We start from the raw sequence: 54,263 nt of genomic DNA, 5'->3' as shown, positions 1-54,263 counted from the left end.
GCGGCGGGGGGCCCCGCCCCCCGGTTTTAGTTGTTATTCGCGTATTCGAGACTGCCGGCTTCTGCCTGCGCTGCCGCTCGCGGCGTTTCTTTGTGCACATCTTTTTTCACGCCGATGCGGAACAGCCAGGCGATGGCCGGTACCAGGATCAGTGCACCGAGCATGTTCCACACGAACATGAAGGTGAGCAGCAGGCCCATATCCGCCTGGAACTTGATCGGCGAGAACACCCAGGTGGCCACACCGAGCGCCAGAGTGATGCCGGTAAAGGCCACCGCCTTGCCGGTCTGGTGCAGGGTGTAACGGTAGGCGGCGCGCAGAGAATGATCCTGGGCCAGGGCTTCGCGCACCTTGGTGAAGATATAGATTCCGTAGTCGACACCAATACCGACACCCAGCGCGATCACCGGCAGGGTCGCCACCTTCACACCGATACCCATCATGGCCATCAGCGCCTGGCCGAGAATCGAGGTCAGCATCAGCGGCAGCACCACACTCAGCACGATGCGGATGGAGCGGAAGGTCAGCAGGCACAATGCGATCACCACCGAGTAGACCCAGATCAGCATTTCGACCTGCGCCTTTTCGATCACGATATTGGTGGCCGCCTCGATACCGGCGTTGCCCGCCGCCATCAGGAATTCCACCGAGTCCGGCGCGTACTGCTGGTTGAATGCGCGCACGGCAGCCACTACCCGCTCGAGGGTCTCGGCCTTGTGATCATTGAGGAATACCAGCACCGGCGCCATGCTGCAGTCGGCATTGATCAGTCCCGCTGGTGCCTTGCTGACCGAGGCGTTGGTGACAAACTGGTTGCGGTTCAGGCCGTACCACTTCAGCGAGCCCTCGTTCATGCCGAAGTTGCCGAACTTGGAGACGTCGGCGACGGAACTTACCTTCTGCACGCCGGGTACGTTATTCAGGTGCGCGGCCAGCTCGTCCATCCACACCAGGTTGCCGTAGGCGATGCACTGTTCCGGCTCGGTCTTCGCCATCACCACAAACACGTCGGTGCTGGTGCTGTAGTTGTCCACCAGGTAGGCGTTGTCCTTGTTGTAGCGGGAATCCGGGCGCAGTTCCGGCGCGCCCGCATCCAGGTCACCGATTTTCATAAACTGCGAGAAGTAGGCACCGCCGGCGAACAGCACTACGGCGATGACCAGTACCAGCTTGGCGCGGCCCGGGTTGGCGAAGCCGGCGAACAGCCGTTCTACTAAGGGCACTTTTTTCTCGTTTTCGCGCGCGTAGTGCACGCCGCGTTCGGACACGCCGACATAACTGGCGATAATCGGCAGCGCCACCAGATTGGTAAAAATAATGACGGCCACCCCGATGCTGGCGGCGATGGCCAGCTCGCGGATCACGCCGATGTCGATCACCATCAGCGTGGTGAAGCCGATGGCGTCGCTGACCAGCGCGGTGATGCCGGCGACGTACAGCGAGCGGAAGGCCAGCCGCGCCGCCTGCAGGCGATCGGCGCCCTGCACCACGTTGTGGATGGTGGCGCTGATAATCTGCACCCCGTGGCTGACGCCGATGGCGAACACCAGGAAGGGCACCAGCATCGAATAGGGGTTGATGCCGTAACCGAGTAGATTCAGCACGCCGAGCTGGGCGAAGACCGCAAAGATCGAGCAGGCCAGCACCGCCATCGTGCTGCGCAGGCAGCGCGAGTAGAGCCACAGCAGCACGAAGGTGGTGAGCACGGCGAGGGCGAAGAAGGCCACCACCTGCACGGCGCCGTCGATCAGGTCGCCGATCACCTTGGCGAAGCCGACGATACGGATATTGATCTTGTCGCTGCTGTATTTAGCGCGGACGTTTTTCTCCAGGTAATCGGACAGCTCGTGGTAATCGAGTGGCTGCCCGCTTTCTGGGTTGACGTCCTGCAACGGCGCGAGGATTACGGCAGACTTGAAGTTGTTGCCGACCAGCACCCCCACTTGACCCGACTTGAACACGTTTTCCTTCAGGCGTTCGATCATTGCCGCGGAGCCGTCGTAGCCGTTCGGGATCACCGCACCGCCGACGAAGCCCTCTTCGGTTACTTCCTGCCAGCGCACGTTCGGTGTCCACAGCGACTTGAGACCGTCGCGGCTGATACCGGGAATATAGAAGACCTCGTCGGTGACGTCTTTCAGGACTTTCTGGAAATCGGCGTTGAAGATATCGCCGTCCTTGCTCTCCACCACGATGCGCACCACGTTGCCGAGGTCCGCCAGTTCCTTGCGGTAGTCCATGTAGTTGTTGATGAATTCCTGGTTGCCCGGAATCATCTTGGTAAAGCTGGCTTCCGGGCGCACCTGCAGCCCCTGGTAGGTCAGGAACGACAGCAGCGTGAACAGTACCGCGAGCACCGCGACGCGGTGACCGAATACCAGGCGCTCGAAAAACTGCTCGATTTTGCTCGGCGCCGGAGAGTTTGTTGATACTTGTTTCATATCCGCGAATACCTCACTTGAACTTCCAGCTGGTGACACCGAACTGGCCGGCGAGGATCAGTTTGTCACCCTGCGCTTGCACCGCAGCAAAGGCGGCACCGGACGGGTGTTTGCGCACCGTGAGCGCATCGGGATTGGCGATCGGGAAGGACGCTACCAGGCCGCCGTGGCCGACCAGGATCACTTCGCCGTTATCGGTCAGGGTGCCGCCCAGCAGGCTGGCGCCGGCGTCTATATGGCGGTGCTGCCAGCTGGCCCCGGCATCGCGGGAAATTAGCAAATTGCCCTGCAGACCGAAGGCGACCACATTGCCGCTGCTTGCCTGGGTGGCTACGCCAAAAAGGCTGCCGCCGTAGGGCAGGTCCAGGCGCACCCAGGTAGTGCCGCCATCGCGGGATACGAAACCGCTACCGCTCTCGCCGACGATATACAGGCTGCCGTCGCCGCCGTTGGTGATGGCGTTCAGGTGCAGGCGGTCGGGGTTGTCCAGCTTGTCGCTCAGCAGCTGCCAGGTTTCGCCGCCATTGGTACTCTTCAGCAGGGTGCCGTAGGCACCGACCGCAAACAGGCTGTCGCCGCTACTGGTAATATCCAGCAGGGGTTTGTTGGGGCCGTTCTCGAGCTCGTTGCGGGCGTCCTCGAGGTTGAAGCCCACATCCTCCAACTGCATTTGCAGGTCGTCGATATCGGCATCGGCGGGGGGGTTGTTCACTGCCTGCTGCAACTGGTCGCGCTTGTGCTCCAGTGCGGTAATCTGCATCCGCGTCAGGTCGTAGCCGTCGAAGATTTTCTGCCAGTCGCCACCGGGGGCGCGGCGCAGTATCGCGGCGTCGTGACCGACCGCAAATGCGCGGCCATCGGGCAGTGCGGCGAGACCGGTCAGCGCAACGCTGACCGGCGAATCGAACTGCTGCCACTGGCCGGAGTCCTGCCAGCTCAGCAATATGCCGCGCTCACCGGACACCAGGAAGCTGTCGCCCTGCGGGTACAGGGCCATCATCACGCTGGAACTGGCGCGTGCGCTCTGTATCGCGGGCGTCTCCAGCAGTTCAGCCTTGGCGGCCGCAAGCCCCGGCACTGCGGCTAACAGGACGGGAAGAAGGGTTCGGACAACTCTCATACGCTCGTCTACATCTGATTATTATTTGGGCCTGTTGACCCTAGTTCACCAGATTATCTGGCAGCGGTATGGAGACCGATATGTCAGACGCGCCAAATCATTGTCCGAACCCGTAACTCTTGGACTTACCCGCTCACAGCCTGCATCCCCTCCCCGCCCCAGTTTTAGCGCGTGTGCCCGCCTGAATTGCTGTCTGCAGTGCGACAACAGCGTCAGGCGCGGAAGGACAATAGGTTGGCGCATCGCGCCTATTCGGCGACGGCTACGGCGCTGAACTCCCGTGGTAAGTTTTTTGCCCCGATGAATGGGAGAAGAGCCAATGACTACAAAAATAAATTTACCCAGTTATAAAAAGACGCTGCTCGCCGTGCTGATCGGCGGCGCACTGTCCCAGGCCCACGCGGCCGATTTCTATTTCGGTGAGAACGAAGACATCTCACTGCGTATTACCTCGCAGCTCGACGCCGGCGCCAGCTGGCGCATGAGCGAAGCGGACCCGCGCTTTATCGGCAGCTCGAACGGTGGTGCCGGTGCGACCACCACCACTGACGATGGCGATCTGAACTTCGCCAAGGGCGAGACCTTCTCGAAAATCGTCAAGGGTGTGCACGATATCGAACTGTCCAAGGACAACTTCGGCGTGTTCATGCGGGTGAAATACTGGTACGACAAGGAGCTGAATGACGAGGGCCGCGCACACGGCAACAGCGGCAATGGCTATATGGCCGGCGCACCCCTGTCCGACGAGGGCTTTTCCGACTACGCCAAGTTTTCCGGCGCCGCACTGCTGGACGCCTACACCTATGTCGACTTCGATATCAACGAAGCGCCGGTTAGCCTGCGCGTCGGTCGCCAGGTATTGAGCTGGGGCGAAAGCACCTTTATCCAGGGCGGCATCAACGGCATCAACCCGGTGGATGCCAGCGCCTTCCGCCGCCCCGGCGCAGAGCTGAAAGAGGGCCTGCTGCCGGTGGGCATGGCCTATGCCAACGTGGGCGTGACCCCGGACCTGAGCATCGAGGGCTTCTACCAGTACGAGTGGGAAAAAACCCAGATCGATGGCTGCGGCACCTACTTCTCCGCCGCTGACTTCGCCGCGGACGGCTGTAATGCGATCACCGTTGGGCCCTATCCGGATGCTGTGGCCATGCAGGCGGGCCTCTACGCCGAGCGCCACGATGACATGGAGCCGAAAGACGGCGGCCAGTACGGTTTCGCCGCGCGCTACTATGCGGCAGCGCTGAACGATACTGAATTCGGTGTCTACTTCACCAACCTGCATTCGCGCCTGCCGTTTATCAACGCGATTCGCAGCGGTGTTCCCGCCACCGGTGCCACCGATGCGAACGGTAACCCGCTGGTGTTCGTGCCCTCTGCACAGGATCCGACCGGCGGCGCCCTGGCGGCGCTGAACCCGGCCTACACCATCGCCTTCCCGGAAGACCTGAAGACCTACGGCCTCAGCTTCGCCACCAATGTCGGCGGCCTGGCGCTGTCCGGTGAGGTTTCCTACAAGCCAGATACCCCGGTGCAGATCAACGGCCCGGAAATTCTCAATGCGGCCCTGTCCGAGAGCCCGCTTTTCGCTTTCACCAGTCGCCTGCAGGACGTCGGCTATGGCGAGATGGCCCAGGGTTACGACACCTTCGACATGACCCAGATCCAGGTCACTGCGGTGCAGTTCTACGAGCGCGTACTCGGCGCCTCGCGCCTGACCCTGATCGGCGAGGCCGGTGTGTCGATGCTCGACGGCGTGGAGGATTCCGACCAGCGCTACGGCCGCAACTCCGTGTTTGGCCTGGGTGATTTCGACTTGGGCAATGGTATCAACTGCACCAACCTGGCCGCGGCGGGGCAGATCGGCGGCGACTGTAGCGCCGACGGCTATGTCACCGACCTGGCCTGGGGCTATCGCGCGCGCGCGTCGCTGGAATACAGCAACGTCATTGGCGGCGTGAGCCTGATCCCGACCCTGGCCTGGTCCCACGACGTTTCCGGTTACTCCGCCGAGCCCGGCCAGCAGTTCAACGAGGGCGCCAAGTCACTCGGTTTCTCGCTGCAGGCCATCTACCAGCAGAAGTACACCGCCACCCTGGGTTACACCGCCTTCAACGGCGGCAGCCACAACATTCTGGAAGACAAAGACTTCCTGTCTTTGAGCTTCGGCATCTCCTACTAAGACGAGGTAGAGCACATGAACAAGACAATGACCACTGCCGCCGCCCTGCTGCTGTCACTGACGGCCGGCACCGCGTTCGCCAAAGTATCCGAAGTGGAAGCCGCCAAACTCGGCGACACCCTGACCCCGCTCGGCGCCGTCAAGGCCGGCAATGCCGACGGCACCATTCCTGCCTGGACCGGCGGCCTGATCAGCGGTGCCGAGGCGCCGAGCAAGGACAGCGGTCGCCCGGCCAACCCCTTCCCGGACGACAAGCCGGAGTTCGAGATCACCAATGCAAACCTGGCCCAGTACAGGGACAAACTGAGCCCCGGCCAGATCGCGATGTTCACGAAATATGCGGACTACCGCATGCCGGTGTACCAGACGCGCCGCACCGCCGCCTATCCGGAAAAGCTCTACGGTGTGGTCAAGAAAAACGCCACCAACGCCGAGCTGGTACAGAACGGCAACGGCCTGAAGGACTTCGATACGGTTATTCCCTTCCCGATGCCGCAGAGTGCCGAGGAAGTGATCTGGAACCACATCACCCGCTACCGCGGCGGTTCTGCCGAGCGCCACATGACCACCATTCCGGTGCAGGCCGACGGTTCTTTCGTGCCGGTGAAAATGATCGACGAGCTGGTGTGGCCGGAATTCCTGAAGGGCGGACGCGACGCCAAGGCCGACGACAACGTACTGTTCTACTACCTGCAGCAGATCACCGCGCCGGCACGCCTGACCGGTACCGCACTGCTGGTGCACGAGACCATGGACCAGGTGAAGGAGGCCCGTCGCGCCTGGGTGTACAACGCCGGCCAGCGCCGCGTGCGCCGCGCGCCCAACGTGGCCTACGACGGTCCGGCCACCGGTGTGGACGGCCTGCGCACCGCGGACAACCTCGACATGTACAACGGTGCTCCGGACAAGTACGACTGGAAACTGATCGGCAAGAAGGAAATGTACATTCCGTACAACAACTACGAGCTGATGAACCCGTCGCTGAAGTACGACGATCTGGTACAGGCCGGCCACCTCAATCCCGACCACCTGCGCTACGAACTGCACCGCGTATGGGTCGTGGAAGGGACCCTGAAAGAAGGCGAGCGCCATATCTACGCCAAACGCACCATGTACATCGACGAGGACTCCTGGGGCGCCTCGGTGATCGACCACTACGATGGCCGCGGCAAGCTGTGGAAAGTGGCCGAAGGCTTCAACGTGCAGTTCTACGACGTGAATACCCCGTGGATGGCCGCCGAAACCCTGAACGACCTGGATTCCGGCCGCTACCTGGTGACCGGCCTCGCCAACGAGGAACCGCAGTTCATGGAGTGGGACAAGAAAGCCAGCCGCAGTGACTTCTCCTCCGCCGCGCTGCGCCGGATTGGCCGCTAACGATTGCCAATTCTTGCATCTACCCTTGTAGCCGGTAACACTGGCTGCAAGGACGTTCGCAAGCGTGATTTTGACAGGCCGGCGTTGCCGGCCTTTTTTATTCGGAACTGCCCATGAATACCCAGACACTGACCGCACGTGAAACCGATACTTCGTCGATAAAAGCGCAACTGCAGCAACTGCTCGACCAGCAGCGGCAGGCGTACCTGAGCGACCCGGTTGCCGACTACACCCAGCGTATCCAGGATCTCAAGGCCCTGTCGCGGATGTTGCACGAGCATCAGGATGCCCTGGTGCAGGCCATCAGTGAGGACTACGGCAACCGCTCGCGTATCGAGAGCCTGTTCTGTGAAATCTATGTGGCTCTTGATGGCATCAAGGACACCATCAAGAACCTGAAAAAGTGGATGAAGCCACAGCGTCGCCACACGGCGCTGACTTCCTACCCCACTTCCCGCAACCGCGTGATTCCGCAGCCGCTGGGCGTGGTGGGCGTGATAGTGCCGTGGAACTTCCCGGTGAACCTGACCTTTGCGCCGCTCACCAGCATCTTTGCCGCCGGCAACCGCGCCATCGTCAAGATGTCGTACAACTCCCGTGCCCTGGCGGCGCTGCTGAAGCGCATCAGTAAAGATTACTTCCCGGCGGAGAAACTCACCTTTGTCGCCGATGACGACGGCAGCATCGGGCCGGTCTTCTCGACGATGAAATTCGACCACCTGCTGTTCACCGGTTCGTCCGCCACCGGGCGCGCGGTCATGCGTTCCGCGGCGGAAAACCTCACCCCGGTAACCCTGGAACTGGGCGGCAAGTCGCCGGCCATCGTCGCGCCGGACTTCTCCCTCGACACCGCCGCCGAGCGCATCATGTTCTGGAAGCTGCTGAATGCCGGACAGATCTGCACCACCGTCGACTATCTGTTCCTGCCGGAAGGCAGCACGGATGAATTTGTGGAAAAAGCCAAACAGCTGGTGCAGAAGCGCTACCCGGACCTGCAGAGCGAAGACTATACGTCGGTGATCGACGAAGCCTCCTACCGCCGCCTGTGGGCGACCCTAGATGACGCGCGCGAAAAAGGCGCGACCGTGATCGATCTCTCCGGCGGCCAAGGCCTGCGCGATGACAGACTGCGCAAGTTCCCGCCGCACCTGCTGCTGAATGTCACCGATGAGATGGAAGTCATGCAGCGGGAAATCTTCGGCCCGCTGCTGCCGATCAAGACCTACCGCAACCGCGAGGAAGTGGTGAACTATGTGAACGCCCACGCGCGTCCGCTGGCGATCTACCCCTTCACCGATGACAAGGCGCTGACCAATTACTATGTGGAGCGGATGATCTCCGGTGGCGTCACCGTGAACAACTGCATCCTGCACGTGGCGCAACACGACATCCCGTTTGGCGGTGTCGGCGACAGCGGTATGGGTCACTATCACGGCTACGAAGGCTTTATTACCTTCTCCAAACTGCGTCCGGTGTTCTATCAAGGACCACTTGATCCGCTGAAATTGCTGATGCCGCCCTACGGCAAGACGGCGAAAAAAATCCTCGACGTGATGATCAGGATGACCAAGTAAATACGGATTTTTTGGCAGACCAAAAAGGCCACCCTCGGGGTGGCTTTTTTTATGTTCCAAATTCCGCAAATTATTGGGATCGACAGCGCAAGGTGACACAGGAAACGTGAAGCTGACGTCAGGCCCCGTGTCGCGAAAATGGCTGCGGCTAGACTTACAGAGATTTTCGTCCGCAAAGCAGGCACAACACCGGACATGGAGGTTCAGGCGTGTTCGCAAAAAAATCGGCCTTTGGCGCACTACATAACAGCATTTCACAATTTATTCTTGGCTGCGCACTGCTGGCTGCGGCGGCGACTGCCAACGCCACAGAAGGCGGCATCGGCTATTACGTGCCGGGTACCACCGCCACACTGATCGACCGGGCACCGCTGCAAACCGGTTGGGTGGTGGAGCCCATGTACCTGCATTACAGCGGTGATTTCGGTGCAAATGTGAATGTGCCGATTGCCGGTGTCGTGGCGGCGGGAATAGACGTGGATCTCGACGCCGTGACCGCTGGCGCCCTGTACACATTCGACAAACCGGTGCTCGGTGCCAAGTACACGGCGGGTGCCTACCTGTCCTGGGTCGATGTCAAAGTGACCGGCAGCATCGAAACTGCTTTTGGTAATTTCGGTCGGCGTAGCCATGAATCCGGGCTCGGCGACACCACGCTGATTCCCGCGATGCTGGGCTGGCAAAAAGACAATTGGCAATACAACGCCCTGCTGACCATCCACGCGCCAACCGGTGATTACAAAACGGGCCGCCTCGCCAATCCCGGGCTCAATTACTGGGCGGTAGATCCCTCTTTCGGCGTTGCCTACAGCAATCAGGCGTCAGGCTTTAATGCGACGCTCTTTGCCGGATTGACCTACAACTGGGAGAACCCGGATACCGACTACCAGAGCGGCACCCTGCTGCACCTGGACGGCAGTGTGCAACAGATGGTGAAAGTGGGCAGTGGATTTCTCACCCTGGGCCTCAACGCTTTTTATTTGAATCAGGTCAGTGACGATGAACACCCCGGCCGAATCGTGGGGGAATTCCGTCAGCGCTCATCGGGTATCGGCCCCGTAATCGGCTATGTGCTGCCAAAAGGTCGCTGCAACCTGCTGCTGGAATTCAGATGGCTGCCGCAACTGGATACCAAGAACACCACCGAGGGCGATTACTACTGGCTTAAGCTGGTCTACCAGTTCTAAACCCGGCATCGCTTTCGCTAAAGCCTTTCTTAGGCGCTGATTTTCAAGGCCCCGCCCTTGTAAGGGCATGGCGATAATTCCTCTGTGTGACCAAGCTCACGCTCGAACACCTTCCCGGAATTCAAGTGCCCGCACATCACTGGCCAGATTACTGCAACCCGGTTCTGCTTTGCGCTATAGACGACGACGTGCGAGACTCAGATTTCCTTGCGTATTGCAGCGAGATAAGGGGAATTATTGCAGTCCCGAGTCGCCAATCCTTCCAGTGCACACCCCTCCCAGGGCGCGCGAAGCAACGACAGAGAAAAGCAATGAAAATAATATCCCTGATTACCTGTATGCCGCTGCTGTTAGCGGCGTTATACAGCAACGCCAACCCACCGGATACCAAGGACGTCGGCCCGATCATCGATATGCACCTGCATGCCGGTCCCGGCAAGGTAAACTCCAGCCTCTATCGACCCGAGCCGGGTGAGTCTGCCGACGACGCCAGCTTGCGCTGGTTTCAATCCGAACTGGATCGACACAATGTACAGCTCGGTCTGGTGGGTGGACCGGCAAGTGACGCACTGCGTTTCCAGCAGGCGGCCCCCGAGCGCCTGTGGGCAGGCATCATATTCCCGTGTGTTAGCGGGCGGGAACCCAATGGTTGGAAGTGTTTTTCCTCGGGTAAAGACTTGCCGGATCTGGCCTGGCTGCGTAGTGAAGTGGAAGCTGGCCGTGTCAGGTTTCTGGGCGAGTTGATGAACGTCTATGCAGGAATACCACCCCTGGCTCCGAAGATGATGCCCTACTATGCGCTTGCTGCGGAATACGATATTCCTGTCGCCGTACACGCGGATAAAGGGCCTCCCCCGAATAGTCCGGTGCGGCTCGGGGGTTGCTGCCCTAACTTCAACGGCGATTACGGCAACCCCGCGCTGTATCGTCCCCTGCTGGAAAAGTACCCAAACCTGCGTCTATTGCTCATGCATACGATCCGCGATGATTTTGTCACCGCGGCAATCAAGCTGATGGATGACTACCCCAATGTGTATATGGATACATCTCCGATGTCCAAGGTGCCTCGCGAGTGGGTTCATGCATCTCTGAAACGAATGACAGACGCCGGCCATGGCGACCGCATTGTATTCGGCTCAGATTATTGGGGCTCAATTGGTACCGCTATTGAAGTTATTGAGGCCGCGAGTTTCCTGACGGATGAACAGAAACGCAGTATCTACTTCGACAATGCAGCGCACTTCCTGCGACTGGAGTCAGAAAAAGTATCCCTGACCGGCGTGGTTACTGACGAAAGCTAAAAAGCAAATCCGGTGAAGATCAGAATGCTGAAGTAAGTTCAGAATGCGAAAACTAACGCGCGAATAAAAGATCACCCTGCTGGGTAGTCTTTTTATTCGACGCGTGATTTGACCCGGCAACGCAAGGCGACAATTTCTGGCTCGCGCTCCATTATCAGTTTTGAGTGCTTCGCCCCAGTCTCATGACCACAGACGAATCCCGATTAACCCGTAGCCCAGCAGGTAGATACTGACGGCCAGATTCAAAAAAACCATCGCCGTTGCGTGCCACCTCCCAAAGCCTCGCGTCACGCTGGCGCGACACTGTTTCCACACCCACAGCCCCCACAGCGCGCCCAGTGCAAAGAGGATTGGACCCAGGAAAACCAGCAGTGAAGGCAGGGTAACGGACGCTGCCGCCGCATATGGCTGCGCTTCGGCGCTTATCAGCCTGACTCCGACGGCTGCCATCCCGATTCCCGCCAGGGCCAGCAGCGGCACAGTGCGAAGCCTGATATCGGTACTGGAGAGGTTTCGCCGGAACAGGTGGCGGGGCAGCCAGATCAGCAGGTAGAGACAGGCAACCACGACCGCAATCAACCAGGCAATGAGCAGCACCAGTGGCGTCAGCGCTTGAATAGTGCCGGTCTTCTTCAGTGTCATCGGACCGTATTGCAGGACCGGCCCGGCGAGCGGATCGTCAGTAGCCACCATGGCTGTCTGCCCCGTCTCCGGTTGTATGAACCTCCCCTCTTCCGAGACCCGCAGCGATCGCGGCTTACCCCCGAAGAGCGGCGCCAACTTCAGGCTATCCTCGGTTGCGGTGATCTTCCACGGCATCAGGCTCGCGGCTATGCGCAGCCTGTTGGCGACAGGACTGATTAAACGATAGTAGCCCGCGATAGCGGGATCCGGCGTGGCCGCGGGTTCGGTGGCTGTCTCAGTCCCGCCCAGCTTCGCGGCGGTGTATTCTGCCAGCAGCCGGTGAATCTGGCTCGCTGCGCGACCGTCGCCATTGGTCAGTACGATATCCCCCAGTGAAGCCTGTGGGCGGTATGCCACCAGTGCACTGACGCCGGGCAAAGACCCTTCGTGGCCGTAGTAGACCAGGCCATCGGTGTGGAATGAGGTAACGCCGATACCCCAACCCACGTTCAAGCCCGCTGCGGCAGCGGTGGTTCCGGACGGCTGCTCCATTTCCCGCACAAGGTTGCCGCCCAGGACGGCCCCTTCCTCAGCCTGATCCGGCCGTTGCATGAAGCGAACAAAGCGAACCATGTCGTCGAGGCTGCTGTGGAGCCCACCGGCCGCGCGGTTTGGCAGGTGCCAATAGGGCAGCGCCTGCCTGCCCCGATACAAGGAGGCCGCACGGGAGCGATATTGATCGTCAAAGTAGTAGCCGCTTTCGCTCATGCCCAAGGGGTCAAAAAACTGCTGGCGGATATAGTCCTCGAACTTTTCCCCGGTAATTTTTTCGACGATATAAGCAGCGACCAGGGGCCCTGTGTTGTTGTAGGCAGTACGCGTTCCCGGAACCCAGCGCGAATAGCGAGACTGCGGATTCAGTGCCAGCGAGTCGGCAATGCTCAACGGTGCCCCGGCATGTCCGACTAGCTCGCGGGAGTGGGGAGCATCCCAACCGGTGCTGTGGTTCAACAGGTGGATCAGCCGTAGCGGGTGCTCACTTTCCCAGGGATTGTGGAATTCCACTTCCGGAGCCAACTCGCTCAGGCGGTCATTCAGGGAGAGCTCGCCGGCCGCCACCAGTTTCATCACCGCCAGGCCGACGAACATTTTCGAGATGGAGCCGAGCCGGAAAATCGTGTCGCTCGCGACCTTCTCCTTCCGTTCAATATTTTTCAGCCCAGTGGTGTAGCGCCATACCGAACCATCCGGCTCGAAGAGCGCCACAGCCGCACCCGGCGTCCGCGTGCGCTGCAGGATGCGATCAATTTCAGTGGCTAGCTGGCTGTAGTCTGCGCTGTCGGTTGGCTTCGGCTCGAGCACCTCCGCGTGCCCGGGGAGCGGCAATAGCAGCACCGCCATCAGACTCAATTTCCGTAACATAAATCCCCTCCTTCATTGCGATGGTTGCCGCCGCGGCTGGCCCGCGACGACTGTGTTTTAATGGCGTATCAGTAACGGAGCGGAAAGCTGCGGACAAAGGAACCTTCGTGACGCGATGTGACTTTCTGCTGAGGAGCAGTGTTCACATTTGTTCACAAGCCATAACCATCTGATTTAATAAGAAAAAAACGGGTTTGCTTTTGGTGTCAGAGATTTATCGGATAGGCGATTTTTTATACGAGCCCGGGCGGGGTGTTTTGAGCCGCGATGGAGACGAGAAAAGAATTGAACCCCAGGTTAACGCCCTGCTGAAGTTGTTACTGGACCATGCCGGTGAATCCGTGAGCCGGGACACCATCAACAGCCGCATCTGGTCGGATCGCGTGGTCGGTGACGATGCGCTGCGGGCAATGGTGAGAAAGCTGCGCGAAGCACTCGGGGACAACGCGAGGAATCCGCACTACATCCGCACAGAACCCCTGAAGGGCTATGCACTGATTGCCCCGGTAAGCCCTGTGCCGGCGTCCAAATCCGATCGTGCCACACCCTTCCAACGCCGCTCGATAATCGCGCTGGCCGGTGTCAGTACCTTGGCGGTAGCCGCTGCGGTGTTTTTGATCCGCTCTCTTCCGGACGAAAAGCAGGCTGTTCATATCGAACAGCTGACGAGCATGCGCGGTTCGGAGGTGAGCCCGGACTTCAGTGCCGCCAGCCACCGGCTGCTTTTTTCGCACCGGGCCAACAAGGACGATTTCCTGCAGCTCTATGTAAAGGACCTGAACAATGGGCAGGTTCAACGCCTGACCTGGGACGCGGCGGATTACGCCAATGCCCTGTGGTCACCCGATGGCCGGCAGATCATCTATACCCGCAGCAATGGCAGCGATTTGCGGCACTTCATCGCCGGTTTCGATGCTGCCAAAGGCATAGTGGGCGAAAAGGCCCTGCTGCCAAACAATCAATCCAAACGCTACCTGCTGGCGTGGTCCATGACGGGCAAAGCCGTCTATCTCAAAGACAGCGCTCAGCCAGGCGTGCCTGCCGGTGTGTCGCGGCTCGATCTCAACTCGGGCAAATTGACCAGCATCACGGCACCCAGCGTGCTCGGCCGGGGGGACTTTTTTGCGCGCGAATCATGGAACGGCAAGATGCTGGCGGTACTGAGAGAGGTGGAACGGGGAAAAAAGGAATTGCTCATTCTGGACAGGGCGACCGGCAGTCTGCTGCGCACCAGAATCCTCAACAGGCCCGCGGACCGGTTTGCCTGGGCACAGGATGATTCCAGCCTGACACTAACGAGCTTTTTAGGCGGAATGCAGACCTTTGACCTGGACGCCGATCAACTCAAGGTCCGTGCAGTGCCCGCGCCGGGCATCAACGATATTTTTTACCAGTGCGGCAAAGACTGCCTGTATATGCGCCAGCACAATGGCAATTTTCTGGATCTACAGGAACAACCCAACCCCTTTCTCGAGCGCCCGCTGATGGCCTCGCGGAACCTGGATCTGCCCGGCAGCGAGGATCTGCCGATCTTCGGCCACGACGGAGAGGAAGTCTTTTTTGTCGAGAAACTTGAAGCGGGAATCGCGATAAAGCACAAGAGTGCCGACAGCACTGTGGCGCTTGCACAATTACCGACGGATTCCAAAATGGATTCGTTGCAGCTCAGCCCCGACGGGACGCATCTGGCCGGGCTACTAAATGGCCGGGTATTCGTTCTGGCTATCCAGCATCCCGAAATGCAATTCCTGACCGGCGGCGCTGACCCTGTGGGTTTCCCCTTCTGGTCGCCGGATGGCAACGGCCTGCTGTTTGCGAAAATGGAAAAAGGCACTCCGACCCTCTACCGCTATTCTGTCGACAGCGGTGATTCAGAGCTCGTAATGCGGAATTATATTGCGGTGGTACCCGTCGATAAGCAGCGCTCTATACGACTGGATACACAGAATAATGCCTGGCTTTTCCTGGGCGAGCAGAAGCTGCGCAAACTTATCCAGCTGCCTTCCGCCTCGCCCAACCGCTGGCAGATCCGCGGCGACTGGCTGTATTTCACCGCGCATGAGGGCAATCTCGCAGTCATGCAGCGGCTCAACCTCAAGACGGGAACCCTGGAGCGAAGGGAACTGGCGAAAAATCGCTTTCGCCTGAACTTTGACCTGCCCCCAACGGCGGAGCGGATGTTAGCCGTCAAATCCCTGTTGGCCGAGAGCAATCTGGTAAAAGTTTCGCTGCAATAAGTTTTGCCCGGGGCAGCCGCTCGCAATGATGCCCGTCCACCGCGCGCCTGCGATGAACCAGCGATTCGCCTGCGATCAAATCTGAGCAAATGCCCATGCTGCTGCGCAGTTATACCGGAGTAGGCGCTCACTTTCTTAGGCACAACTCACTCCTCTCACCGGACCAAGTGGATAAATCAGTTACTAACAAAATTCTTGGATAGTCCTGTGAATAAGTTTTGGGTATCACGCGTGAGCCGCGTGGTTACTGGGCTGCGGAATAATGTGCGAAAAAACGACCGATAACGATCGGGCAAGGTGACACTGCGGAATTCACCAGCGACTGCCGACATCGCCAATGATTTCTGTGGACATAAACGGGCTGCCGGGAGAATCACTTGCCAGGGCGCTGCCGTTACCTGTGCAAATCAGTGCAAGTTATCCAGAGAGCTGCGCAGCACTGGGGATAATTTACCGCGCACGGCGACACCGGCCTGTGCACAAAGTCAGTTGTGGATAGAAAATGCCGAATTGGCGGACGCCATAAAGCGCGCCATACCTGGCTTCGCGCTGGCGCCGCATGGAACATCCCTGACTTGTCCCCAGAGTTATCAAACTAGCTGGTTGTTAACAGGACACGGGATAAGTGTGTGAATAGTTTTCGACAGCAACAGCCGGGCTGGCGACAGGAATAATTTTTGAGGGTTGCAGACCACAGGGCATGGTCTGCAACTTTGCCAGCGCTGCCTATTGCGCTGAATGCAATCGATCAGTTGGCTGCAGTTTGCTCTTTCACGTCCACCTCGTATGGCATCTGCTCGGCATAGACATCCCAGTTATTTACCAGCGTGTCTACCACACGGCTGCCAACGCGGTAGGCGCTCTCCAGCGACAGCGCCAGTCCGGCGTAGTCCTCGCCTTCACTCAGCAGGCTCTCGGCCGCAGTCGTGCCCGGCTTGGGCACGGTGAAATTGCTGGCGGTGCGCAGCACCATCAAGCGGTCGTAGTCGGCCTTGCCGGCGCGATCGAGGTAGCGCAGGGATTGTGCGGTGCCGGTGTCTTCCATCGCCGAAGACACAAATTGGCCCTGCCCTTCGCTCCAGTAGTCCACCCACTTGTTGGCCCAGTGGTTCAACTCGGCCCCGTGCCAGAAGGTCATGCCGGCCAGATTGTCGCCCTTGAGGACAAACGGCTTGCGCTGGGCGTTGGGGTAACCGGTATAGGCCTGGCGATTTGCGGCGACGGTTTCGTCATCGCCCAGGTCGATGTCTTTGGTCAGCCGGTAGGCCCAGTCCGTCAGCGCGCCATTGATATGGAACATCTCGCCCTGGTTGGGCGGGCGCTTGTCCGGGTAGGGGCCGCTGCTGAACAGGGGGAAGATGCCGGTATCCCAGCCCTGCGGCAGTTCGCGGCTGTCGATCTCGTGCATCAGGTCGCCGTCCACCAGCCACTCGGCCCAGGCGGCGGAACCGATGGAGGCATCTTCCGGGTCAAAGCCGGAGATACCGGCGACCAGCCAGTAGGCCTTGCTGAGATCGAAGCGCGGGTCGAGGCCCAGCGCCATCACCGCCGAGGCGGACTTGTTGGTGCCCATGCCGGTCACCATGCCCAGCACGCCGGTCTCCGGATTCAGATACAGGTCGTGGTGAGACTGCGGGAACGGAAAGCGCTCGGTCAGATGCTGGCGCTCTTTCCACAGCTGAAATTCGCCGGCGGTGTCGCCCTCGTCTGCGCCGATCTCGAACATATTCACCACCACCACTTTGACCGGGATCGGCTGCGGTGCCGCGGCCTGCTTCGTAGTCGGCGCTTGCTCGCCAGTCGACGCCGGGGCGCGCTGTTCACAGCCGCCGAGCAACAGCAGCGACAGGATCGCCGTGCACGCGTACTGAGCGGGGGCAAAATTTTTCAACATCATTTTCACTTCTCGGTTCTGTTTCGTTGTGCGCGCGAACGCCGGTGGCGACGCCGCTCAGTTCGCTGCGGTTACCAGGGTGGAAAACTCGCACAGTTTGTAGTGATTGCAGGTGAAGCCGTGACTGCGCGGCACCACGTCGCCGAGTCCCGCCATACCGCGGCGCTGGAACTGCTTCTTGAAACGCTCGAGGCGCTGCTCGTAATCCTGTAGCAGTTTGGCTTTTGTATCGCGGTCGACGAAGCTGTGCTGCAGCGAATTGCGGGCCAGGGCCGTGAGTTCTTCCCAGGACAGGTTGAACTCCTTCATCGCGACAAAATATTCATCAGTCATATTGGAATCCCACATGCCGCGGTCGTCGGTGGACAGCGCCACCGGAATGTCGGTGCGCAGGTATTCCGGGAAGGGATGCTGGCTGAAGTCATCGACATAGCCCAGCAGCAGGTTACTGATCAAATTGATCTCGACCAGATACCGGCTGTTGCGCATCAGCAGCATGGTGTCCGGATCGTTGATCAGGTTGACACCGTGGCCGATGCGGGTGGCACCCAGCAACAGGGTGTCGCGCACATGCTGGTTGGGCTCGTCCACTTCGCCGGCGTGAATCGACAGCGGAATCCCCGGAATATCCCGGCGCAGTTTGCGCAAGGTCGACAGAAAGCGCAGCGGGTAGCCCTTGTCGTTGTCCTCGCGGCCGACCATATTGATGCCGACAAACAGGTCCCGGTTGCGATCGACAAAGTGGTAGATCCATTCCAGGTCTGCCTCGGCGTTGCCGATAAAGCGCAGCAGGTAGTACTGAATGCGCACCGTCACCCCGGTGGCCAGCGCGTCGGGCTCGGCCAGACGTTGGCGAAAAATATCCGCGACCTCGTCCGGATCGTAGTCACCGCCGTCCGGCTTTTTGTAGAAGCGCGTGCCCTCCATGGTCTCAAGATAGGTCACGCCCTCGCGGGCAAACGCCTGCATATTCCTGACCAGCATCTCCGCATTGATATGGGGATTGCGGCCCAGGTCGTTGAGGCGCTGCCAGTGGGTCTGGAAGAACTCCTCGCGCCCCTCGTGTTTTTTGTCCAGGCGGATGCTGTCGAGCCAGGCGGCTTTTTCCCGCGCATCCAGAGCTTCGATTTTTTTGTACTCACTTTTCTCGCAATCGGAAAGTGCTGCGTAACTCGAGCCCTGCAGATTGCGGAAATACAGCAGGTAGGGTGCCGGGCCAAAGTTGTCGCGGCCGTAGCCGGAACAATTATTGATGCGCACGCGGGTGTAGTACTGGTAGCCACCGTTTAACCGCTGGTCGGTAGCGAGGTCATACCACCATTCACTGAAATTGGAACCGGTCAGGTGATTGTGCAGATCACCACCTTTCGGCAGCGCGTACAGGAAGCGATAGAGGTCGGCATCGCCGGCCGAAGACTTGAAGGTTTCAAACCAGGCGTCGCTAGCCGTGGCGGACTGGCCGGAGAGACACAACAACAGAGAGGCCAACCAGGGAAACAGGGATTTGACGCGGATGCTCATGGGGCGGATCACTCTCGACTGTACTCGACAAAACTCGTCGGTAGAAAAGCAGGCCCCCTCGCGCGGGGGCCTTTCGGCTTAGAAGTTCTTATTGAATTCCACACCGAGTATACGCGGGTCGTTGACGAAACCGGTCAGGTTGTTGAAGTCGATCTGTCCCTTGATGTTTTCCTCGTCGGTAATATTGCGGCCGAACAGGGCCACCTCGTAATTACCGGCGAAGCTTGTGTAGCCGACGCGCAGGCCACCCTCGAACTGGTTGTCGATGGTGTATTCCTTCGCCTCATAAAGAGCCAGGTTGGTTTCACCCTGGTAGGCCCAGTCGGTGAAGAAGAAGACTTCGCCTTCGTTACCCACCGGCTGACTGTAGCGCAGGGTGAAATTGAAAATGATTTCCGGCGCGGCCTGGAAGGGATTGCCATCGATCATCGCAAGGCCATCGGCAGTCAGCGGATCGGTAACGGTGCACTGGCCGGAACCGCAGGGTGCGGTGGTGAGATCGGCATCGCGGATTTCGGTATCACTGTAACCGGCGCCGGCGGTCAACAGCAGGTTGTCGCTGGCGACCCACTCCAGGTCCACTTCGAAGCCCTGGCCCACGCCCTTGTCGGCGTTGAGCAGATGGTTGAAGTTGCCGCCGCCGCCGACGGCGGTCAGCTGGATATTGTCGATCTGGTAGTAGAACACGGAGGTGTTCAGGCGCAGCGTGTCTTCCAGTAGGTCGGCCTTGTAGCCCACCTCGAAGGAGGTGATGGTTTCCGAGTCGGCCACGGAGGGACTGCCCTCGAAGGCCACATCGCGGGCCTGGATCGACTGCGCACGGAAGCCGTCGGCCAGGCGCGTATAGACGCTGGAAAAATCGTTCAGCTGATAGTTGATGCTGGTCTCCCAGCTCAACTGGTCGTCGTCGATGTTGATGGGGTCGTAGTCCTGCACACTGGCAGCGCCGATCACCAGTGCAAAGCCGTCCACGTTCTGGTCGCCCACCACCAGGCTCTTTTCGTCGTAGGTGTAGCGCAGCCCCACAGTGGCGGTCAGCGCTTCGGTGAAGTCGTAGGAGGTCTGCCCGAACAGGGCCCAGGAGGTGTTGCCGTGGCTCACAGTAGTGGCGCCATAGAACCCATCGATACTGGTGACATCCAGGTCGGAGTCAAAATAGAAAGCACCCACCTGCCACTGCAAGGGATCGGTGGTATTGCTGGCCAGGCGGATTTCCTGGGTCAGCTGCGACACATCGGCCCGGTCCTCGGTGAGCGCATCGAAGGGGATAAAGCCGGGGCCGTCGCCGGCCACACCGCCGTCGATATCGCCCTTGCTCAGACCGTCGGCGCCCTCGTAGGCGGACAGGCTGGTAAGAATGACATCGCCCAGGTCCCATTCGAGTTTCAGCGAGGAACCGGCGCCCTGGTATTCCTGCGGGTTGTTGTCGCCCTGGTTGTAGTAGACGGAATCCCGGTCGAAGTTATCACTCAACTGTCCCTGCTTGCCCTGCTCGAGAATATTGGCGCGGAAGATACTCGCGGTGCCGTCGAGATCGCGCTGGTGCAGGTTCAGTAGTGCGGAAAAGTTGTCGGTAGGTGTCCACAGGAATTGTGCGCGCGCGGCCAGCTCGGTAAAGCCGCCCATCGCGTCCTTCTCGCCGGTGTAGCTGTTGTCGATCCAGTCGCCGCGCTCTTGGCGCAGGAAGGAAACGCGGGCCGCCAGCTTGTCGTCCACCAGGCTGCCACCCAGGGCACCCTCCACATTGACCGTACCCAGCTCACCCGCACCCACCTTGGCGTAGCCCTCGGTGTCCCAAGTGGGCTTGCGGCTATCGAACTTGACGATGCCGGCGGTGGTGTTGCGCCCGAACAGGGTGCCCTGCGGGCCGCGCACCACTTCCACCTGCTCCACATCGAAAATCGGGAAGCTCTTCAGCACCACGTTTTCCTGCACCACATCGTCGAAGATAACGGACACCGGCTGGGACGCAGCCAGGTCGAAGTCGGAGTTGCCCAGCCCGCGGATGTAAAAGCGCGGTGCCGCGCGGCCATTGGAGGATTCGGCATAAAGGTTGGGTACCCGCGCCGCCAGCGCGAGGATATCGTCACCGGCGGAGAAGATGCTGTCGAGGCGCTCGCCGGACAGGGCCGCCACGGAGATGGGCACGTCCTGTAACGTTTCCACGCGCTTCTGCGCGGTGACCGTGACTTCTTCGAGGCGCTTGCCGCCCTCATCTGCACTGACAGCTAACGAGGGCAGTGTTGCCGTGATGGCCGCAGCGATGGCCGTAGAGAGTCGATTCGGGTTAATTGCCTTGCTCATCGATAATCTTCCTTTAATGCGGAAACCGGCCGAGTCCGGACAGGCGACCGGCGGCCTTCGGTTATTTTTGCTTCGGTGAAGTCACTGCTCTGCGGGCAGTTTCTCTGTTCACGGGATTGCACTATTCATCCGCTCAACACCTGGTGACCGGGCGGCAATCGCCAATTCGATTTAATCCGCCTACTCAAGAGCAATGGACGTGCCAATCATCATTTAAATCGCAAAAAAACTGTGACACAGCTTCGAATGAGCCGTCTCATGAATGACTTTTGCTATTAACAGAGTCCGGGGATTGGGCAGGCGAGCTTGTGGCTTCAGGGGCGCGCACCAAAATGCGACGGCCACCCGCAAATGCAAATAGATGTGACCCAAAGGGGGGCGCAAGGATAGCGATGAAAAAATCGAGCGGTTTTACGGCAAGCCAGACGTTAGCGGGAATTCCCTTACCGGAACCGATAATGGTGGCGGCGCCCAGCAGACAGGTTTTAGCGCGTGGGCAGCCAGCTGGCCGAAGTAGAAAGTCATGTCGATGACCCGTCTTCCTCGCCGAGCTGGCCGGCGGCGGCACACAATCCATTGGATCCCGCTCTACCCTGCCGTCATATCTGCGGTTTCCACTAGTCTGAATACAGGTAAGAAGTAATGTAAGGGATACAGCATGAAAGGCCTCTGCACTACCAGGCTATGGGCCAGACTGCTTCTGGCAACGCTGATCGCACTCGCCAGCGCCTGTGGACCCAAGAGCGATCAGGGAGAAAATCCTGCCAGCGCTTCAGCGGAAAAGCCGGAGGCCAGCGCATCGGCGGACCAGGAGGCACCTGAGGTTGAAAGCGACGAACCGGTCGCCGGCACGCAGGAATTTAACGGCAAAATAGAGCTGGATATCCGCGACTCCACGCCGGATTGGGCGCCATTCACACCCAAGCGGGCCAAAGAGGGCGCGCCCAATATCCTGCTCATTCTCTACGACGACACCGGCCTTGGCGCCTGGTCGCCCTACGGCGGCCGCATCAATATGCCGACGCTGGACAGCATCGCCGCGGATGGCCTCACCTACACGCAGTGGCATACCACTGCACTGTGTTCACCCACGCGCTCGACCCTGCTGACCGGGCGCAACCATCACCTTAATGGCATGGCCGCCATCACCGAAACCGCCTCCGGTTTCCCCGGTTCCAGCGGCCGCTTCCCCCCGCAGGTCACCACCATCGCCGAAGTACTGCGCAACAACGGTTACAGCACCTTCTGGCTTGGCAAGGACCACAATGTGCCGGAAACCGATGTGGCGCCGGGCGCCAGCCGCAAGCAGTGGCCGACCCAGATGGGCTTCGACCGCTTCTACGGCTTTATCGGCGGCGAGACGAATCAGTGGTACCCGGACCTGGTATCCGACAATCACTTTATCGAACAGCCCTACAAGCCCGAGGACGGCTATCACCTGTCCAAGGATCTGGCCGACCAGGCCATCCAGATGCTGCGCAACCAGAATGCCACCAACCCGTCCAAGCCCTGGTTCCTATGGTTCAACCCCGGCGCCAATCACGCACCGCACCAGGTGCCGAAAGAGTGGGCCGACAAGTACAAGGGCAAGTTCGATGATGGCTACGACGCCTACCGCGTGTGGGTAACCCAGCGCATGATCGACAAGGGCATACTGCCGGAGGGCACGGTCAACACCGAGATCAATCCGCTGCCCAAGGACGTGGCCAACCCCGCCGATTATGTGCGCCCCTGGGAGTCGCTCAACGACGACGAGAAGCGTCTGTTCTCGCGCATGGCGGAAGTCTATGCCGGCTTTTCCGAATATACCGACGCGCAGATCGGTCGCATCATCGACTACCTGAAAAAGACCGGCCAGTATGAAAACACCATTATCATCTACGCGGCCGACAACGGTGCCTCCGGTGAGGGTTCGCCGAACGGCTCGGTCAACGAAAACAAGTTCTTTAACAACTATCCGGACGATCTCCAGGAAAACCTCAAATACCTCGACGTGCTGGGTGGCCCCGAAACCTACAATCACTACCCCACCGGCTGGGCGGCGGCTTTCTCCGCGCCGTTCAAGATGTTCAAGCGCTACTCGCAGTATGCCGGCGGCACCGCCGACCCGCTGATCATCTCCTGGCCGAAGGGTATCAAGGCGCGCGGCGAACTGCGCAACCAGTATCACCACTCGGTGGATATAGTGCCGACCATCCTGGAAATCGTCGGTGCCGAGATGCCGGAATTCAATCACGGCGTGAAGCAGTACCCGGTATCCGGTATTTCCATGGCTTACACCTTCGATGCCAAGCCGGATGCGCCGACCAAAAAACACGTGCAGTACTATTCGATGCTCGGTACCCGCGGTATCTGGAAAGATGGCTGGAAAGCTTCGGCGCTGCACGCACCGCTAACCGGCAAGGGTAATTTTGACAAGGATCAGTGGGAACTCTACAACCTGAAGGAAGACCGCTCGGAGTCTCATAACCTTGCCAAGGAAAACCCGGAGAAGCTGCAGGAAATGGTCGATACCTGGTTTGCCGAGGCGAAGAAAAACAACGTGCTGCCACTCGACGACCGCAGCGCGGCGGAATTGTTGACCACCGAGCGCCCTAGCGAGGAACCGCCGCGAGATACCTACAAATACTATCCGGATACCGTCTGTGTACCGGAGAGTGTCGCAGCGAATATCCGCGGGCGCTCCTACAAGATTCTGGCCAACGTCGAAATCAAGGATCCGAAAGCCTCCGGAGTGATCTTCGCCCACGGTTCGCGCTTCGGCGGCCACTCGCTGTTTTTGATGGACGGCCGACTGTATTACGTCTACAACTTCCTCGGCATCCAGCCGGAGCAGGTGTTCAAGTCAGGTACCACTCTGAAACCGGGCAAGTACACCTTCGGTGTGGAGTTTGAAAAAACCGGCTCCGGCGACAAAGGCGAGACGCTCGGCGAAACCAAGCTATATATCGACGACAAAGTGGTGGCCTCCGGCAAGATGCGCACCCAGCCGGCCAAATTTACCCTGTCCGGCGACGGCCTCTGTGTCGGCTACGACAGCGGCGATGCGGTGAGTTCGCTGTACAAGTCGCCGGGCAAATTCGAGGGCGGTGAAATTCAGGCCGTGGCGGTGACGCTCAAGGGCGAGCCCTACAAAAACCTGGAAGCCGAGGCGAAGCGGTTGATGATGCAGCAGTGACAGGCTGACTTCAGCAAAAAAAAGGCCACCCAATCGGGTGGCCTTTTTATTCGGCATGGAAAAGGCGTTAAGCCTGCTCCACCACCTGATCGATACGTCCGAAGATGGACTGGCCGTTGCCGTCCAGCATCTCGATGGTGATCTTGTCACCGAACTGCATAAACCCGGTGCTCGGCTTGCCGTCCTGGATGGTTTCGATCATGCGGATCTCGGCGATACAGCTGTAACCGACGCCACCCTCTTTCACGGGCTTGCCCGGGCCGCCGTCGAGTTTGTTCGACACGGTACCCGAACCGATGATGGTGCCGGCACCCAGCGGGCGGGTTTTGGCTGCGTGCGCGATCAGCTGGCCGAAGTGGAAGGTCATGTCGATACCGGCATTCGGCTCGCCAAACTTCTCGCCGTTCAATTCGGAAACCAGTGGCAGGTGCAGCTTGCCTTCCTGCCAGTTGTCACCCAGCTGTTCCGGCGTGACGCACACCGGCGAAAAGGCACTGGATGGCTTGGACTGGAAGAAGCCGAAGCCCTTGGCCAGCTCGCCCGGAATCAGGCCGCGCAGGGAAACATCGTTGACCAGCATCACCAGCTTGATGTGCTTGAGCGCATCTTCCGGGGTCACCCCCATCGGCACGTCGTCGGTGACGACAGCGATTTCCGCTTCGAAGTCGATACCAAAGCCTTCACTCTGCGGCATTTTGACCGGCTCGCGCGGAGCGAGGAAGGAATCGGAACCGCCCTGGTACATCAGCGGATCGGTCCAGAAGCTCTCCGGCATTTCAGCACCGCGCGCTTTGCGCACCAGCTCCACGTGATTGACGTAGGCGCTGCCGTCGGCCCACTGGTAGGCGCGCGGCAGCGGCGACGCACAGGCGCTCTGGTCGAACGGCTGGCTGTCGATCTCGTTGTTTTCCAGCTGGTGGTGCAGCTCCTGCAGAATGCTTTCCACCTGGGCCCAGTTGTCCAGTGCGGCCTGCAGCGTCGGCGCCACGGATTCCGCGGACGCCATGCGGGTCAGGTCGTTGCTGACCACAACCAGCTGGCCATCGCGACCGGATTTGAGACTGGCTAACTTCACTGTGTCTCCCCTTCTTTTGTCGGTACAAACTCGGCGTCGCCGTGCATCCAGGCGGCGTGCCGCGGTGCCTTCTTGGTTTTCGACCACTCCTCGAGCATGTCTTCCGCCACGCGCTTCAGCTCCTTGTGCATGCCGGGCTGGGCGGTGTTAGCGGCCAGCTCGATACGGTGGCCGTTCGGGTCGAAGAAGTAAATGGATTTGAAAATCGTGTGGTTGGTGGGGCCAAGCACATCGATGCCGGCGGCTTCCAGCTTGTCCTTGGCCGCCAGCAGTTCATCCATGCTCTCCACTTCCAGCGCGATGTGCTGCACCCACTGCGGGGTGTTTTCGTCGCGGCCCATGTCCGGGGAATTGGGCAGCTCGAAAAACGCCAGCACATTGCCCTGTCCCGCGTCGAGGAACACGTGCATGTACGGATCCGGTGCGCCGGTAGAGGGCACCTTGTCTTCGGCGATGGCGAGCTGGAATTCCATGCCGAGGAGATCGCGGTAGAACTCTACCGTCTCCTTGGCATCGCGGCAGCGGTAGGCCACGTGGTGAATGCGTTTGATTGCCATCACTCAGGCCTCTTTCTTGTCACCGATCACGCCGCGCTCGAGCTGGTCGCGTTCGATGGATTCGAACAGCGCCTTGAAGTTGCCCTCACCGAAGCCTTCGTCTTCCTTGCGCTGGATGAACTCGAAGAATACCGGGCCAAGCATGTTGGCGGAGAAGATCTGCAGCAGCAGGCGCGGCTGGCCGCCCTCGGTAGTGCCGTCCAGCAGCAGGCCGCGCTTCTTCAGCTCGTCGGTCGGCTCGCCGTGGCCCGGCAGGCGCTCTTCCAACATGTCGTAGTAGGTGTTCGGCGGCGGGGTCATGAATTCCATGCCGCGCTCTTTCAGGCGATCCCAGCAGGCCACCAGGTCGTCACAGGCAAAGGCGATATGCTGGATACCCTCGCCGTTGTACTTCATCAGGAATTCTTCGATCTGGCCGCCGCCACCGGCCGCCTCTTCGTTCAGCGGGATGCGGATCTTGCCGTCCGGCGCGGTCATGGCCTTGGACAGCAGGCCGGTGTACTCGCCCTTGATGTCGAAGTAGCGGATCTCGCGGAAGTTGAACAGGTCTTCGTAGTACTTGGCCCAATAGTCCATGCGGCCGCGATAGACGTTGTGGGTCAGGTGATCGAGGGTGTGGAAACCACAGCCCTGCGGGTGCTTGTCGACACCTTCCAGCCAGTGGAAGTCGATATCGTAGATGGTCTCGCCTTCTTTATAACGGTCGATCAGGTACAGGGTGGCACCGCCGATCCCCTTGATCGCCGGCAGGCGCAATTCCATCGGGCCGGTTTCCACTTCTACCGGCTGCGCACCCTTCTCGATCGCGCGATTGTAAGCCAGGGTGGCGTCTTTGACGCGGAAGGCCAGGCCACAGGCAGACGGGCCGTGCTCGCGGGCATAGTAGTCGGCGTGGCTGCCCGGCTCGTAGTTGGTGATGAAGTTGATGTCGCCCTGGCGCCACAGCTCGACGTCTTTGGTGCGGTGGCGGGCCACTTTGGTGAAGCCCATGGCATCGAAGACGGTTTCCAGGATGCCCTTCTCCGGCGCGGTGAATTCGACGAATTCAAAGCCGTCGAGACCCATCGGGTTTTCAAATAAATCGGCCATGTGGTCCTCCGTTATCTCTCTCATTTGCGCCGCTTTGTCGATACGGCAGCGGACTGGATAGTTTCAGGTGCAACGAACTTAGTTGCACGTGTAACTAATGTCAAGCAATGCGGCGGGAATCTGCGAACCCCGCGCCGACATCTGGTCACGTTTGAGGATTGCGTAATGAAAAGGTATCCAAACCGCGCGAAAAAGCCGGAACTGGCGGACTTTCCGCGCCAATTCGCCGGTGAGCGGCGCCGCCGGTTTGCCACTATTTCTAACGTGGACAAAGCTTAAGCAGCAGAAGTTTCAGCGAGCAGATGGAGAGGTGAAAATGGGGCGCATGGTTGAACCCGCAAGCGGCCGGCGGCGATGAGCGGCAATGGCGGCAAAGCCCGCGCGCTATTCAAGGCCACCAGCACACCGCTGTCATCCATTTTCGGCAGCGGCTTTCTGGTCATAGTGCCGATCCTGGCCGGCGCGGTGGGGGTCTATGCGGTGCCGACGATGGCGCTGGTGTGCGGGCTGGCCTACTGCGTCGGCAGTGTTGTCCGCTTCAATATCGCCAAGGCGGAACCGGCACTCGAGGGGCAGCCAAAGGAGTCCACCCTGGCCTTCGAACGCTGTTCCGACCTGGCCCTGGTACTGGCCTATATCATCTCGGTGTGCCTGTACCTGCATATCCTTTCCGCCTTCGTGCTCGGCAGCGTGCATCTGGATAAGGGCATCAACGAGGACCTGCTGACCACCACCATCATCCTGCTGATCATTGCGATCGGTGTTACCAAGGGCTTGGACGGCCTGTCGATACTGGAGGACTGGGCGCTGGCCATCACCCTGCTCATCATTGTGCTGTTGCTCGGTGGCTTTGCCCTGTACGACCTGCACACCTGGCAGTCTGCCAAAGGGCTGACCTTCTTCGAGGCAAAGCCCCACAGCGTCTGGGAGATGCTGACGATCGTCGCCGGCACGCTGATTGTCGTGCAGGGATTCGAGACGACCCGCTACCTTGGCGAGGAGTTCGATTCGCGCACCCGCATCCGCGCATCCCGGCTTTCGCAGCTGATCTCCACCGGCGTGTACCTGGTATTCATTGCCGTCGCCCTGCCGCTGGTACATACCCTCGACGGCCACTACGACGACAACAGCCTGATCCAGCTCGCGGCGGCGGCCTCCGGGCTGCTGGTCGCGCCGCTGGTGATCGCCGCCGCCCTGAGCCAGTTTTCCGCCGCGGTGGCCGACACCCTGGCGGCATCCGGCAACCTGGAGGAAGTGACCAACAACCAACTCAAGCTCAAGTTCGGTACCGTGCTGGTCGGCAGTGGCGCCATCGGACTAGCGTGGCTGGCCGACACCCTGGAGATAGTCGCACTGGCTTCGCGGGCCTTCGCCTTCTACTACTTCCTGCAGTGCCTGGTGGCGATCAGTGTCAGCGAGTCCCGCGCCCGGCAGTTGTTCTTTGCACTGGTGGCGGCGGCTCTGGCGTTTATCACGATTTTTGCGGTACCGGCCAGCTAGCGACATCCAGCAACATACAGAGGGCGAAAAGACGGCTCAAACGAACCAGCAAAGCGCGCCGCCGGGCCGATACAATCCGTTGACGACCATTCCGGTATTCGCACACGGCGGCTACCCGATCAGCGGGAACACCATGAAAACAACGATAAAGATACTGTTTACAGTCACGGTCGGCCTGGCGCTGGCCCTGACTTTCCTCGCCCCCCAACTGCTCGGTTTTTCGGTAACCCAGCTCGGCAACGCCGTGCGCGTAGCCACCGGCATGGGCGCCAAGCTGGCCTGCTCCGGCCGCTTTGTGTCTGGCTTCGATGACCAGCGCATTCGCGATGACCTGGCCTCCTATTCGCCGGCCAACCGCCTGCTCGACCTGCAGTACGGCGACCATTCCGTAACCGCGGAACTGCTGGGCATGGCCACTACCAGCGCCACCTACCGCCCCGGCCTCGGCTGCACCCTGGACATCGGCGATACCAGCGAACTGGATCGCGTTACCGCCGCACCGCCACCCGCAACTGATGCGGAGTGGCCGGCGGGCAGCGCCGTGCATTCCATCGACGCGGACCTGCAGCAGCGGGTCGAGGCAATGCTCGCGCGGGACAACGTCGCCGGTCTGCACACCCGCGCGCTGGTGGTGGTTCAGGACGGCAAGCTGGTGGCTGAGGCCTACGGCGATGGCATCAATGCGCAGACACCGCTGCTGGGCTGGTCCATGGGTAAGAGCCTGACATCGATCATGCTCGGGCGCCTGGAAACCCTGGGGCTGGCGGACACCCGCAGCAAACCGGTCTTTCCCCAGTGGCGCGGTGACGCGCGCAGCCAGATCGCGCTGCAGGACATGCTGCAGATGTCGTCGGGCCTCAAATTCGACGAGACCTATGCACCGGGCAGCGACGCCACCAAGATGCTGTTCAATGTACACAGCGCGTCCGACGTGGCCATGGCCAGCCCGGCCATGTTCCAGCCGGGCGAGCATTTCTCCTATTCCTCCGGCACCACCAACCTGCTCGCGCGGTGGCTGCACGAGCGCGTCGGCGGCACCGCCCAGGCCAACCTGGACTTTTTTCGTCATCAGATCCTCGAGCCGCTGGGTATGACGCACACGGTTTTTGAAATGGATCCGAGCGGTGTTTTCGTCGGCAGCTCCTATATCTATGCATCGGGGCGGGACTGGGCGCGCCTGGGCCAGCTGATGCTCAATCGCGGCACGCTGAACGGCCAGCGCCTGCTGAGCAAGGACTGGGTTGCGCGCGCCGCCGCGCCGAACCACAGCGACAACGAGCCGCGTTACGGTTACCAGTTCTGGCTGAATAGTGGCGGCGCACAGCTGCGTTACCCGCAGCTGCCGCAGGATGCCTATTTCATGCAGGGCAACCGCAAGCAGGTGGTGATGATCTCGCCGTCTACCAATACGGTGGTGGTGCGCCTGGGCTGGAGCGCCACTGGCTACCCCACCGGCGCCAATTTTGCCGCGCTGTTGCCGGGCGCCTGATCCCCGGAGAGCAGTCCCAGGTGGACAGGCCCCGGCGGGCAAACGCGAGCCGTGGCACAATCACTCTCGCCAACCGCAAAACAGGGAGTCCGACCGTGAAGGATTTTTGTGTCGGTGCCGTGCAGATGATCAGCGGCGACTGCGTCGCCGATAACCTGGCGCGGGCCCACAGCCTGCTCGTGGAAGCCGCCAGCCGCGGCGCCCAGCTGGTATTGCTGCCGGAAAACTTTGCCCACCTGTCCGACCGCGGCAGTTTTGCTGCGGCCGAGCCGTTTGCCGCTGACGGCGCGGCCAGCGCCGAGTACCAGCCGATCCAGCACGCGCTGCAGACCTGGGCCGCGGAACTGGGATTGTGGCTGGTGGCCGGCGCCATCCCACTGTCGGAAAGACCCGATGGCGCAGCGGTGCAAGGCCGGCGCAGCCGTTCCGCGTGCCTGCTGTATGACGACCGCGGTGCACTGCGCGCCCGCTACGACAAAATTCACCTGTTCGATGTCGAGGTAGCCGATGCCGCCGGCAGCTACCGGGAATCCGCCAGCATCGAACCCGGCGACGACACCTGTGTCGCCCCATCTCCGTGGGCGGAACTCGGACTCAGTATCTGTTTCGACCTGCGCTTCCCCGAACTCTACCGCCAGCTGGCCATTGCCGGCGCCGAGGTTTTTCTGGTGCCGGCCGCGTTTACCCACACCACCGGCCAGGCTCACTGGATGACACTACTGCGCGCCCGCGCCATCGAGAACGGCTGTTTCGTGATTGCCGCCAACCAGGGCGGCAGCCATTCACCGAAGCGGCGCACCTGGGGCCATTCGGCCATTATTGATCCGTGGGGGGATATCGTCGCCGAGGCCGGCGAGGGCGAAGCGGTGATTACCGCGATGCTGGAGGGAAATAAACTGGCAGCGGTGCGACGCAGCATGCCGCTGCTCGATATGCGGCGACTCTGAGAGCATCGGGGAGCGCACAGGCTTGCACAAGGGGAATATCGGCTGGGACTAGGAATACTCGGCCACAGCGGCCGAGTGCATGCAGATCGGAAAATCGAAGTGCGCGGCGGCCAGCGAGGCGGGATTGTATTGCACCAGATCCCATGAGCGGGACTCGCCGACCGTGGCTTCCGCGGCAATGCGCCCGGCGGCCAGGACCGGCGGACGACGCTGCAGGTGATGGGCGTCGGTGGCCAGCACCGTCACCATATCCCTTGTCAGTAACTCACGCGCGCGGCGCTCCGCGCCGGCGCCGAAGTGCCCGGCCACGGCTCCGGCGGTGACCTGCAACAGGCAGTCGCTGCGCACCAGTGGCAGTACCTGTTTGAAGTCACGCAGTATGTCGCGGTTGCGTTCCGGGTGAGCAATGAGCACGCGGATATTGCGCCGTGCCAGCCAGGCAAAGACTTGCTCCACGCCTGGCGGGATATGACTGTGGGGCAATTCCAGCAGCAGCACCCAATCGCCCTGCCACTCGCCGATAAACGGCAACTGCTCCTCTTCCACCAAACGCGGGATGTCATCGGTCAGGCGCACCTCGGCGGCCAGTCCAAGCCGCAGCGGAATCCGCTCTTTGATCAGTGCCCGGCGCAGGTTACCGAAGGCGTCGGCGAGTCGGTCGCGGTCGTTGTCGTAACGGCCGATATGCACGTGCGGTGTGGCCAGCGCGTGGGTAATGCCGTCGTCGACAGCCGCGCGCGCCAGCCCCAGTGCTTCCGCCAGTGTGGCGGCACCGTCATCGACGCCCGGGAGCATGTGACAGTGCAGATCGATCATACGGCCTTTTCGCTGTCCAGTTTCTGCAGTTCGGCGCCGGCCGGCTCCGCACTTGCAGCCTTGCGGGACCGCTCCTCCCGGCCGTAGCCGTAACCCTGGTACTCGTCGGCGTAGGCCGAATTGCGGCTGGTATCCACGTGGTTCAGCACCACGCCGTCGATTTCGGCACCCACCTGCCGGAAGCGATCGATACCCTTGCTGACCAGGCGCTTGTTGGTGTCGTCGTACTTGACCACATAGAGGATCGAGTTGGCCTGCCGCGCGATGATCAGCGCATCGCTGACCGCCTGCACCGGCGGCGTATCGATGATGATGCGATCGTAGCTGCGCGCCAGCACCTTGATCATTTCGCCGAATTGCGGCGATACCAGCTGCTTCTGCGGGTCCTCGCATTGGACTCCGGCCGGCACCAGGTGCACGCCGCTTTTCTCGTCGCGGAAAATGCATTCATCGATGGCGCTGGAGCCCTCGACCAGTTCAGCCAGCCCGGGGTGGCCCTCCGGCACCGCAAAATCCATACCGATGACAGGCTTGCGCAGGTCGGCATCGATCAACAGCACTTTTTCCACCTGCGCCAGTGCAAAGGCCAGGCTCTGGGCGACGGTGGTCTTGCCCTCACCGGGTACCGACGAGGCCACGGCGATCACCCGGCCTGTCTCGCTGGGACGGCTGAGGACCACGCCCGTGCGCAGCGTGCGCACCGACTCGCTGAAGGTAAACTGCTCCGGATCGTAGAAAGTGCGCAGTGGCAGGCGCTCGCCGCTGGCTTTGCTCACGTCCGGCAGCACTCCCATCAGGCGCTGGTGCAGGTACATTTCCACATCTTCCGGACTGCGCACACCCTCGTGCAGGAAATCCAGCACGAAGGTCAATGCCACCGAGAACATCAGCGCGATGGCGAAGGCCGCGGCCACTGCCAGCTTGCGATTGGGCGACGCCGGGCGCTCCGGTGCCACCGCCGGATCGGCGAGACGCGCCGGAGCGGTTTCAAAACCGGTGGTCTCGCGGGTTTCGTTGACGCGGGTCAGGAAGGTATTGAACAGCTTGCGGTTGACTTCGGTCTCGCGCAGCAATTCATCGTAGCGGAATTTTTTACGCGACACTTCCTGGTAGTTTTCCTTCGCCCGCTTCACATCGAGTTCCTGCGCACTGACGCGAGTCAATGCAGTCACATACTGACTTTCGATGGCGGCCGACAGGTTGCGTACTTCGGTGCGCAGTTGCTCCCGCACCATGGCCAGTTTGTTGTTGGCAGCGATCATGTCCGGGTGCTTGGGACCATAGCGGCGCGACAGCTCGGCCACATTGCGGCTGGCCTCGGCCTCGTTGCGCTTGATTTCCTGGATCATCGGATTGCTCAACACTTCCGGCAGGTTGGCTAGCGCCAGCTCGTTGCCTTCCAGGTCGTGCATCTGTTCGTAGACGCTGGAAATCTGTTTCAGCTGCCGGCGCATATCCTGCAATTGTGCCGTCATCTCATTCAATTCCTGCTCGGCCAGGCTGTTCACGCCACTGACGTCCACCAGGTCTTCCGCTTCGCGGAAGGCGTGCAAGTCGGCTTCGGACTGCTCCAGCTTGCCGCGCAGGGTTTCCAGCCGTTCCTGCAGCCAGGAGCTCGCGCGGTTGGTGAACTGCGATTTGGCTTCTTCCTGGCTGGCGATGTATTCCGCCACCACGGTGTTGGCCACCTGCGCCGCCAGTGACGGCGAATGCGCCTCAAAGGTAATGTCGACCAGATGGGTGTAGCGCTTCGGCTCGATGGTGAGCCTCTTCAGGAATAGCGTGACGACCTTGTCCATCCGGGTCCGGTCGACGTGGCCACCGGCACTTGCCTCGCGGTCGGAAAATGACAAGAAACCCAGTGGGTCAAAGCTTTCGCTCTGCAGTTGTCCCTCGAATTCGGGATTGTCGAGCAGGTCGAGCTTGCGGATGACCCGCTCAGCCAATTCGCGGGACTGCAGCAGCTCCGTCTGCGTCAGGATGTAGTCCCGCTGCTGGGAACCGACATCGTAGAGTTTTTCCACCGACACCAGGTTGGCGCTGTCCAACTCGAACATCAGTGTCGCCGTGGCTTTGTAGCGCGATGACATGTCCAGCACGATAATGGCCACCAGCGCGGTAATAGCCGCGGTCAGTCCGACGATCAGCCACTTGCGCGCCAGGACAATCTGCAGGTATTTGCGCAGGTCCGGGCCCTGCTCGTCGGCAGCTTCATCGCTGTCAAAATGCGTGTTGTTACTCATACCGAAAACCCTCAGAAGAATCCTTGTTCGACGGTGACGATGTCACCGGGATACAGCCTTGTATCCAGGTTGGCCTTGAAGCTGCGCTTGCTGTCGCCCTGCCCACGCTCCACACTGATCTTCCGTTGCGATGCTCGCGGGGTAAAACCGCTCGCCATGGCCACGGCCTTGTTGATGGTAAGGCCGGGCAGGAAGTTGTAGCTTCCCGGTGTATTCACTTCGCCGCTGATAAAAAACGGCCGGTACTCGACCACGGTCACTTCGACATTGGGATTGATCAGGTAATCCCCCTTGAGACCGGCGACAATTTTTCTTTCCAGCTGACTGGGGCTGAGACCCGCGACGCGAATCTCGCCGATAAACGGGTAGTTGATCACGCCACTGTCGCCGAGATGCATCTCCATCGTCAGGTCTTTCTCGCCGAAAACCCGGATGGAAATGGTATCGCCGGAATCGAGCTGGTATTTGTTCATATCAATACCACCGGTGTCCGCCATGGCGGCGATACTCATCAGCGCCCCCACTGCCCAGAGGACGAGTGTGGACACGCGGCGGCGCAATCGGTGGAAACGGTCAGTCTTCATCGTCATGGTCATGGTCATCTTCGGACTCCCAAATTAAAAATCCGGCGCGGCGTGCCGCCGGCCTAGGGTGTGGCTTCAAAGCCGAAAAATACCTGGTGGCGTTCGTAGGCAAAGGCCTGCGGTACCGCGTTCTGGTCGATCGCCGCCACGCCGCCGCGCAACGCCAGCCAGTCAAGCAACTGGTAGCTGCCCGAGAGCGTGGTACGGCGGATGTTTTCTTGCGTTCCCACACCGGCGAAATACGCGCGCGTGTAACGGAAAGATGCATTGCTGGAAATCTTGTCGGTCCAGGCATAGGTCCAGGTCAGTGCGGCACTTTTGGCGTCGACAAAATTGGCCAGCCCGCGGGACTCGAGGGCGCGCCGGTCGGTAGCGAAAGTCAGCTCGTTGAGTTCTGTAGGCCGCCAGGACACCAGCCCGTCCCACAGTGGCCGGGTATAGTCGCTAATGTCCGGATTATCGAAATTGCGCGTACCGATGCCGCCCAGCAATTGCAGTGTGAGCGTCGGCACCTCGCGCCGGAAACCGGCCATGTAATTCATGAAATTCCCGTCGCGATTCGGCAGAGTGAGGGCACCGAGTTCATAGTCGATGGCGCGGCCGTCAATGCGGGTCACAAGGTTGGTGACACCGACAACCCTGTAGGTGAACTCGGCGCCGGCGTAGTTGGCATTCCAGTCCTGCGCGCGTAACTCATTAAGGTAATTGCGGCGGTTGTGGCCGACGGTCAATGCCAGTTGTGCGCGGGCGCCTTCGGCGCCGTAGGTATAGGTGACGTTGGCATCCGCATCGTGGTAGCGGTCGCGCTCGTAGAGCAGGCTGTCGAGATCTTCAGCGACGCGGTCGTTGAATTCCTGCTCGATATTCAGGTAAGTGAGCCCAAGGTCCAGCTGGTGGCGATCACCCAGGCCCCAGCTGCCCTCGGCCAACAGGCGGTGATCGGTATAGTTGTCGCGTGCACTGTCGAAGTACTCGCCGCGAGAGAAACCGTAGTCGAGGCTGTAGCTGCCGATGCCGCGCTCTGTCTCCAGCAGGAATCTCGGGCTGGCGACGGCGCCCCAGCTGTCGACTTTATTATCGGGGGCATTATCGATGTTGTCGTCATAGCGAAAATCGACACCGATCGATGGCGTAAACGCGATACCGCCCGGCAACTTGATGGGCTCCGCATAAGCGAAGCCGGCGGTCACCACAGTGAGCAGTAAAACGACTGTGGTTGCCACACCGCTGTGGAAACGTTTTTTGTTCATGGTCAGAGCTCAAATCCGTTTGCAGCTTTATGTACTTTTGTACCACTTCCTTGGGAGTGGTAAGTCTAGATTCTGTACACAGATGGTGTGGATGGAATTTATGCAATTTTTTTAAAAAGTCGGACTGGTCATCAGTAGGCGTTCTTGCTGGTAAACCCTTTGAATACCGTCATCAGAACAATGTAGAGATCAAAGAACATCGACCAGTTGCGGATGTAATCGAGATCGTATTGCACACGCTTGTGCATTTTTTCCAGCGTGTCGGTCTCACCGCGCCAACCATTGATCTGCGCCCAGCCGGTAATACCCGGTTTAACCTTGTGGCGCAGCATGTAGCCACTGACGACGCTGCGGTACTGCTCGTTGTGCGCCACCGCGTGAGGGCGCGGGCCGACAATGGACATGTCACCGCGCAACACATTGAACAACTGGGGCAGTTCATCGAGGGAAGTGCGGCGCAGGAAGCTTCCGAACCGGGTGACGCGGGGATCATTGCGGCGCGCCTGTACGATCTTTTCGCCATCGTCCTGGGTGGTCATGCTGCGGAATTTCCACACATCGATGGTGCAACCACAGTACCCGTAGCGGCGCTGGTGGAAAAATACTGGCCCCGGTGAAGACAGCTTGACGCCCGCCGCAATCAGCAGCATCAGCGGTGCCAGCAACAGCAAACCCACGCTCGAAAGCACCACATCTTCGAGCCGTTTCATCCAGCCGCTGATACCGTGTATCGGCGTGTCGTAAATGCTCAATACCGAACTGCGGCCGATCCTCTGCCAGCGGGCATGGAGCAGGTTGCTTCCAAAAATATCCGGCAGCAGGTGCACCGTGGCCGTGGTATCGGAAAACGCGGCAAGGATCTCGCCGATACGCTTTGCCTCTTCGATCGGCAGTGCGATGTACACCAGGTCCAATTCGCCCGCGCGCGCTGCCTGCACCGCCTGCTGCAATTCTCCAATGCGCCCGAGGCCGGCGGCAGCCATGTCCGTCGCCGCCACCGAATCCGTTCCGGGAATGCGATAACAGCCCCGCAGGCGAATACCCAGTTGCGGATTGGCGGCCAGGTCGTTGGCAAGCTGCAGGCCCGACTCGGTCACGCCGATGATCGCCGCGCTGCGGGTGTTGCGATCGTGTACCCGCATATAGGCGAGCAGGCTGCGCAATATGAAGCGCCACAGGATCAACGCACTCAAGGTAAGTGCGAACCAGGTGCCCACTGCGGCGCGGGGATAGGCGTCGCCCCATGGCCCGAAGTAGCCGATGATCAGCAGCAGCAGAAATACCGACACACACGCCAGCCCCGTCGTGGTTGCCATGCTGCGGAAATTGTCGGTACGCCACGAGCGGTACAACTCCACCGGTTCCGCCATCACCGCGAAAGCTGCCGTGGCCAGCAGGCCGACGATGAGCCAGTCCCTGCTGAAACCGAGCCCCCAGAACTCCAAACTCAATACCAGCGCGCCCATGATTAACAGGCCATCGATCGCGCGATAAACTGCCGCGAGATCGCTCTGATAGGCGCGGATCCATCCCCTTTGCACTGCCCCAACCTCCTTGGGCGACCACCTGACTTCAAGTACAAACTGCTCGGATGTAATAATGATCAAACATCAATCATATTGAGCAACTTTTGATCAGGATATTGGCACAGTTGTGGAAGAGATCAATCCCAAAATGTGAAAGTTGTCACAATAAATTTTGCTAGTGGTGTTTTGGCACCGGGGGCGTTTTATCGCCGGTAAACACGCAACAGTGCACCGGCGGCGACCCCGAAAAATACGCCGAGGGTATCTGCGGAAAAATCGCTCCAGGAAGCGGTGCGATCGGGAAGGAAAGCGCCCTGCAATAATTCAATACCGCCACCGGCGATCAGCAGCAGCGGTATTGCCAGAATCCAGGTACGGGGTGGGAAGACCAGGAAACTGAGCAAGGCAAGGCAGAAGAAGGCCCCCCAGTGCAGCACCCAGTCAAAATGACGAAAAATCTCCGGTACCGGTCTCTCACGCAGGCCGACGTAAACGCACAACATCAACAGGGCAAAAAATACCGCGCGCAACGCCGTCACACTGAACCACTGTGAGCCGCTGCCAAACCACCTTTTCATACTACTCCCTGTCTGCTCCCTGCGCGTCCTGACCTAAAAACCGGGGTTTTTGAGCTTTCCGTACTACTGAATAAATCGCCGCAGCCGAAGGGGCTAACAGCAATCGCGAGCCTTTGCGCGGCTCCTCCCGCCAGTCGCCACAGAGCGCGGTCGGGATTGACTATAACTATGCGGCAAAGCGGCAATGCGCACCAGCGCGAGATCGCCGATACACCGGATAAGGCCCATAAAAATGGCAGCACAATGAACTCCACCAGCGCAGCACTGCATGTTTTCAGCAGCGACATCTCCGTCTACACCTACACGCTGCACGACGACAGCGGAATTTCCATCGACGATGCCCTGAGCTGCGTCAACGACGCCGAGCGGCAACGCGCCGATCGCTTTCATTACGCCCGCGACCGCGACTACTACCTGCGCGGACGCGGTTACCTGCGCCGGCTGCTCAGCTGGCACCTGAAGACGCCACCGCAGCGGGTACCGATTGTCGGCGCACCGGGGCAGAAGCCGGCACTGGATAACAACCCTCTGTATTTCAATCTGTCACACAGTGGCCACCTCGCCGTCTGCGCCATCTCCCGGTCGCGCCCGGTGGGTATCGATATCGAGCTGGTGGATCACGCAGTACCGCACGACGCACTGTGCCGGAAAGTATTCACGCCGAGGGAATGCGACGCACTAGGCGCCTGTGAAGAAACCGAGGCGCCGCGGCGTTTCTTCGAGTACTGGACCGCCAAGGAAGCGCTGATGAAGCTCACCGGTCTCGGTATCCGCCTGAATCCGCGCAGTATCGAACTCGCACTCGACGGCGGCCGGCCGAGCGGCTACTGCCGGCCGCGCCTGCCACGCGCCCACCTACTGCGCCTGTCGCTGCCCGGAACCGAAGGTCTCTGCATATGCCACCTGGCCACGCCGCGCAGCTGACTCCAGGCAAAAACCAAAAGGTAATCTCCGATGAAACACGCCCTATTCCGGTTCGGACTCCTGCTTACCGCACTGCTACTCAGCGGCGCAGCCAGCGCCGCCTACTATGTGGATGCCAACCGCGGCAGTGACCGCAACCCGGGCACCCAGAAGGCCCCCTGGGCCACACTGACGCATGCCCGCGAAGTATTGCAGGGGCCGGCGACCGTCTATGTCCACAGCGGCAACTACCCGGCCTTTATCGAGCGTCGTCCCTCGCGGTGGCAGGGTTACCTCCACTTCAAGGCCGCACCCGGGGAGCGGCCAAGGCTCGGTGGCATCGAACTGAACTATGCCAAACCGGCCGATGCACAACTGATTTTCGACGGCTTCGAAATTTTCAGCGACAAGCGTATGCGCCTGGTGACGCTCACCAACGCGCACAAGTTCCGCCTGCTGAACAGTGAGCTGCACTCGGATCACTGGGCGCGTGGGCCGGACTCCGGTGTCTACGGGATCGACCTGAAAAGGAGCGCAGATGTACTGGTGGAAAACAACCGGCTGTATGAGGTTTTTCGCGGCGTGCTGATCCGCAATTCCGTCGATGTTTCCGTGCGGCACAATTTCATTACCGTGAAAGGCGCATCGGGCATCATGTATATGAGTGGCAGCAAAAATGGCCTGATCGAGTACAACCATATAACCGGTGCGGATTACACCCGCTACCCGCAGGACCCGCTGGCGGTCGACAAGCCACACCAGAGTATTATTGCCATTAGCAGTAATGACCTGGTGGTGCGCGGCAACCTGATGCACGGCATTGGCAGCTCTTCGGGCATGATGCTCTACGCCGGAGACTCCGTCGACGACGTCAAGGCCTATAAGAATATTCTTTTCGAGAGCAATGCGCTCTACGACACTTCCAACAACAATGCCCTGCGCATCTATAACCTGGGTGAGAACATCGTCCTGCGCAATAATTTCTTCTTTGCCAAAAAGCGCCCCGGCCCCTGCCATGGTGTCGCCAATGACGCGCGCTATCGCTACAACGTCGCCATCAATGTGCACAATGTTGCCGATGGCTACGACGGCTCCGGCCTGGAGCTCTACAACAATATTTTTGCCGGCGCGGTAATGATTCCGGAGAAGGCCCTCGAGCGCGATAATTTTTTCTGGTCGCTGCGTATGGGAGACCGCTGGCATGCGCGCTCGAGCAGCGGATCGTCCAAGGTGATGGTCGACGATTATCTTGGCTGCGGCGGCAGCCCGACCCTGCTGGAGGACGGAACTTTCTTCACCGTAAAAAATGACCTGTCTTTCCCGGAAAGGTCCCTGCTCGACCTGACCCTGGCACCGCAGTCATTGGCCCGCCAGCTGGTCAATAAAGCCGAGTTGCCAGAGACCTTTCTCGGCCAGGTGGATCCCAACGGATTTCTGCGCGCGCCGGTAAGGCGCAGCGAGATTGCCACACCGACCGCGGGACCGATACAGGAGATCTTTCTCAAGCCCGCGCCGGCGACAACACCGGTGTCCGTGCACTGCGAAGACGGCAGCGATTGCGCAACGCTGGCACACTGACGGCACACTGACGGGACGGTGACGGGGATAGGCGGCCGCCCTATCCCCGGCTCTTCGACTGGTATTTTTCCAGCGGACTGCCCTCCACACGCAGGGACTGGAGCAGACGCTTTATCCGATCGCGAATTTCGATGGGAATGGTGCGGCGGATTTCCTGGCGAATAAACCGCAGTTTATCGAGACCCTGCGCGCGATTGACCGGTATGGGCAGCAGCTCGGGCCAAAGGTTACTGACCAGCATACGGGCGAGGTTATTATTAATGCGCTGGGGCTCCGGCACCGAAAGAATGGTTTTGTAGTAGGCGCCGCTACTAAAGGGGCTGATTGACGGCAGTAGGATGTCATGCCCGTACAGACTTGGCCCCGCCCAGCAGGCAACCCGCAGTTCCACGTAGGCGAGATCGAGCAGGTTGCCGACGCTCATCCCCGCTGGCAGGCCATCGAGCCAGCCTTTACACAACCGTTTGGTCTCATCGTTTACCACTATCTCAAAACGCTGTAGCAGTTCGACAATTGTCAGGTCCTCGCAATGTTCATCGCCGGCGTACCAATAGGGTGCGCGCAGCGCCTCGCCACAGGTGCCGGTAATTTCATGGCGCTTCTGGTCGTGGACGCGGGCAGTGGCACACATCGTGGTCACAACATCCTCCACGCAATAGCCACTGCGCTGTAGCCAGGCTTCCACTTCCTCCACCGTCGGTCGCACGAATGGAATCAGTCTATGCCGCAGGGAAAACCGACGGGCGAGCTTGCTGGCGATATGACAATCGAGGCGGTTGGGATCACCATCCAGTTTGACGGTCTGCAACTGTACGCGGTTGCGTATATTGCTGGCCGCCGCGAGTACCATGCGCGAATCAAATCCACCGGTAAGATGGATCACATCGTGACCCTGGTTCACCAGGGCATACAGGTTGTCATTTAAAAGTTTGGCGATCCGCGCAACTGCTTCCTCGACATTGCAGCTGGCATCACCGCGCAGGCCCGGACCAGCGGCAAGAGGAAAGAGCCGTTCTGCATTCCAGCTGCCGAGATCCAGCCGGTGATTCGGCAGCAGTCGCCGGACGCCGACATAGGGGGTCACCCCGAACGGATACCAGACTTCACCCTTACCACCGAGGAACGTTCGCTTCACCGACTCGTCCCACTGTTGCGGTTCCAATAGCGACATAATACTGGGCGTCGAGGCAAGCAACTGCTGGTCGGCGTTGTAGACTACCGGCATTAGCGCGGCTGCATCCGTGAGCACCGCCAGTTCACTACCGTGCGTGACAAAGTAAACGAAGCGTCCGCCCAGCTCGTCGTACTCGTCGATCATGCCATCGGTCTGCTGCCGGGACGTGATGCTGTCGCCATCCGCCAAAAGGCGACCGCGAAAAATGACCCAACCGACCAGATAGCCGAGTTCAGCGCCTGCGGTATCGCGCAGTGTCACCAGCGGTACATTGCCGGCGAGTGACAGCCACCAATCGCGACAGCCTATCTGGCGCCAGCCCGGCAAGTCCAGTGGCTGACGGGCAAGGATAAATTGCTTGTGGTAATCCATTGGCCTCTCTTCCTCAGGAGTTCTGCTTTTCGATTGCCAGCGGGCGACGTGATACAGACGAGGACCCGCGGGCAAAACGCCACAGGCGCAGGCCCTCGGCCCTTACTGCACGCTGCGAAAGCCCGAGTAGCACCGCGGCCAACGCGGCCACGGCGGCCCCCGTCAGTACCGTTACCAGGTTTCCGACAATGGTGGCTGCTGGCCCAAGACCATCAGCCAGGAATACAACCATAGTGACCAGGGCACCCGCGCAGATGGCAAGCTGCGCCAGTTTTTCGACAAATTTTTTCTTGTGACTTCCAAGCTCTACCAGATAGACAGAGACGCACAATGCCAGGCATTCGCCGACGATTCCGCTGGCAGCGATCCAGGCGACGGGCTGGCCGCGTAGGGCGAGCCCCATAGCCAATAGCAGTGCCGTGCACCGGAAAATATTGGCATACATTGCATTTTTGGTGCGCGCCTGACTGTTGGCAATTACCGAGGGGGCGATGCGAACGATGCGCAGTGCCTGCATGATGGCAAGCCACAACATCACACTGGCTGCATCCAGATACTGCTCACCAAAGCTCAGGTGAATCAATGCGGTGCCGGCTACGGCAAAAAAGGTGACCATGAATAGGGCAAAGCAAAAGCACGCGATGAGGGTGAAATCACAACACTGCGCATAGACAGGGCCCTGTTCCCGATTGCGCGACAGTATCGGCATCAGCAGATAACCACTCATCTTGGCGAAAATCAGCGTCGGCAACATGCACAGGGAGAAGGCGACGCTGTACCAGCCGAGCGTATGCATGTCGTACTGGGTGCCGATGATGACGCGGTCACCCTGAAAGATACCGAACATCAAAAAGCCATTGACCAGCAGTGGCCAGCCAAACTCCAGCTTGCGACGCGCCAGCCTCCAGTTCATTGTCCAGCGATACGCCCGTCGTGCCAGTAGGTGAGAAATCAACACGTAGAGCGCAGACTGCACGATGATCACTGCCAGCATTACGCGATAGTCATCGAATACACGGGCAGCAACAAAGGCGATTGCAAGCGTCAGGATTTGTGGCAGCGCGTCATACAACGCCGTGGGAAAGAATTCCATCTGTCGCTGGCGCACCACGAAATCAAAGTGCATCAGGCCCTGCAGTGCTGGAACCACTGCCAGCAGTTGAAACGCACCGATCAGGTGGGGAAGACCAAAGATGGTTGCCACCGGTGTGGCGATTAGAAACAGAACGGCGGCAATCAACAGGCCCTTGATAAACTGCAACAGGTGCGCCGACCCCAGCATGTCGTCACCATCACCTTCCGAATCCTGCACTAACACGCGATCCAGCGCCAGGTTGCTCGTCATTTCCACCAATGAAACGGTGAGGGCAAAGGTAGTGGCAATACCATATTGTTCAGTGTCGATATGCCTGGCGATGATGACATTGCGAAAAAACGTACTGGCGGCAACAACGGCCTGGCTGACCGTGAGCACTGACGCGCCTTTCATGATACTCAGACGGATAGACAAAAAAGCACTCCTACTACTGACATCACAGTCGTAAAAATCTACTCGAAAACTTTACCGACCAGCGCGAAATAAGTACGAAACAGTGACTGGCGGTAAAAACGGCATTAAATTTCAAACGTTAAAATTCACCCTTAAGCATTATGTTTTAAATTTTTCTATTTTCAGGAATCAGCTTCACTGATTGTTGCCAACCAAAAGTCACATTTTTTCTTTACGTGATACGGCACCCGGTCACTCCAAAATTTGTGGGAAAAACCTGCAGCATTGACCGTCATTCAGAGAGCGGACCAACACAGTTTAGCTATAGTTTTCCTGCCCGCTGGATCTTGTCGATTGAAGTCGGGCCAATAAAGACTGCAGTTTTGCGGCGTAATCATTGCAAGGAATACCCTCATTTCGTTTTTACAGTTTCAGCAGGAATAGAGATAGTCCGATGCACTCTAAGAGTCTTTCCGCTGCTGAGAATCGGGCGCTGGGTTCCTCCACGCAGGCTGTCCGAAAACGCATCAGCTCCCCCGTTTCTACACCCAAAAAGGTAAGCGACCTATGACCCGGATCGCACTGCTCGGAGCCGCCCCGGATACCGGCAACCTGGGCGTCAATGCCCTGTCTCGCTCGGTATTGTTCGGTATTTCCAAGCGACTGCCAGAGTCTGAGTTCTGGATTTTCGACAACGGTCGCGGTGTGCGCCGGCATCAACTCGATCTGGAGCAACAGCGCTTCGAATACCACCTGTGCGGACTCAGCAACTCACGGCGTTTTTACCGGCGCGAAAGCCTGGCCCACATGCGCTTGAGCACGCTGCTACCGGGACTGAAAAACCCCGGTATCGAGGTCATCAAGCGCGCTCGCGCCGTGCTTGATATCAGCGGGGGTGACAGTTTTACCGACTTGTACGGCGACAAGCGATTTGAGTTGATTTGCCGCCCCAAGCAACTTGTGCTGCAGCAACAGAGACCACTTATATTACTGCCGCAAACATACGGGCCTTTTCGTTCAACGCGCCGGCGCGCCATTGCAAGGGACATTGTGCGTTGTTGCCATGCTGCCTGGGCTCGAGATCGGCACAGTTTTGAACTGCTGGCGGATTTGCTCGGCGGGGATATCGATCGAAAGCGCCACAAGTGTGGCGTGGATGTCGCCTTCCTGCTGCCGGCGCTGCGCCCCGCGGAAGACGACAGTAGCGCCCTGCAAACACTGCTGACTGAACGCGACACTCCCTGGGCCGGGCTCAACGTCAGCGGCCTGATCTACAACAACCCCCACGCTGCCACGGCGCGTTACGGATTTAACGCGGACTACCGCGCTGCTGTACAGCAGCTGTTACAGCGAATCCTGCGAAAATCCGATGCCCGTGTAATGCTGGTTCCCCATGTACACGCACCCGAAGACCACGAGGAGTCCGATCTCGCGGCGAGCAAACACGTGTTGACCAAACTCACCGCCACAGAGCGGGAGCGCGTCATACTGTTGGACCACCACTACAGCGAGTCCGAAATCAAATGGGCCATAGCGCAGCTAGACTGGTTTTGCGGCACGCGAATGCACTCGACCATTGCCGCGCTGTCCAGCGCGGTACCCACGGCAACCATTTCCTACAGCGACAAGGCCCGCGGCGTATTTGCAAGCTGTGATCAGGAGCAACAGGTGTTCGATCCCCGCGCGCTAGACACCGCTGAACTAGTTGACGGTGTGTTCGAATCTTTCTGCCGGCGCTCCGCGCTGCAGCAGTCACTTCGCCAAAGCCTGCCCGCAGTCATGGCCCAGGCCCGCGAGCAAATGGATCAGATAGCCATGAGTTGTATCGGAGACTGAGTGTTCAGATTTACTGCCGAAAAAGGCGGCTTTCTTCGCAGTTTTTACGGCCACGGATGCCAGCGCTAACTAAGATTTATCGACCAGCGCCAAAGCAGTTTGATTATTGGTAGCGATCTCCAGCATCAAATACGGATTGGCATGCAGATTATTAAAACGATTGAGGATGTCCGCCGCAGCCACCTGTGCACCGGTTGCGGTGTCTGCGCAGCGCTGGAGCCGCAGCGTTTCAAGATGCTCAATATCCCCACCGAAGGCCACCGCCCACAAGTCAGGGACGATGCGCCAGAGACCACCGGTCGCGCTTTCAGTGCCTGTCCCGGGATCCAGTTACACCACGATTACGATACCAGCGATGCGCGCCTGGCGACCTCCATGCGCGATGCCTGGGGCCCGGTCTATGAAGTGCTCGAAGGACACGCGTGCGACGACGAAATCCGCTTTGCCGCTTCCAGCGGCGGAGCGGCCACCGCGCTGGCACTTTACTGCCTGCAGGAACGAGCCATGCACGGCGTATTACATACGGCTGCGGATCCCGATAAGCCGTACTGCAATCGCACCGTTTTCAGTCGCGACCGGGCCAGCCTCCTTGCGGCGACCGGATCCCGCTATGCGCCTTCCAGTCCCTGCGCACAACTCGCGCAGATTGCCGATGCCGCCGGCCCCTGCGTTTTTATCGGCAAACCCTGCGACATAGCCGCCGCGCGCGCGGCACAGAAACTTTCATCGCGGCTGCGGGAAAACCTGGGGCTCACCATCGCCTTCTTCTGCGCGGGCGTTCCCAATACCGCCGCCTCACTGAAACTGGCAGCACAGGAAGGTGCCAGTACACCTGAGCGGATCAGCTCCCTGCGCTATCGCGGCAACGGCTGGCCCGGAAAATGGGCAGTCGAATATCAGGGTGACAAGGATTCGTCCGAGCGCCGCGAACTGAGTTACGCCGAGTCCTGGCACTTTTTGCAGCGGCACCGGCAGTGGCGCTGCTACATCTGCCCGGATCACACCGGTGAGTTTGCCGATATTTCCGTGGGCGATCCCTGGTATCGCGAGGTAGGCGAAGACGAACGCGGTAGCTCACTGATCGTGGTACGTACGCAGAGAGGACTGGACATCCTGCGCGGCGCGGTGGCAGCCGGCTACCTGACCGTCGGCGGCAATGACCTGAGCCTGTTGCCGCGCTCGCAACCCGACCTGATCGCCGTGCGTGGCAACCTCTGGGCGCGACTGCACACCCTGCGTCTATTTGGTGCCGCGACGCCAAGCTTTTCCGGTTTTTCCTTTTTCCCTTTCTGGTGGCACGAGCTGGACTTCACCGAAAAGTTGCGGTCGATACTCGGTACCGTGAAGCGCATTTTTACCAAACGGCTACGCAAGCCTGCCGGCCTGGACTCGGGGAGTGCCGGGTAGGCAAATCAGTGCTGAGAGGATTTTCTTTGCCAGTCGGCAAAACGAGGTATCACGATGAACGAACGCCAAATGCCCGAAAATTTCGGTGGGGTCCTCTGGGCCGATCACACACTGATGCAGCCGCCGGGATTGGTCGCCCTACTCCTGGCCCTGCTGGCGGTGCTACTGCTGCCTCGGCGCTACGCGATACTGCCACTCCTGTTAATCGCTGTAGCGCTGCCCGGCGCCCAGCGTATCGCGGTATTTTCACTGGACTTCACGTTTATCCGCATCATCATTCTCGCCACCTTGAGCGCTGCGGCACTGCGCGGGCATTTTCGTGGCCTGCGCCTCGGCATGCCGGATGTGCTGCTGATCCTGTGGATGTGTTGGGGGCTTATCGCCTACGGCCTGCTGACCAATAGCTGGCACGGCGTCGTGACCAGTGCCGGCGGTGCCGTCGATTCCGTCGGTGCTTACCTGATTGGACGATTGTATATCCGCTCGCTGGAGGACCTGCGCCGCCTGCTGGTGTGGCTCGGTATTATTTCGTTGCCGATGTTGGTGCTGTTCCTGTTGGAGAGGATTACCGGCTACAACTTCTTTTCTGTCTTCGGCGGCGTACCGGAAGAAATCATCGTGCGCAACGGCCGGTTGCGCGTGCAGGGCCCCTTCGCTCACCCGATCATGGCCGGTGTTTTCTGGGCCAGCCTGCTGCCCTGTCTCGGTGCCCTGTGGATGGCGAAAGTCGGGTCGCGCACATTCCTGACCATCGCCATTCTTTGTATGGGCCTGCTCGTAATCAACACCGCATCGAGCACACCGGTAATGGCGGTTCTCTGTGGCATGTTCGGAATGTCGCTGTTCGTGCTGCGCCGCCATATGCGCTGGATCTGTGGCGGCGCCCTGCTGTGCCTGATTGGCCTGCATTTGTCCATGCAAAGCCCGGTGTGGCACCTGATCTCGCGTATCGACCTGTCCAACGGCTCGACCGGCTGGCACCGCTACAACCTCATCCAACAGGCGATCAACCATTTCGATGAGTGGTGGCAGATAGGCACCACCTCAACCGCATACTGGGGCTGGGGGCTGCAGGACATTACCAACCAGTATATTTATGAGGGCGTCAACGGCGGCTTGCTGCAAATGCTACTGTTTGTGGGCTTTCTCGGCAGTATTTTCCTGCGCCTCGGCAGCGCGCTGCGGCGCGGTGGAAACCGCGCGGAGCAGTGGTTGCTGTGGGGCTCCGGTGTTGCCCTGTTCACCCATTGTGTCAGCTTTCTCGCCGTCGCCTATTTCGGCCAGATGGTGAACCTCTTCTATCTGTTTGCCGGCGGAGTCGTCGGTGTGACATCCCTGGCTGCGTACAGGCGAGCGCCTGCACGTTCACCGGCGCTTCGCGGTGCGCGGCCCAGTAACGAGGTACATGCTCATGGGTAGTGCGGTGCTCAAACTTGCCGAGCCATTGCCCGAGCCGGCGCAACCGACACTCAATATCGTTTTTGTCTGTTTCAACTGCGGTGCGGATATCTGCGCAGTGATCGACGATCTGGCAGCGGGAAACTATCCGTTTGCCGAGACCATGGTTTATATCGTCGACAACGCCTCGACTGATGGATCCGTGGCACGCTTACAGGCACTGCCCTACAGCAACGTGCGCGTGATCCCATCCAACAGGAACCTTGGTTTCGGAGCCGGTTGCAACCTGGCCGTGCGGCATATTATCGGTGCGGCCCCGATTCTGTTTCTCAATCCCGATGTACGGTTGTTTGCGGACAGCATTGCCAATCTGATGGACTGCGCGCAGCGCAAGCCACAGAGACTGATCTGGGGCGGCGTGACCTGCAGCGCCGATGGTGAGCCGGATGGCAAGAGCGCCTGGCGGGAGCCCTCGCTTACCGGTGTGCTGTGCTGGTCGCTGTGTCTCGACCCGCTGCTGAAAGCATTCGGCGGACAGAACCCCGATGCCTACCCCCGGCGGCACCTGCGCGGCGAAGCTTCCGTAGATGCGGTATCCGGCTGCTGCCTGCTCGTGGATTATCAGTTGTTTGCTCGGTTGCAGGGCTTCGACGAACGCTTCTTTCTCTATTCGGAAGAGATAGACCTGTGTCGACGTGCGCGCGTGCTGGGTGCGCGACCGCTGGTCAGCGACCGGGTGAGGGTTATCCATATCGGCAGTAAAACTGTCAGCAGCATCAACAAGGTGCACTTTCTATACCAGTCCAAGTTGAAGTATTTCCGCAAGCATCGGTCAGCGGCCGCGTGTATGGCGGCCCGGTTGGCGATCACCGGCGGCTGCGCCCTCCGCATTGCCGCATTTGCATTGTTGTCATTACACAAGCGGGAATACGACACTCAGCGTCGCCTGTGGTGGTCGTTCCTGAAGCGCCAGCTGCGCGAGAGTTACTGAAATGCCCAGAGTCGACATTCCGACTGTCATAATTCCGGCCTGCAACGAAGAGACAACGATCCTGCCGCTGCTGGCCGGTCTTGCCGAGGGTATTGAGCGGCACCGCTTTCAGGTCATCGTCGCCTGTAACGGCTGCGGCGACAGGACTGTGGAACTTGTCCGCCGTCACCATCCAGATGTAACCTGTCTCGATATCCCCACACCGTCGAAGACCAATGCCATCAATCGGGCGGAAGCACTTAAGCCCGGATTCCCACGCCTCTATGTCGATGCAGATATTGAAATCGATTCGGCCGCTGTACTGCGACTGATTAATTTACTGCGCAGCCGTTCCACGCCGACGCTGGTTGCCCCCCGCGCAGTACCTTTAACGGAAAAAAGCAGCATTACGGTGAAATGGTTTTATTCCGCCTGGCAAAAAACTATTTTTTTCCGGACCCAGGGTTTTGGCTCCGGAGTTTACGGTCTCAATCTGTCCGCGCGACAAAAGTTTACCGAATTTCCCCCCATCATTTCCGATGACGGCTTTGTGCGTACCCTTGGTTCCGATGTGGCAGTACTGGTTGCGGAAAACGCGCTAAGCCGCGTGCAGGTACCGCGCGGCCTGCGCGATTTGCTCGCCATCAAGGTACGCAGCAAACTGGGCAAGAGGCAACTCGAACAATGGGTTGACGGCGCTGTGGTAAAGACGACCGTGTTAGCTACTCAGGACAATACGCAAGAAAAGTCTCGTACGAGCCGTCAGCCAATTTTTTTAACACCGCCTTCAATGCCGGAATTTCTGACTTATATCGGCATCAACCTGATGGCCAGAGTGTTTGCCTACTGGCACGCTGCCCGCATACAGCGTTACCGCTGGCAACGAGACGATTCGAGTCGCCAACAGGTACATTGATATTTAATAAACAAGGCAAACAGTGCTCGGTAAATGGCACCAATAAAAAGGCGATCCATTGGATCGCCTTTTTATTTACCGCAATATTAATTTACTGCCAGGGAGGCACTCGTTAACCGTCAACGAATCTTCTCGCCTTCCAGCGGCTCGAGGAACTGCGACTTGCACAGGTACAGCTGATTGACCGGCATGTTCCACCACTTGAGCTTCAACAACCGGTCAATGGTCTTGCGGGCAAAACGATAGCGCACCACACGGGCTGGGTAACCAGCCACGATCGCATAGGGTGGTACGTCCTCAATCACTACTGAGCCTGCGGCGATCACGGCCCCATCGCCAATCTTTTTCGTCGGATAGAGGATCTTGGCCCCATCGGCGATCCATACGTCGTTGCCGACTTCCACCTTGACCCTGTCCAGCTGGTAGCCGCGGCTCAAACCAAAACGAGAGTGGTAAAAGATACCGTGCGTGGAAAGGGTATTGCGCGGGTGATCTGCGGTCTGGAATTGCACCGTCGGATAGATGGTGCTGAAGCGCCCTACGGTTGTTGACTCCTTCAAGCGCATCACATCGAAGGGCACACTGGAAAAGTCAGCTACATCGATATCGTAGTATTGGCGAAACAGCTTGCGCATGGTAACGCTGAGCGTGGAGCCACCCTCGAGTTTCAGGATCAATTTCTTGAGGAAGGTACGCAGAAGCTTGCGGTTAATACGATACAGGGGCGCTAGCAACAGGCGCGCAACTTCCGATTCACGCATATGTAGCCCGTAGGACAATGGCGGGATATGCGGCTGTTGCTGTGCGCTCTCGACAGCACCGAGAATTTTTGCCGCCCGGGCATCATCTTCGACATCCGTGGCGGCCGTCGCGATCACCTGTTCGGCGGGCTCGCCGTCCAGGAACTGGCGGACAGCTTCCGCCAAGGCCTCCACGCTGGGGAAGTCAAACAGCAGTGTCGGCGGCATATCCAGCGCAAAGCGGCTGTTCAGGCGTGCAATGGCATTGAGCGCGGCCAGTGAATGGCCGCCCAGGTCGAAGAAACTCGCCGCGGTGTCGGCGACCGGCACTTTCAGCACCGAGGCAAATACCTTGAGCACCGCTTCCCGCACCGAATCGACTGTCTCGACGGGAGCATTCCTTTCCGGAAGGCGCTCATCGTTGGCGCTGGTGACGACGGGTTCCGGCTCTTCTGCGGCGACCGGCGGTACGAAGGCCTTGCGATCGACCTTGCCGTTGGCGGTCAGGGGGAATTCACCCAGCTCGACAAACTGCGAAGGCACCATATAGTCCGGAAGTGTCTGGCGTAGCTGCTGCCGGAGAACCCCTGTATCGAGCACTTTTCCCTCTTCGGCGATCAGGTAGGCGACCAGGTATTTGGCTCCGCTGTCATCGTCGTGGGCGATGACAGCCGCCCGGCGAATGTCGTTGCCGATTATCGCCGCCTCGATTTCCCCGACCTCGACCCGATATCCGCGGATCTTAACCTGGTGGTCGATACGCCCCATAAATTCAACGCGGCCATCGGCGCGGCGCACGACCCGGTCACCGGTACGGTAGAGCCTGCCATCCGGATCCAGCGAGTGCGCGATGAATTTTTCTTCGGTCAGTTCCGGCCGGTTCAGGTAGCCCCGCGCGAGTCCGGCGCCGCCGATACAGAGCTCGCCGGGCACGCCGGTTGGCTGCAGTTCGCCTGCGTCGCTGAGGACAAAGAAGCGCGTGTTGGCAATCGCCGAGCCGACGAAACCGGCATCTTCTGCGCGGGATATTTTGCCCACGGAGGACCAGATGGTGGTCTCGGTGGGGCCGTACATATTCCAGACATCCAGGTTCAGCGCCAGCAGGCGTTGCGCCAGGTCACGCCCCATCGCCTCACCGCCGCAAAGAACACGCAGACCCGGCTGTCCCTGCCAACCGTGGTCGAGCAACATGCGCCAGGTCGCCGGTGTCGCCTGCATCACAGTGACCTGGCGCTGCTTCATTGTCTGCGCCAATTTGCGCGGGTCGAGGCTACTGCGCCGGTCCTGCAGAACCAGGCTGCCACCGGAAATCAGTGGCAGGAACAGTTCCAGCAGGGCGATATCAAAACAGACAGTCGTCACTGCCAGTAGCCGGTCACGGGCGGTTAATCCCGGCTCCACTTGCATGGAGGTCAGGAAGTTCACCAGGCTGCGCTGGCTGATCTGGACGCCTTTCGGATTGCCGGTGGAGCCGGAGGTATAAATCACATAGGCCAGGTCACCGGCGGCACCCAACAACGCTGCTGGATCCCTGCCCGCCTCCACGTTGCGTAGCTGTTCCGGCAGCACGACATCGCCTTGGAAGTGATCCAGCTGTGCATGAATGGCGTCGCTGGTAATAAGCACCCTTGTGGCGGAATCCTCCAGCATGTACTCGAGCCGCTGCGGTGGAAAGTGCGGATCGAGCGGTACGAAGGCGGCACCGACTTTCCACACCGCCAGCAGCGCCGCCACCAGGTCCGCGCAGCGTTCCAGGCAGACTGCGACGAGATCACCCGGCAAGGTACCTCGTTGTATAAGTGCGTGGGCCAGGGTATTGGCGCGCGCATTGAGCTGGTGGTAGGTGAGAGAATCCTCGCCCACTGACAAGGCTTCCCGTTCACCGGCGAGTTGCACCTGCTGCTCGAACAGTTGTGCCACCGTCGCGTCGCGGGGGAATGCCCGGTCGGTATTATTGCCCTGGCTGACGATCCGCTCGCGCTCTTGCTCATCGAGTATCGCCAGATGAGCGACAGGAATATCCGGCCTGGCGACGGCGCTTGCCAGCAACTGGACGAAGCTGCGCGCTAGATTTTCTGCACTCTGGCGTTCGAAGCGCGCGCGGCTGTATTCGATATTGCCAGAGAGGCCGCCGTCGGCCTCAAGCACCGACAGGGTAAGATCAAATTTCGTAAAGCCACCGTGGAGATCCAGCCGCTTCACATTCAGGCCCGGAATCTGCCAGGGATTGCCGTCAATATGCCGGTGGATAAACAAGTGCTGAAACAGCGGGGAAACTCCTGGATTACGCACGGGATTGACCGCCTGCACGACCTCTTCAAACGGTACCCGATCATTGGAAAATGCATCGATGGTAACGTCGCGTACCCGCTGTAAGACTTCACAAAAATCAGGCTGGCCGGAAAAATCGGTGCGTATCACCAGCGTGTTGATAAACAGCCCGATCATATTTTCGGTGCAGGAGTGCTGGCGCCGCCCACTCGGCGTACCGACCAGAATATCGTTCTGCCCGCTATAGCGGTGCAGCAGCAACTGCCAGGTGGCCAGCAGCACCATGAAGGTGGTGACGGATTCGCGCTGGGCGAGCTCTCGCACGGCGGACCAGACCGATGGCGGCAGTTTGAAGCGCACCAGGCCGCCGCTGAAGTCTGGCTGCCGCGGCCGCGGGTGATCGGTGGGGAAATCCAGTGCCTCCGGTGCATCGGCGAGCTGTGTCCGCCAGTAATCTAATTGCGGGGCCAGCATCGCGCTGTCATCGCGCTGCTGGCTCCAGTAGGTGTAATCCCCAAACTGCAGGTCGAGCGGTGGCAGCGGCGCTGGCTCATCGCGGCAGGCCGCACGGTACAGGATGCCCAGTTCACGGAAGAAAATCGCCGAAGACCAGATGTTGTCGTAGATAATGTGATTGAACACTAGCGACAGGATCGCGGAACGCTCACCGAGGCGCAGCAGTGCGGCCTGAAACAGCGGGCCCCGCTCCAGGTCCTGTGGCTGTGCCAGCCACTGGCGGCAGATCTTCAGTGCCCGGCTGGCGCGCTCGGTTTTCTCCAGTTTGGAAAGGTCCGTGACATCCAGCCGGATCGGGCTCGACGACAATACCTGCTGCCTGGGACCGTCATCATCGGCGGGAAATCTTGTCCGCAGGACAGCGTGCCGGTCGACGATTATCGAGAGCGCCTGTTCCAGTGCGGGAATGTTGAGTTCACCCTCGATATAGACGCTGTTGGAAATATTGTACGCGGCGCCGCTGCCATACATGCGATCCGCCAGCCACATGCGTTGCTGCGCCGCGGACACTGGCAATCGCGCGCCCAATGGCGCTGCCGCCGGTCCGGCCTCCTCCACTGGGGAGTCGACCTTTTCGGCCGCATCGATCTCTGCAGCCAGCGCGTGGAGGTCGCTGGCCAGAAAGACACTGCGCATTTCCAGCTGCACACCGAACTGTTCATTGATGCGTGCCAGCAATC

35 protein-coding genes (1 of these 35 only partly in view) are annotated in these 54,263 nt (G+C 59.7%); 17 read left to right on the top strand and 18 right to left on the bottom strand.

Annotation, left to right across the window (positions count from 1 at the left end):
• Positions 1–26 precede the first annotated feature (26 nt).
• Positions 27–2,441, bottom strand: a complete 2,415-nt coding sequence (locus IG168_RS08130) for an efflux RND transporter permease subunit (RefSeq protein WP_193163740.1) — start codon at positions 2,439–2,441, stop codon at positions 27–29.
• Positions 2,442–2,454: 13 nt separating this feature from the next.
• Entirely contained in the window at positions 2,455–3,561 is a 1,107-nt protein-coding gene (locus tag IG168_RS08125) for a WD40/YVTN/BNR-like repeat-containing protein (protein ID WP_193163739.1), read from the bottom strand.
• A 319-nt stretch (positions 3,562–3,880) separates the two neighbouring features.
• Between IG168_RS08125 and IG168_RS08120 the strand changes: the two genes are divergently transcribed.
• The 5 genes from IG168_RS08120 (at position 3,881) to IG168_RS08100 (ending at position 11,179) form a co-directional block, all read left to right on the top strand.
• Positions 3,881–5,740 carry a DUF1302 domain-containing protein gene (locus IG168_RS08120; RefSeq protein ID WP_193163736.1) on the top strand — a complete coding sequence of 620 codons (1,860 nt, stop codon included), beginning with the start codon at positions 3,881–3,883 and terminating at the stop codon, positions 5,738–5,740.
• A 15-nt stretch (positions 5,741–5,755) separates the two neighbouring features.
• Positions 5,756–7,117: a DUF1329 domain-containing protein gene (locus tag IG168_RS08115; RefSeq protein WP_193163734.1), complete on the top strand. Its 1,362-nt coding sequence runs from the start codon at positions 5,756–5,758 to the stop codon at positions 7,115–7,117.
• A gap of 113 nt (positions 7,118–7,230) precedes the next feature.
• On the top strand, positions 7,231–8,691 hold the full coding sequence (locus IG168_RS08110) for a coniferyl aldehyde dehydrogenase (RefSeq protein ID WP_193163732.1): 1,461 nt from the start codon (positions 7,231–7,233) through the stop codon (positions 8,689–8,691).
• A gap of 209 nt (positions 8,692–8,900) precedes the next feature.
• Entirely contained in the window at positions 8,901–9,878 is a 978-nt protein-coding gene (locus tag IG168_RS08105) for a SphA family protein (protein WP_319024675.1), read from the top strand.
• 311 nt (positions 9,879–10,189) lie between these two features.
• Positions 10,190–11,179: an amidohydrolase family protein gene (locus tag IG168_RS08100; RefSeq protein WP_193163730.1), complete on the top strand. Its 990-nt coding sequence runs from the start codon at positions 10,190–10,192 to the stop codon at positions 11,177–11,179.
• Between the two features lie 180 nt (positions 11,180–11,359).
• On the opposite strand, the gene IG168_RS08095 is transcribed toward IG168_RS08100, so the two are convergent.
• Positions 11,360–13,225, bottom strand: a complete 1,866-nt coding sequence (locus IG168_RS08095; RefSeq protein ID WP_193163728.1) for a serine hydrolase domain-containing protein — start codon at positions 13,223–13,225, stop codon at positions 11,360–11,362.
• Between the two features lie 257 nt (positions 13,226–13,482).
• Here IG168_RS08095 and IG168_RS08090 point away from each other — a divergent pair, with 257 nt between their 5' ends.
• Entirely contained in the window at positions 13,483–15,462 is a 1,980-nt protein-coding gene (locus IG168_RS08090; RefSeq protein WP_193163726.1) for a winged helix-turn-helix domain-containing protein, read from the top strand.
• A 748-nt stretch (positions 15,463–16,210) separates the two neighbouring features.
• On the opposite strand, the gene IG168_RS08085 is transcribed toward IG168_RS08090, so the two are convergent.
• The 3 genes from IG168_RS08085 to IG168_RS08075 form a co-directional block, all read right to left on the bottom strand.
• Positions 16,211–17,359 (bottom strand): purine nucleoside permease, encoded by a 1,149-nt coding sequence (locus IG168_RS08085; protein WP_226876678.1) that lies wholly within the window; start codon positions 17,357–17,359, stop codon positions 16,211–16,213.
• 54 nt (positions 17,360–17,413) lie between these two features.
• A complete protein-coding gene (locus tag IG168_RS08080) occupies positions 17,414–18,877 on the bottom strand; it encodes an adenosine deaminase family protein (RefSeq protein WP_193163724.1) in 1,464 nt (487 codons plus the stop codon).
• 78 nt (positions 18,878–18,955) lie between these two features.
• A complete protein-coding gene (locus IG168_RS08075; protein WP_193163722.1) occupies positions 18,956–21,181 on the bottom strand; it encodes a TonB-dependent receptor in 2,226 nt (741 codons plus the stop codon).
• Between the two features lie 658 nt (positions 21,182–21,839).
• Here IG168_RS08075 and IG168_RS08070 point away from each other — a divergent pair.
• On the top strand, positions 21,840–24,359 hold the full coding sequence (locus IG168_RS08070; RefSeq protein ID WP_193163720.1) for an arylsulfatase: 2,520 nt from the start codon (positions 21,840–21,842) through the stop codon (positions 24,357–24,359).
• A gap of 67 nt (positions 24,360–24,426) precedes the next feature.
• Here IG168_RS08070 and IG168_RS08065 read toward each other — a convergent pair whose 3' ends face one another.
• Genes IG168_RS08065 through hppD form a run of 3 tightly spaced genes read right to left on the bottom strand, consistent with a single transcriptional unit; the run spans position 24,427 to position 27,080 of the window.
• Complete coding sequence (locus IG168_RS08065; protein ID WP_193163718.1) at positions 24,427–25,434, bottom strand: fumarylacetoacetate hydrolase family protein; 1,008 nt, start codon at positions 25,432–25,434, stop codon at positions 24,427–24,429.
• Positions 25,431–25,991: a VOC family protein gene (locus IG168_RS08060; RefSeq protein WP_193163748.1), complete on the bottom strand. Its 561-nt coding sequence runs from the start codon at positions 25,989–25,991 to the stop codon at positions 25,431–25,433. Before IG168_RS08060 ends, IG168_RS08065 begins: the two co-directional genes overlap by 4 nt.
• Before the next feature lie 3 nt (positions 25,992–25,994).
• Entirely contained in the window at positions 25,995–27,080 is a 1,086-nt protein-coding gene (gene hppD / locus IG168_RS08055) for a 4-hydroxyphenylpyruvate dioxygenase (protein ID WP_193163716.1), read from the bottom strand.
• Between the two features lie 354 nt (positions 27,081–27,434).
• Between hppD and IG168_RS08050 the strand changes: the two genes are divergently transcribed.
• From IG168_RS08050 to IG168_RS08040, 3 genes are all read left to right on the top strand, one after another.
• Positions 27,435–28,580, top strand: coding sequence for a hypothetical protein (locus tag IG168_RS08050; RefSeq protein WP_193163714.1), 1,146 nt, complete (start codon positions 27,435–27,437; stop codon positions 28,578–28,580).
• A 133-nt stretch (positions 28,581–28,713) separates the two neighbouring features.
• The gene (locus IG168_RS08045; protein WP_193163712.1) at positions 28,714–30,069 is read left to right on the top strand and encodes a serine hydrolase domain-containing protein; all 1,356 of its coding nucleotides are present in this window, start codon (positions 28,714–28,716) and stop codon (positions 30,067–30,069) included.
• 95 nt (positions 30,070–30,164) lie between these two features.
• Entirely contained in the window at positions 30,165–31,016 is an 852-nt protein-coding gene (locus IG168_RS08040; RefSeq protein ID WP_193163710.1) for a carbon-nitrogen hydrolase family protein, read from the top strand.
• 48 nt (positions 31,017–31,064) lie between these two features.
• Here IG168_RS08040 and IG168_RS08035 read toward each other — a convergent pair whose 3' ends face one another.
• The 6 genes from IG168_RS08035 to IG168_RS08010 all read right to left on the bottom strand — a co-directional run bounded on the left by IG168_RS08035 (position 31,065) and on the right by IG168_RS08010 (position 38,013).
• Positions 31,065–31,832, bottom strand: a complete 768-nt coding sequence (locus IG168_RS08035) for a tyrosine-protein phosphatase (RefSeq protein ID WP_193163708.1) — start codon at positions 31,830–31,832, stop codon at positions 31,065–31,067.
• Positions 31,829–34,075: a GumC family protein gene (locus IG168_RS08030; protein WP_193163706.1), complete on the bottom strand. Its 2,247-nt coding sequence runs from the start codon at positions 34,073–34,075 to the stop codon at positions 31,829–31,831. The genes IG168_RS08035 and IG168_RS08030 overlap by 4 nt, the downstream gene beginning before the upstream one ends.
• An 11-nt stretch (positions 34,076–34,086) precedes the next feature.
• Positions 34,087–34,677 (bottom strand): polysaccharide biosynthesis/export family protein, encoded by a 591-nt coding sequence (locus IG168_RS08025; protein WP_226876677.1) that lies wholly within the window; start codon positions 34,675–34,677, stop codon positions 34,087–34,089.
• A gap of 44 nt (positions 34,678–34,721) precedes the next feature.
• Positions 34,722–35,909: an outer membrane beta-barrel protein gene (locus IG168_RS08020; protein WP_193163704.1), complete on the bottom strand. Its 1,188-nt coding sequence runs from the start codon at positions 35,907–35,909 to the stop codon at positions 34,722–34,724.
• Between the two features lie 131 nt (positions 35,910–36,040).
• Positions 36,041–37,450: an undecaprenyl-phosphate glucose phosphotransferase gene (locus tag IG168_RS08015; RefSeq protein WP_319024674.1), complete on the bottom strand. Its 1,410-nt coding sequence runs from the start codon at positions 37,448–37,450 to the stop codon at positions 36,041–36,043.
• Positions 37,451–37,638: 188 nt separating this feature from the next.
• Entirely contained in the window at positions 37,639–38,013 is a 375-nt protein-coding gene (locus tag IG168_RS08010) for a VanZ family protein (protein ID WP_193163701.1), read from the bottom strand.
• A gap of 168 nt (positions 38,014–38,181) precedes the next feature.
• On the opposite strand from IG168_RS08010, the gene IG168_RS08005 reads away from it, so the two are divergent.
• Both IG168_RS08005 and IG168_RS08000 read left to right on the top strand, forming a co-directional pair.
• A complete protein-coding gene (locus IG168_RS08005) occupies positions 38,182–38,937 on the top strand; it encodes a 4'-phosphopantetheinyl transferase family protein (protein ID WP_193163699.1) in 756 nt (251 codons plus the stop codon).
• 30 nt (positions 38,938–38,967) lie between these two features.
• The gene (locus IG168_RS08000; protein ID WP_193163698.1) at positions 38,968–40,494 is read left to right on the top strand and encodes a right-handed parallel beta-helix repeat-containing protein; all 1,527 of its coding nucleotides are present in this window, start codon (positions 38,968–38,970) and stop codon (positions 40,492–40,494) included.
• Between the two features lie 40 nt (positions 40,495–40,534).
• Here IG168_RS08000 and IG168_RS07995 read toward each other — a convergent pair whose 3' ends face one another.
• Both IG168_RS07995 and IG168_RS07990 read right to left on the bottom strand, forming a co-directional pair.
• Positions 40,535–42,040: a hypothetical protein gene (locus IG168_RS07995; RefSeq protein ID WP_193163697.1), complete on the bottom strand. Its 1,506-nt coding sequence runs from the start codon at positions 42,038–42,040 to the stop codon at positions 40,535–40,537.
• A 13-nt stretch (positions 42,041–42,053) separates the two neighbouring features.
• Positions 42,054–43,550 carry an oligosaccharide flippase family protein gene (locus IG168_RS07990; protein WP_193163696.1) on the bottom strand — a complete coding sequence of 499 codons (1,497 nt, stop codon included), beginning with the start codon at positions 43,548–43,550 and terminating at the stop codon, positions 42,054–42,056.
• Between the two features lie 546 nt (positions 43,551–44,096).
• Between IG168_RS07990 and IG168_RS07985 the strand changes: the two genes are divergently transcribed.
• The 5 genes from IG168_RS07985 to IG168_RS07965 all read left to right on the top strand — a co-directional run bounded on the left by IG168_RS07985 (position 44,097) and on the right by IG168_RS07965 (position 50,056).
• The gene (locus IG168_RS07985; protein WP_193163695.1) at positions 44,097–45,365 is read left to right on the top strand and encodes a polysaccharide pyruvyl transferase family protein; all 1,269 of its coding nucleotides are present in this window, start codon (positions 44,097–44,099) and stop codon (positions 45,363–45,365) included.
• 141 nt (positions 45,366–45,506) lie between these two features.
• Positions 45,507–46,772: a Coenzyme F420 hydrogenase/dehydrogenase, beta subunit C-terminal domain gene (locus IG168_RS07980; protein WP_193163694.1), complete on the top strand. Its 1,266-nt coding sequence runs from the start codon at positions 45,507–45,509 to the stop codon at positions 46,770–46,772.
• Between the two features lie 54 nt (positions 46,773–46,826).
• Entirely contained in the window at positions 46,827–48,191 is a 1,365-nt protein-coding gene (locus IG168_RS07975; protein ID WP_193163693.1) for an O-antigen ligase family protein, read from the top strand.
• On the top strand, positions 48,184–49,161 hold the full coding sequence (locus IG168_RS07970) for a glycosyltransferase family 2 protein (RefSeq protein WP_193163692.1): 978 nt from the start codon (positions 48,184–48,186) through the stop codon (positions 49,159–49,161). The genes IG168_RS07975 and IG168_RS07970 overlap by 8 nt, the downstream gene beginning before the upstream one ends.
• Position 49,162: 1 nt before the next feature.
• A complete protein-coding gene (locus tag IG168_RS07965) occupies positions 49,163–50,056 on the top strand; it encodes a glycosyltransferase (RefSeq protein ID WP_193163691.1) in 894 nt (297 codons plus the stop codon).
• Positions 50,057–50,175: 119 nt separating this feature from the next.
• On the opposite strand, the gene IG168_RS07960 is transcribed toward IG168_RS07965, so the two are convergent.
• Positions 50,176–54,263 carry the 3' portion of a non-ribosomal peptide synthetase gene (locus tag IG168_RS07960; protein ID WP_193163690.1) on the bottom strand. Its footprint extends 1,714 nt past the window's final position, so only the last 4,088 of its 5,802 coding nucleotides appear in the window; the start codon falls outside the window, past its right edge — the gene reads right to left on this strand; its stop codon occupies positions 50,176–50,178.

The sequence above is a fragment of the Microbulbifer hainanensis genome, assembly GCF_014904735.1.
GTDB lineage: Bacteria > Pseudomonadota > Gammaproteobacteria > Pseudomonadales > Cellvibrionaceae > Microbulbifer > Microbulbifer hainanensis.
The sequence above is the reverse complement of the archived record's forward strand: the minus strand, read 5'-3'. Positions and strand labels throughout refer to the sequence as shown.

Bases quoted from the DNA above. Each gene is read 5' to 3' on its own strand.
- IG168_RS08130 (WP_193163740.1), bottom strand. From the start codon at position 2,441: ATGAAACAAGTATCAACAAACTCTCCGGCGCCGAGCAAAATCGAGCAG.
- IG168_RS08125 (WP_193163739.1), bottom strand. From the start codon at position 3,561: ATGAGAGTTGTCCGAACCCTTCTTCCCGTCCTGTTAGCCGCAGTGCCG.
- IG168_RS08120 (WP_193163736.1), top strand. From the start codon at position 3,881: ATGACTACAAAAATAAATTTACCCAGTTATAAAAAGACGCTGCTCGCC.
- IG168_RS08115 (WP_193163734.1), top strand. From the start codon at position 5,756: ATGAACAAGACAATGACCACTGCCGCCGCCCTGCTGCTGTCACTGACG.
- IG168_RS08110 (WP_193163732.1), top strand. From the start codon at position 7,231: ATGAATACCCAGACACTGACCGCACGTGAAACCGATACTTCGTCGATA.
- IG168_RS08100 (WP_193163730.1), top strand. From the start codon at position 10,190: ATGAAAATAATATCCCTGATTACCTGTATGCCGCTGCTGTTAGCGGCG.
- IG168_RS08095 (WP_193163728.1), bottom strand. From the start codon at position 13,225: ATGTTACGGAAATTGAGTCTGATGGCGGTGCTGCTATTGCCGCTCCCC.
- IG168_RS08085 (WP_226876678.1), bottom strand. From the start codon at position 17,359: ATGATGTTGAAAAATTTTGCCCCCGCTCAGTACGCGTGCACGGCGATC.
- IG168_RS08080 (WP_193163724.1), bottom strand. From the start codon at position 18,877: ATGAGCATCCGCGTCAAATCCCTGTTTCCCTGGTTGGCCTCTCTGTTG.
- IG168_RS08075 (WP_193163722.1), bottom strand. From the start codon at position 21,181: ATGAGCAAGGCAATTAACCCGAATCGACTCTCTACGGCCATCGCTGCG.
- IG168_RS08070 (WP_193163720.1), top strand. From the start codon at position 21,840: ATGAAAGGCCTCTGCACTACCAGGCTATGGGCCAGACTGCTTCTGGCA.
- IG168_RS08060 (WP_193163748.1), bottom strand. From the start codon at position 25,991: ATGGCAATCAAACGCATTCACCACGTGGCCTACCGCTGCCGCGATGCC.
- hppD (WP_193163716.1), bottom strand. From the start codon at position 27,080: ATGGCCGATTTATTTGAAAACCCGATGGGTCTCGACGGCTTTGAATTC.
- IG168_RS08050 (WP_193163714.1), top strand. From the start codon at position 27,435: ATGAGCGGCAATGGCGGCAAAGCCCGCGCGCTATTCAAGGCCACCAGC.
- IG168_RS08045 (WP_193163712.1), top strand. From the start codon at position 28,714: ATGAAAACAACGATAAAGATACTGTTTACAGTCACGGTCGGCCTGGCG.
- IG168_RS08035 (WP_193163708.1), bottom strand. From the start codon at position 31,832: ATGATCGATCTGCACTGTCACATGCTCCCGGGCGTCGATGACGGTGCC.
- IG168_RS08030 (WP_193163706.1), bottom strand. From the start codon at position 34,075: ATGAGTAACAACACGCATTTTGACAGCGATGAAGCTGCCGACGAGCAG.
- IG168_RS08025 (WP_226876677.1), bottom strand. From the start codon at position 34,677: ATGACCATGACCATGACGATGAAGACTGACCGTTTCCACCGATTGCGC.
- IG168_RS08020 (WP_193163704.1), bottom strand. From the start codon at position 35,909: ATGAACAAAAAACGTTTCCACAGCGGTGTGGCAACCACAGTCGTTTTA.
- IG168_RS08010 (WP_193163701.1), bottom strand. From the start codon at position 38,013: ATGAAAAGGTGGTTTGGCAGCGGCTCACAGTGGTTCAGTGTGACGGCG.
- IG168_RS08005 (WP_193163699.1), top strand. From the start codon at position 38,182: ATGCGGCAAAGCGGCAATGCGCACCAGCGCGAGATCGCCGATACACCG.
- IG168_RS08000 (WP_193163698.1), top strand. From the start codon at position 38,968: ATGAAACACGCCCTATTCCGGTTCGGACTCCTGCTTACCGCACTGCTA.
- IG168_RS07995 (WP_193163697.1), bottom strand. From the start codon at position 42,040: ATGGATTACCACAAGCAATTTATCCTTGCCCGTCAGCCACTGGACTTG.
- IG168_RS07985 (WP_193163695.1), top strand. From the start codon at position 44,097: ATGACCCGGATCGCACTGCTCGGAGCCGCCCCGGATACCGGCAACCTG.
- IG168_RS07980 (WP_193163694.1), top strand. From the start codon at position 45,507: ATGCAGATTATTAAAACGATTGAGGATGTCCGCCGCAGCCACCTGTGC.
- IG168_RS07975 (WP_193163693.1), top strand. From the start codon at position 46,827: ATGAACGAACGCCAAATGCCCGAAAATTTCGGTGGGGTCCTCTGGGCC.
- IG168_RS07970 (WP_193163692.1), top strand. From the start codon at position 48,184: ATGGGTAGTGCGGTGCTCAAACTTGCCGAGCCATTGCCCGAGCCGGCG.
- IG168_RS07965 (WP_193163691.1), top strand. From the start codon at position 49,163: ATGCCCAGAGTCGACATTCCGACTGTCATAATTCCGGCCTGCAACGAA.